Annotated in this window: 40 protein-coding genes and 1 pseudogene (1 of these 41 running past the window's edge); 5 read left to right on the top strand and 36 right to left on the bottom strand. The window is 55.4% G+C overall.

Annotation, left to right across the window (positions count from 1 at the left end):
* From BLR08_RS17130 to BLR08_RS17070, 13 genes are all read right to left on the bottom strand, one after another.
* A protein-coding gene (locus tag BLR08_RS17130) for an ABC transporter permease (protein ID WP_083537337.1) crosses the window boundary here: on the bottom strand, positions 1 to 15 show its 5' end (the start). It extends 960 nt beyond the left edge of the window; only the first 15 of its 975 coding nucleotides appear in the window; its start codon is at positions 13 to 15; its stop codon lies off the left edge, out of view.
* An 86-nt stretch (positions 16 to 101) separates the two neighbouring features.
* Positions 102 to 1,916 (bottom strand): cache domain-containing sensor histidine kinase, encoded by a 1,815-nt coding sequence (locus tag BLR08_RS17125; RefSeq protein ID WP_072333275.1) that lies wholly within the window; start codon positions 1,914 to 1,916, stop codon positions 102 to 104.
* Entirely contained in the window at positions 1,916 to 2,941 is a 1,026-nt protein-coding gene (locus tag BLR08_RS17120) for a response regulator (protein WP_072333278.1), read from the bottom strand. The genes BLR08_RS17125 and BLR08_RS17120 overlap by 1 nt, the downstream gene beginning before the upstream one ends.
* Before the next feature lie 236 nt (positions 2,942 to 3,177).
* Entirely contained in the window at positions 3,178 to 4,875 is a 1,698-nt protein-coding gene (locus BLR08_RS17115; protein WP_083537339.1) for a GDSL-type esterase/lipase family protein, read from the bottom strand.
* Between the two features lie 570 nt (positions 4,876 to 5,445).
* Entirely contained in the window at positions 5,446 to 7,317 is a 1,872-nt protein-coding gene (locus tag BLR08_RS17110) for a chondroitinase-B domain-containing protein (RefSeq protein WP_072333281.1), read from the bottom strand.
* A gap of 195 nt (positions 7,318 to 7,512) precedes the next feature.
* Positions 7,513 to 8,679: an alginate lyase family protein gene (locus tag BLR08_RS17105; RefSeq protein ID WP_256257710.1), complete on the bottom strand. Its 1,167-nt coding sequence runs from the start codon at positions 8,677 to 8,679 to the stop codon at positions 7,513 to 7,515.
* Between the two features lie 700 nt (positions 8,680 to 9,379).
* On the bottom strand, positions 9,380 to 11,623 hold the full coding sequence (locus BLR08_RS17100; protein ID WP_072333284.1) for a glycosyl hydrolase family 95 catalytic domain-containing protein: 2,244 nt from the start codon (positions 11,621 to 11,623) through the stop codon (positions 9,380 to 9,382).
* A gap of 16 nt (positions 11,624 to 11,639) precedes the next feature.
* Positions 11,640 to 12,518 carry a carbohydrate ABC transporter permease gene (locus BLR08_RS17095; protein ID WP_072333287.1) on the bottom strand — a complete coding sequence of 293 codons (879 nt, stop codon included), beginning with the start codon at positions 12,516 to 12,518 and terminating at the stop codon, positions 11,640 to 11,642.
* Between the two features lie 15 nt (positions 12,519 to 12,533).
* On the bottom strand, positions 12,534 to 13,490 hold the full coding sequence (locus BLR08_RS17090) for an ABC transporter permease (protein WP_072333290.1): 957 nt from the start codon (positions 13,488 to 13,490) through the stop codon (positions 12,534 to 12,536).
* 91 nt (positions 13,491 to 13,581) lie between these two features.
* On the bottom strand, positions 13,582 to 15,210 hold the full coding sequence (locus BLR08_RS17085; protein WP_072333293.1) for a type 2 periplasmic-binding domain-containing protein: 1,629 nt from the start codon (positions 15,208 to 15,210) through the stop codon (positions 13,582 to 13,584).
* A 238-nt stretch (positions 15,211 to 15,448) separates the two neighbouring features.
* Positions 15,449 to 17,770, bottom strand: a complete 2,322-nt coding sequence (locus BLR08_RS17080; protein WP_072333296.1) for a helix-turn-helix domain-containing protein — start codon at positions 17,768 to 17,770, stop codon at positions 15,449 to 15,451.
* A 162-nt stretch (positions 17,771 to 17,932) separates the two neighbouring features.
* Entirely contained in the window at positions 17,933 to 23,206 is a 5,274-nt protein-coding gene (locus tag BLR08_RS17075; protein WP_072333299.1) for a chondroitinase-B domain-containing protein, read from the bottom strand.
* A 374-nt stretch (positions 23,207 to 23,580) separates the two neighbouring features.
* Complete coding sequence (locus tag BLR08_RS17070) at positions 23,581 to 24,711, bottom strand: glycoside hydrolase family 88 protein (protein ID WP_072333302.1); 1,131 nt, start codon at positions 24,709 to 24,711, stop codon at positions 23,581 to 23,583.
* A 189-nt stretch (positions 24,712 to 24,900) separates the two neighbouring features.
* On the opposite strand from BLR08_RS17070, the gene BLR08_RS17065 reads away from it, so the two are divergent.
* The gene (locus tag BLR08_RS17065) at positions 24,901 to 25,743 is read left to right on the top strand and encodes an AraC family transcriptional regulator (protein ID WP_072333305.1); all 843 of its coding nucleotides are present in this window, start codon (positions 24,901 to 24,903) and stop codon (positions 25,741 to 25,743) included.
* Here BLR08_RS17065 and BLR08_RS17060 read toward each other — a convergent pair.
* The 13 genes from BLR08_RS17060 to BLR08_RS16995 form a co-directional block, all read right to left on the bottom strand.
* Complete coding sequence (locus tag BLR08_RS17060) at positions 25,712 to 27,181, bottom strand: sensor histidine kinase (RefSeq protein ID WP_072333308.1); 1,470 nt, start codon at positions 27,179 to 27,181, stop codon at positions 25,712 to 25,714. The genes BLR08_RS17065 and BLR08_RS17060 overlap by 32 nt on opposite strands.
* Entirely contained in the window at positions 27,154 to 27,858 is a 705-nt protein-coding gene (locus BLR08_RS17055; protein ID WP_072333311.1) for a response regulator transcription factor, read from the bottom strand. The genes BLR08_RS17060 and BLR08_RS17055 overlap by 28 nt, the downstream gene beginning before the upstream one ends.
* 156 nt (positions 27,859 to 28,014) lie before the next feature.
* Positions 28,015 to 30,195 carry a hypothetical protein gene (locus BLR08_RS17050; RefSeq protein WP_072333314.1) on the bottom strand — a complete coding sequence of 727 codons (2,181 nt, stop codon included), beginning with the start codon at positions 30,193 to 30,195 and terminating at the stop codon, positions 28,015 to 28,017.
* A gap of 95 nt (positions 30,196 to 30,290) precedes the next feature.
* The gene (locus tag BLR08_RS17045; protein ID WP_072333317.1) at positions 30,291 to 31,724 is read right to left on the bottom strand and encodes an ABC transporter substrate-binding protein; all 1,434 of its coding nucleotides are present in this window, start codon (positions 31,722 to 31,724) and stop codon (positions 30,291 to 30,293) included.
* Positions 31,708 to 33,111, bottom strand: coding sequence for an ABC transporter permease (locus BLR08_RS17040; protein WP_072333320.1), 1,404 nt, complete (start codon positions 33,109 to 33,111; stop codon positions 31,708 to 31,710). The genes BLR08_RS17045 and BLR08_RS17040 overlap by 17 nt, the downstream gene beginning before the upstream one ends.
* A gap of 28 nt (positions 33,112 to 33,139) precedes the next feature.
* The gene (locus BLR08_RS17035; protein WP_072333323.1) at positions 33,140 to 34,288 is read right to left on the bottom strand and encodes an efflux RND transporter periplasmic adaptor subunit; all 1,149 of its coding nucleotides are present in this window, start codon (positions 34,286 to 34,288) and stop codon (positions 33,140 to 33,142) included.
* A 14-nt stretch (positions 34,289 to 34,302) separates the two neighbouring features.
* Positions 34,303 to 35,250, bottom strand: a complete 948-nt coding sequence (locus BLR08_RS17030; protein ID WP_083537343.1) for a carbohydrate ABC transporter permease — start codon at positions 35,248 to 35,250, stop codon at positions 34,303 to 34,305.
* Between the two features lie 32 nt (positions 35,251 to 35,282).
* Entirely contained in the window at positions 35,283 to 36,152 is an 870-nt protein-coding gene (locus BLR08_RS17025) for a carbohydrate ABC transporter permease (protein ID WP_072333420.1), read from the bottom strand.
* Between the two features lie 194 nt (positions 36,153 to 36,346).
* The gene (locus BLR08_RS17020) at positions 36,347 to 37,099 is read right to left on the bottom strand and encodes an MBL fold metallo-hydrolase (protein ID WP_072333326.1); all 753 of its coding nucleotides are present in this window, start codon (positions 37,097 to 37,099) and stop codon (positions 36,347 to 36,349) included.
* A 438-nt stretch (positions 37,100 to 37,537) separates the two neighbouring features.
* The gene (locus BLR08_RS17010; RefSeq protein WP_256257711.1) at positions 37,538 to 38,962 is read right to left on the bottom strand and encodes an MATE family efflux transporter; all 1,425 of its coding nucleotides are present in this window, start codon (positions 38,960 to 38,962) and stop codon (positions 37,538 to 37,540) included.
* A 178-nt stretch (positions 38,963 to 39,140) separates the two neighbouring features.
* The gene (locus BLR08_RS17005) at positions 39,141 to 40,268 is read right to left on the bottom strand and encodes a Gfo/Idh/MocA family protein (protein ID WP_072333332.1); all 1,128 of its coding nucleotides are present in this window, start codon (positions 40,266 to 40,268) and stop codon (positions 39,141 to 39,143) included.
* A 212-nt stretch (positions 40,269 to 40,480) separates the two neighbouring features.
* The gene (ant(6), locus tag BLR08_RS17000) at positions 40,481 to 41,335 is read right to left on the bottom strand and encodes an aminoglycoside 6-adenylyltransferase (RefSeq protein WP_072333427.1); all 855 of its coding nucleotides are present in this window, start codon (positions 41,333 to 41,335) and stop codon (positions 40,481 to 40,483) included.
* A gap of 32 nt (positions 41,336 to 41,367) precedes the next feature.
* Positions 41,368 to 42,570, bottom strand: coding sequence for an ROK family transcriptional regulator (locus BLR08_RS16995; RefSeq protein ID WP_083537344.1), 1,203 nt, complete (start codon positions 42,568 to 42,570; stop codon positions 41,368 to 41,370).
* Between the two features lie 311 nt (positions 42,571 to 42,881).
* On the opposite strand from BLR08_RS16995, the gene BLR08_RS16990 reads away from it, so the two are divergent.
* On the top strand, positions 42,882 to 43,142 hold the full coding sequence (locus BLR08_RS16990; protein WP_072333337.1) for a hypothetical protein: 261 nt from the start codon (positions 42,882 to 42,884) through the stop codon (positions 43,140 to 43,142).
* A gap of 82 nt (positions 43,143 to 43,224) precedes the next feature.
* On the opposite strand, the gene BLR08_RS16985 is transcribed toward BLR08_RS16990, so the two are convergent.
* The 3 genes from BLR08_RS16985 to BLR08_RS16975 form a co-directional block, all read right to left on the bottom strand.
* Complete coding sequence (locus tag BLR08_RS16985) at positions 43,225 to 43,500, bottom strand: DUF6171 family protein (protein ID WP_072333340.1); 276 nt, start codon at positions 43,498 to 43,500, stop codon at positions 43,225 to 43,227.
* Positions 43,501 to 43,514: 14 nt separating this feature from the next.
* A complete protein-coding gene (locus BLR08_RS16980) occupies positions 43,515 to 45,002 on the bottom strand; it encodes an alpha-N-arabinofuranosidase (RefSeq protein ID WP_072333343.1) in 1,488 nt (495 codons plus the stop codon).
* Positions 45,003 to 45,666: 664 nt separating this feature from the next.
* A complete protein-coding gene (locus BLR08_RS16975; RefSeq protein WP_072333346.1) occupies positions 45,667 to 46,803 on the bottom strand; it encodes a DUF2264 domain-containing protein in 1,137 nt (378 codons plus the stop codon).
* A 101-nt stretch (positions 46,804 to 46,904) separates the two neighbouring features.
* Here BLR08_RS16975 and BLR08_RS16970 point away from each other — a divergent pair, with 101 nt between their 5' ends.
* Positions 46,905 to 47,690, top strand: a complete 786-nt coding sequence (locus tag BLR08_RS16970) for an AraC family transcriptional regulator (RefSeq protein WP_072333349.1) — start codon at positions 46,905 to 46,907, stop codon at positions 47,688 to 47,690.
* Between the two features lie 266 nt (positions 47,691 to 47,956).
* On the opposite strand, the gene melA is transcribed toward BLR08_RS16970, so the two are convergent.
* From melA to BLR08_RS16940, 6 genes and pseudogenes are all read right to left on the bottom strand, one after another.
* Positions 47,957 to 49,369 (bottom strand): alpha-galactosidase, encoded by a 1,413-nt coding sequence (gene melA, locus BLR08_RS16965; RefSeq protein ID WP_072333352.1) that lies wholly within the window; start codon positions 49,367 to 49,369, stop codon positions 47,957 to 47,959.
* Between the two features lie 327 nt (positions 49,370 to 49,696).
* Positions 49,697 to 50,644, bottom strand: a complete 948-nt coding sequence (locus BLR08_RS16960; RefSeq protein ID WP_072333354.1) for a Gmad2 immunoglobulin-like domain-containing protein — start codon at positions 50,642 to 50,644, stop codon at positions 49,697 to 49,699.
* A gap of 380 nt (positions 50,645 to 51,024) precedes the next feature.
* Positions 51,025 to 51,546: pseudogene (locus BLR08_RS16955) on the bottom strand (transposase); the annotation flags it as partial.
* Between the two features lie 165 nt (positions 51,547 to 51,711).
* Positions 51,712 to 52,143, bottom strand: a complete 432-nt coding sequence (locus BLR08_RS16950) for a GNAT family N-acetyltransferase (RefSeq protein ID WP_072333357.1) — start codon at positions 52,141 to 52,143, stop codon at positions 51,712 to 51,714.
* Between the two features lie 533 nt (positions 52,144 to 52,676).
* Positions 52,677 to 53,408 (bottom strand): CPBP family intramembrane glutamic endopeptidase, encoded by a 732-nt coding sequence (locus BLR08_RS16945; RefSeq protein ID WP_256257712.1) that lies wholly within the window; start codon positions 53,406 to 53,408, stop codon positions 52,677 to 52,679.
* Between the two features lie 255 nt (positions 53,409 to 53,663).
* Positions 53,664 to 53,975 carry a YbjQ family protein gene (locus tag BLR08_RS16940; protein WP_038585821.1) on the bottom strand — a complete coding sequence of 104 codons (312 nt, stop codon included), beginning with the start codon at positions 53,973 to 53,975 and terminating at the stop codon, positions 53,664 to 53,666.
* Between the two features lie 483 nt (positions 53,976 to 54,458).
* On the opposite strand from BLR08_RS16940, the gene BLR08_RS16930 reads away from it, so the two are divergent.
* Positions 54,459 to 55,196, top strand: a complete 738-nt coding sequence (locus BLR08_RS16930) for a response regulator transcription factor (RefSeq protein ID WP_072333363.1) — start codon at positions 54,459 to 54,461, stop codon at positions 55,194 to 55,196.
* Positions 55,193 to 56,932 carry a HAMP domain-containing sensor histidine kinase gene (locus BLR08_RS16925; protein ID WP_072333366.1) on the top strand — a complete coding sequence of 580 codons (1,740 nt, stop codon included), beginning with the start codon at positions 55,193 to 55,195 and terminating at the stop codon, positions 56,930 to 56,932. The genes BLR08_RS16930 and BLR08_RS16925 overlap by 4 nt, the downstream gene beginning before the upstream one ends.
* 42 nt (positions 56,933 to 56,974) lie before the next feature.
* Here BLR08_RS16925 and BLR08_RS16920 read toward each other — a convergent pair whose 3' ends face one another.
* Complete coding sequence (locus tag BLR08_RS16920; RefSeq protein WP_256257713.1) at positions 56,975 to 57,187, bottom strand: IS110 family transposase; 213 nt, start codon at positions 57,185 to 57,187, stop codon at positions 56,975 to 56,977.
* Positions 57,188 to 57,671 lie beyond the last annotated feature (484 nt).

The following is a 57,671-nucleotide window of genomic DNA, read 5'->3' as shown; positions in this document are numbered from 1 at the left end:
AGCTAATACTTCCATAAATCCCTCCTTGGCCGTTGTATGTCTTCGTTCCGGTATATGGCCTTTACCTGGAACTAGCATACAAGAAGGCTGATATCGGGGCATTATCCTGATTTACTTCGATATGACGTTTTTTGCTGCGGGGCCGGCATCCGGATCGTCACGATCGTTCCCCTCCCAGACTCGCTGGTTACGGATAACCCGTATTCGGCGCCAAAAACCATCTGAATCCGGTTATGGACATTGGCCAGCCCTATGCTGCCTTCGGCTCCCGCCTGCCCGCCGGGCTTTTCCTCCCGGCTGTGCATCAGGCGCCGCATCAAGAGCAGGAGCTCCTCAGGCTGCATCCCGCAGCCGTTGTCCTCGACCGTCACCAGGAACGTTTCGTTGTCGACCCGCGCCCCGATCGTAATTTTATGAGCGTCCTCAATCCCTCCGGGAAACGCATGCTTGAATACATTTTCCACAAGCGGCTGCAGCGTAAGCCGAACCATGTTATGCAGCAGCAGCTCGGGAGGAATCCGCACGTCAATCTCGAAATCGCGCTGAATGCGGTAATTCATGATGGTCATGAAATAAAGCACATGCTTCAGCTCGTTGGCCAGCGTAATTTCCTCCAGATCGGTCCGGATGGAGTAGCGGAGCATGTACGATAACGAGCGGACGATATCCTTAATCTCGCTCGATTTCTGGATGACCGCATAGCAGATAATAATTTCCAGCGTATTGTACAGAAAATGCGGATTGATCTGCAGCTGCAGCGCCTGGAATTCAGCGAGCTGCCGCTTGAGCTGATGCTCCTGATTATGCAGCTCCGATTCGTACACACGTTCGACCAGCTCCTCCAGCCGTCTGACCATCGTGTTGTAGCTCGATATTAAGCGGTCCATCTCGTCACGGCTGCCCGTCAGGGGCACCTGGGTCCATTGGCCCCGCTCTGTCTGGCGCATCCCTCTCTCCAGCAGGCGCACCGGGCGGATGATCGATTGTCCGAACCGGTAAGCGAGCAGCGAAGCCAGCAGCAGCGTGACGATGCCGACGGTGATCGTCGTCTGCCGCAGCTGGGCGATCGGCATGCGCAGCTCGCTGCGCGACATGCTGGCCACCAGCATCCAGCCCGAATAGCTGGAGGTTCTGGCAAAGAAGACCCGCCCAGGCTCGCCCGGCATCTCGAATAGATGGTCGCTCTCGGCCTCCGCGGTCTGAAGCTGACTGCCGTCCAGCTGCTTGCCGACGCGCGAGGAGTCCGGATGATACAATATTTTCCCCCGGCTGTTAACGATAAAAAAATAGCCGGATTCGCCAAGCCGGATTCCCTTCCACAACGTATTCAGCTCGCCGATCCTCAGCTCGAAGCCCATCAGACCTTTGAACACGCTGGAGGAGGTCCGATCGCCGAGCTTGCGAACCAGTGTGAGATGGCCGTCCAGAAAACCGGAGTCCTGAATTCTCAGCTTGCCGGTTATATCGGATTCTTCCCTCAGCTGGGCGATATATTCTTCGAATGCCTTGTAATGAAACGGTACGATATGAATGTTAAAATCGGACACCTGGAATCCGTTGTCGCCGTATATATAAACCATCGATATCTCCGGATTATTGATCAGAAGCGGCTGAAATACTTGTGACTTCATCACATTCCCCGAGGTATAAAATTCGCTTATCGAGCCGGCCGGCAAGTCCAGCGCTTCCTTGACCAGCGGAGAAGACAAGGCGGATACGGTCGCCCGCTCATAATTTTTCAGATACAGATCGGTTTCATGCAAAACATTGTCGACGATCTGAGCCAGCAAGCCTTCGTATTGGCTCTCCAGCGCCATGGACGAACGCCAATAGCCGGTCACGCCGACCGACAACAGAATAAGCGCTATGATGATGACAAAGTACAGGTATACTTTCCTGCCCAGACTTTTCCTCATCACTTGATCCCCAATGTGGAACGGTATTCCGTCGGGGACTGGCCGGTCGACTTCTTGAAAATCCGGGAAAAATGAGGATAGCTGTCATAGCCGACCTCCACCATAATATCGATGATTTTATAATGAGGGATGGCCAGCAGCTGCTTTGCTTTCTCGAGACGCTTGCGAAGCCGGTACTGCACGAAAGTTTCGTTCGTATTTTTCTTGAAAAAATGACTGAAATACGTCGGCGTGATGCCCAGCCGATCAGCAACCTTTTCCAGCGTAACGTCCTCCTCGAACAGATGGGAATCGATATAAGCGAAAGCCGCTTCCAGAATAGGAACCCGGTCGCTCCCCCGAAGCTCGGACAGCTTCTTCATCCATGCGTCGACGGAAGCTTCCATTGTTAGCCAATCTATGGTTGCGTTATCTCCGGGTTCTGGCGAAAGCGCCGGCTGAAAATGATGCACGCCCCGGGCGCTAAGCTTTCTGGCTAGCAGATTGATCCCGTCCGCCGCCCTTTGGCGAAGCTGCCGGGTGTCCGTTTCATCGGATGCCAGCTCGCTTCTCCCCTGCATGAGCAGCTCGGCGGCCCGGTCATGGTTCAGCGTCCACACCGCCTCCTCCAGCTCATCGACCCATCGCTCGAACCGGGCGAAGGACATTGTCGCCGTCCCTTGCTCGCGGAGCAGCTTGTCGAATACGGGATAAAGCTCCAGCTCCGTAACGGGCTTCAGCAAATACTCCTTAACTCCGTAAGACAGGCATTTCTGCGCATATGAAAAATCTCCGTACCCCGAAAGCACGATCACCTTGACGGGAAGCCTCTTCGCATGGATCAGCCGGCATAGCTCCAGACCGTCCATACGCGGCATGCGAATGTCGGTGATCACAATATCGGGCGGCTCCGCCTCGATACGCGCGAACGCCGCCGCACTGTCCGTAAAGGTGACAACCTCGCTGAACCGGTTATATTCGTCGATCAGCACCTTCAGACCTTTCACGATCATAGGTTCGTCATCAAGCACATAAATGCTGGGCATCTTCCTGCCTCCTCACGCAGATTCCCCTGTATTCGGGTTATGTTGTAACAAGCCCCTGGCGGGCGTACATGTCCTTCACAATTCAGCTCGATCTATTATCTTTCCGGAATCCCGGGGAAGTAAATCATCAAAAAGTGAAACGCAGCTTCAATATCGAAAGAAGGCATGAAAATTACCCGCTTGCCGGGACGAGCCCATCAAGCGGGTAAGGACCGATGCCCGGTCCATGCTTAAGTTTAGAAGGGGTGACTGCGGATAAACTGCACGATCGGCTCCGGATTCTCCAGACTGTGCGGATGATGGCCTATGCCCGGCTTCACGATAACTTGAATGCGGCCTTCCGCCTCCCGGTATAATCGCTCGAACCGTTCGCCGTTCTCGTCGTACGGCACAACCGTATCGGCGTCTCCGGCGATCAGCAGCACCGGAATATCCGCTGCCGCCAGCTTCCCCGCATGGCTCAGCGCCTTGAGGGCATGTTCTTTTGCTGCCTTCTCTTCGGTGAGTCCATACACGGCAAGGCATTCCTCCCACTGGGCGGGCGAGCCGCTGCCCGCTCCCTTGCCGCCCGGCCAGCTGCAAATATCCAGTACAGGCGCGTCGAGATACAAGGCGGACACATGCTGCGGATAGGCAGCCGCATAGTTGACCGCATACAAGCCTCCCCGGCTGAAGCCGAATAAGGACATGCGCGGGGCCAGACCGAAGACGCCCGTCACGCACTTTCTGAAGCTCTCCATGCTGCGCACCGCCGCAGGACAGCCATACATATGACTGAGCCGGCAGTAGGCGATGTGCCAGCCTTGTTCGAGCAGCGCACGATCGGCGTAGGCGAACGCATCGAAAAACTCCGCCCGCCATATCCAGGGCTTCCCGGAGGCAGGGCGCTTGGGCTCTACGACGATCGCTTCCCGTCCGCCTACATAAAAGTCGTACCGCCTATACCCGTTCCAGTCGGAGGTTTTCAGATCCGCGGGAATGGCAGCGTCTGATCCGAAGGCCGCTGCGCCCAAGATTCGCTCCCGGAGGGCGTCCGCGCGCACGAGCGCATCCGCGAGGGGCAGCGCTTCTTCAGCCTTGTTCGGATTCGTGTGGCCCACATGCTCCTTCCAGGCTGCGCCGAGCAGCCGATGACGCTCCAGCACGGCCGGGAACCACGACGCGGCATCCGGGTCGGCCGCGTAATCCGGCATCCGCTCCAGCGTCACATGGAACAGCCGGCTGAGCAGCGTCTTCGCGATGATCCAATGCCCTCGGGCATTGGGGTGAATGCCGTCTCCGTATATGTAATCCGGGTTGTCATTTCGCAGCTCCTCAAGGTCTTTGGCCAGCGGGTCATGTATATTGATGGCCGCATCGGCTTCCTGCCCGTCCGCAAGCGTCAGCACCCAGTTGGCGTACCGGCGCAGCACCCCGTTGTAGCCGGGATCGGGCGATTTCCAGCTGAAGCCTTTGTCCGTTTCCGCTCCCGCTGCCGCTTCGCCGGCGTAATCAGGATGCAGCTGCTTGGAGCGGTGATCATAGGGCGGCGGGGTGAGGACGATCACCTTCTCGGCCGTCTGCTTGCCGAGCCGGAGCGCCCGGAGCATGCCCTCCCGGTAAGCGTGGAACCGCTCCTCCGAGAACGGCTGGTAGATGCCGTCGTTCATCCCGTAGCAAAGCACGAGCCAGTCCGGCCTGCTTTCCCGCAAAGCCCGCTCCAGTCTGTCATGCACGCAGGGGCGAGGCCACGGATGCGCCGCTTCGCTCAGTCCGGATGCCGTCTCGCTGCTCACTCCGAGATTGATAAACGTCAGCCCCTGCTGCGGCAGGTGATGCAGAAAATAGGCCTCCATCAGCGCGATATACAGGCCATTGTCCGTAATGCTGTCGCCCAGAAAGACGATTCGTTTGGACTGCGGAATTTCACTGTCCGTTTGAAACAAAGTATGCATGCCTGTTTGTACCTCCTGGATCGTTCTGCGCGAATGTCTTCCTCTCTTGAAGGATTCGCGTCATACTATCTGACAGGCTTATCATACCTCGAAAAGGATAGCGTTGTAATGCGTTTATTTACGTTCAGACTGTCAATAGCAGAGATACGGCAAGCTGCCCGCCATGGAAAACGAGGCGTCCCCTTTTAGCAGGTAGCCTCGTTTCCCGAATGACAGGGTATTTGTTATAATTCGGGTTTCTCGTTTGCTCGTAGACCTGAGTCGTGACGGATGCTCCATACAAATCCTCTGCTACGATCGCAAGTCGGGAGCGGGTTGTACGGTTTTTCGCACATGTATGCCCTCTCGACCGCAAGTCGGGAGTACTTTGTACGGTTTTTCGCACATGTATGCCCTCTCGACCGCAAGTCGAGAGCACTTTGTACGGTTTTTCGCACATGTATGCCCTCTCTACCGCAAGTTGGAGCAGTTTGTACGGTTTTCCGTACTGCCCGGGGTTGGGGCTACATCCTCCAAAGGAGAAGGGCTGCTCTGAAGACAGCCCCTTTCTTCTGTCTGCCGGCTCTCGCCTTATGGAGCGTTCGGACCGACATCCGCCGCTGCCAGCGGACGAATGGCGAAGCTGGTGGAGCTTGATCTTTCGTCCGCTCCGGTATCATTGGTCGAACGCGTCTCCCCATCCATATCCGTTGTCACATAAGTATAAGATCCCTTCGCGTAATTGATAGCGGGACTTGAGGGTGACAGCTTCTGCAGGCCGCTAACCGTCGTGAACAGCGGGTTCGTATTCCAGATTTCCGCCGTCGTCCTCGACTTGTTGTTCACGGTGCTGCCGTATCCGATATTGCCCTCGAATACCGTATTTGTGGTCGCCGCCTCGTCATACAGCGTGTCGGTCGTGTTGCGCACGATGTTGTTGGCAACCCGGCTGTCCTTCGGATGATACGTTTTGCCCGAGCCGACGATGATCCCTGTCGAGCTGTCGAGGATCGTGTTGTTCACGATATGAGCGCGGTACACACGCCATTGCGCCTTCAGATCGTCAGCCGACGGATTGGACGGATAGCCGCTGGAGCCGCCGTCATAATCCCCGCTGTCGACCAGAATCGCCTTGCCGGTCAGCTTCTCCATGTAGTTGTTGTAGATTTTGTGGTCGTTCCCATAGATCCGAATGCCGTCCTGCTTTGACTCGACGCCGTCGCCGAGGAAGAAGTTGCCGTAGAAGCTGTTGCTGTGACCGTGTCTGGATGTGAGAGCTCCCTTGGAGGTTTTAAATGTGTTGTATCTGACCGTGTTGCTGCTGCTCTTCACAGATACGATCTCCGGCTCGCCGTCCGTGTTCTCGAACAAATTGTACTGAATCGTGTTATAGCCGTTCGAAAGCGAGAGGCCGGAGAGTCCCAGACGGATCGTCTCTTTGCCGTTGGTTACCCACGGACCGACATCGTGAAAATAATTGTATTCGATCGTGTCATACTGCGAAATATTGCCGTTGCCGTCCCCTTCATAGGCGATCAGCGGGGCTGTATCGGTTTTATTTCCGAAGTCGTTGCGGTCGATCCGGTTATGATGGCTGTTCGTTCCGCTGACCTGCAGCCAGATCAAATCGCCGCCGGTCGCCGCCAGCGCGAACCGGTTGCGCGTAATTCTCACGTTGTTCGAGCCGTTCAGCAGCACCGCCGTTTTGCCCGAGTTCGTAAACTTCAAGCCTTCGACGATGATGTAAGAGGAGTTCGAGATATGAAGCGCCGCTCCTCCGGATATGATCGCCTGGCCCGGATTGGCCGCCTTGATCGTAATCGGGCTGCCGGAGGTTCCGTTTTTGTTCGTTACCGTAAATGCCGACGAATTGGTGTAAGTCCCGTTCGCGAGAATGATCGTCGTGCCCGCCGTTGCACTGTTCAGCGCTGCTTGCAGCTGCGCGGAGGTAGATACCGTAGTGCCGCCGCTGCCTCCTCCGTCCTCCCCGTAAATCTCCACCTCGGTGTAGCTGTTCCACGCGTTTACGGAGTTGCCGTGGCCGACGAGGCGGACATAGCGGGCCGAACTGACATCCGGGAAGTCGAAGGTTTGCAGAGCATCGTTCAAGCTGCTGGTGACGCCGTTTTGCGCCGCTGTAAAATTCACATTATCCGTCGACGTCTGAATATCAAAGGTAAACGTTCGAGCCGTTCCGCTCTGGAAGGCCACCTTGATATAATCAAGCGACTTGTTCGAGCCGAGATCGAATTTGATCCATTGGCCGTCCCCGCTGGCCGACCACCGGGTAGAAAGATTCCCGTCCACCGTATTGGCGGGCACATTGCCGTCATCCGCGCTGGCTGTTACGGAACCCGGAGGCACAGACAATTTTACCGCCGCTGCGTCGGCAGTCCCTGGCAGTCCGGGCAGCAGCAAGCTTACCCCAAGCACAAGAGACATAGCCGTTTTCCATGATTTCATCGTTACACACCCTTCCCAGAATAATGAAAAGCCTTGCTTGAAAGCTCAATCATTCCTTCCTTGATCCTTTCTTCCCAACCGAGAATAAAGCGTTTTCAAAGGGTAGAGTGCGCACTCTGAACTCACTTATAGCCTAAAAACTTCCAAAGATAAATCATTAAAACAAGAAAAACGTCATCAAAATCTCAACTTAACTTAAAGAAGCCACAATAACGGCTCCCGAATTGCCATATTACGTCTGACCTCAACGTCCTCCGGGTCTTGCTCCAGACTTCGCCACAGGTTCACGTACTCGTTGTTTTCAAGTGCGAGACCCGCGAACAGCAGGAAGGACATGCCCGCCGGCCAAGCCTCATCATGCTCGATATCGGGCGGGTATGGCCAAGCGGTCTTGTCCAGCAGATAAGGATACAAATAATGAAGCCCCTTCCGGATTCCTCTCCCGTCCGGCAGCTCATACGTCCACAGATTGTCTTCGGGCGTGGACAGCAGGCTGCAGAGCGTCACCATATTGTCCAGAATGAAGCAGGAGTACCCGTACGGCTTCGTCCGCTTCAGCTCCAATGGAAAACTTCCATCCGCGTCCATCTGGCCGGGCAGCAGCCTATGCTTATACTGCTGCCGGCAAAAGTCCAGCATCTCTGCGTTGTCGGTGAAATAAGCGAAAGCAGCCGCCTGAACGAACCAGCAGACGCTGTGATTATTCGCCTCATTCATTTCCTCAAGCCCGTTCGGATGCGTGCTCATCCAATGCAAGTATTCGGCAAACCATTGCCGCAGACCGCCCATCATTTCATCCGTCATAGCGGCGGAGGAGCGCAAAGCAACGGCAGCCATCGGAACATCGATCAGATGCAGCGTGTCGATAATTCCGATCCCCCTGCCTTCGCTTACACCGGGGATGGCTTGGGCATACCGCAGATGAGGATTCATCCGCGTCGCGTCATCCAGAAAAAACTCCTGCAAAAACAACACCGCCTTGGCGGCATATTCCTCTTGGCCTGACAACACATAGGCGGACGCCAGCCGGGCGACATGCGTCCTCATCCGGCGCAATATCATGCGGTGGCTGTTGAAATTACCGGGATTGCTCTCGCCGTCCCGCCGGACGTAGGGCAGTCCATCAGCCGTATCCGGGTTCGGCCACCAATAATCGCCATTCGAGTAAAAATCATGCCGCGTGCCGACGCTATAAGGGGCGGCGTCATCGGTGATGTGAACGGTCGGAGCAGTCAGTGACAGCTCGGCTTGCGCTCTGATCTTCTCCTCATCAAACAAGTTTTTCCGCTGTTCTGTTTCCAGGCTCATCTTGAGCATCATCATCATCCTCTCGTTATAAAATCTGGCCGTCGGCCAAGTCATTAAAAATCTCTACGTACGTCTCCCTGCTTTCGGTGCGTGGGAGGAATGGATATGGGGTTCCAACCGCTCTTGAAGTCGTGTCCAATTGGAATTTATTCTTAAAGGTAAGGGCACGACTTCAAAGGCGGACGCTTTCGCTTTCCACCCCATATCCATTCTCTTTCTTCGACTTCGTGCTGTCCTCGACTTCTTCAAGCTCAATCCGGTCTTTGATCCAGTACACGATTCGGCAATCGTACGGCAATCCTATCCCGTAACTCTCGCTGGCCCTCGAAGCCGCTGCTCTCATGACCTTGCTGTTCTTACGGAACTCAGCGACTCTTGGACGGGCAAAAGGAGCGAAAAATGGACTGTCTGGCTCAGTAAGACATTCTCAGTTCCGCTACAAATGGAATTCGGTTGATTTCATGCGCTTAGGGTCGCTGAATGCCGTGACAACTCCGCCCCCGCACACCCTCCTTTCTGAAAAGCGTCTTTAGAAGCCGTACGTTTACCAAGATCACCTCTGCTGCCTGAGATGTTGAAAATACCGCTGCAACCGGGATCGGTCGCAGCGGCATCTGTTTCGAAGCGCTCTTGCCAGGTCAGGCAGGCCAACAGGCCAAAGCCCTCTCCTCCGCGCCACCCGGCTGTCCACAGCGCCGCCAGCACACAAGCTGCACCGCCGGCCCGAACAGCTCGGTTATCGCGCGCGAGTCTCCTACCTGTCTAATTGTCCGGGCAGCCCGTACAACCGCCATGGCTTGAGACCGCCGAACGGCCGAACAGGCCGGCCCGGCGCGTCTACCGGAGCCATGCGAAGCTCCGGCAGCGCCTCGCCCTGGAATAGGACGGCTTCCTCGCCCTTGTCCAGCTCCAGCCGCACCGGCTCGCCGCTCGTCCGCAGCTCGGCGCTGAACGCTTCCCCCTCGCGGCCCGGGATGGTCCAGCGGACCGTGCCGCTCCAGCCGGTCCTCACCAGACACGGCTCGCCGGCAAGGCTCCTCACCCGAATCCACCGGGTAGCGCCATCCTGCCGCACCGCGCTGACCAGAAACGCCCCTTCCGCTCGCAGGTCGTGGAAAGCCGCGTCGCGCCAATTCTCCGGGATGGCCGGGAACACCCGGATCGTACCGCCCCAGCTCTGCAGCAGCATGTCGTTCACCGACTCCGCTGCGGCCAGCGGGGTTTCGATGACCGGCCCCGCTTCCTTGTACATCGTGTTCGGCTTGACGATATGCATCAGCGCCTTCAAGTACCTCACTGCCTCGTCCCCACGGCCGAGCGTAGCGGCGATCGACGCGGCCCCCGTCAGACTGAAGCCTCTCAGGTCGCCTTCCTTGCAGATCCAGTGCTCCAGCGACTTTTCGATCAGAGCCCGGTCTTGCTCGTCGTCGCAGCCGATCAGATGCAGCGGGAACACGGCGAGCAGATGGCTGAAATGCCGGTGTCCGTACGCCAGCGGAGTATCGTGCCCGATCATAAAGCCGGTTTCGTCCACCGGCAGCGGAGCCAGGCGGTCCAGAATGTTCCGCCAGCTTGCCTCCAGCGGGTCTTGCTCCCCAAGCCGCTCCGCGGAAGCCAGCAGCGTTTCGCAGCCCCAGCGCAGCAGCGCCAGATCGTAATGGCAATCACTGACTTTGGTCTTCATGAAAGAGCCGTACTCCGGCGAGATGGTAGGCGGCAGATGCAGCCGGCCGTCCTCTCCCTCCTGCAGCAGATGGATATAGTAGTTGATAGTCCGGCGCAAAAGCGGATACAGCAAGCCGCGAAGCAGCTCTTCGTCCATCGAATAGCGGTACTGGCGCCACAGATTATGGCACACCCAGGCCAGGTTGCCAACCTCGTCGTCCACTTCGGCATGCAGGTCGAAGCTGCAGCTGCGGCCGAGACCGGACGAATCATGCCGGTACGGTTCCCGTACATTCAAAACAAGCTGCTGCTGGCCGGCTTCGAGCGCCTGGACGAGCGATTCGCCCATCTCCAGCCGATTCGAGGTGTAGACAGGCGAATAGCTCATCTGCACGTTCATATTGAACCAAACGCCGGCCCATGGCGTAGGAGCCAGCCACGGTCCCTGATTATCGATCAGCGGCTTGCCCGGACGGGTAGCCGAAGCCAGCTTGTACATCTGAATCCAGTAGAAGCTCTCCAGCTGTCCGTCGGGAATCGATATAAAGCTTTGCCGGTAATACCGGTGCCACCAGGCGCGGTGAGCGTCCACCCAGTCGCCAAAGCCCGTGGCCGCCGCTTGGCTTACGGCGTTTACGGCCTGTTCCCGAGCGGCATCGCCACAGCCTTGAGCTACCGACAAATAACAGACGCTGCGCGAGTCGGACAGCCTTACTTCGCAGCTGGCGGTGACGCAGCCTTCGTCCGTCTGATACCGCTGGACGGTAACGGTCACCTCCCCCTCCGCCGTCCTGAGAACTTCCGCTTCGGGGATAAACTGGTTCAGATTAATGCCGTCGGCATTGATCAGCACCGGGTCCGTCTCGCTGCGGGCATACCATGTCAGCCTCCGGCCCCGCTCGCCCTCCGAGCATTCCACTTCTACCGCAAGCACTTCTTCTTCACTATGGACAAAAGCCCGCAGCTTTACCTCGCCGCGGGTTGTGGTCAGCAAACCTCTGACCTCGGCGTTCCATAAATCCAGCCGAAGCCGGGTCGGATGATAAATCATCCCTTCGAGCTCCAAGTCCAGCTCGCCGATCGGCACACGCGGCGGAAAGCCCGGACGGTCCGTCCGGGTTGCGGTGACATCGGTTCTTCCCGTGATGAAACGCAGCACATGCCGCTTCTTGGCATTCTCTTCCCCATAGATCATCGCGCCTATCGAGCCGTTGCCGAGAAAGACGCCTTCATCCCAATGGACCGGCTTGACGACCCATTCCATATCGTTCGGGGCCAAAAATTGCGCCCAGTCCAGCTCCAGCCGGATTTCCCCGGCATTCGTGCCTGCCATGGCTTCGCATTCCTCCTTATCCTTTGATGGCTCCGATCAGGGCGCCTTTCACAAAATATTTCTGCAGGAACGGGTACACCAGCAAAATCGGCACCGTCGCCACGACGATCGTCGCATACTTTAAGGTAACCGTCAGCATCGCGACATCCCCGTCCGAAGCCCCGACAGCCATGGTGCTGGCTTCGCCTTGCAGCAAAATCTCCCGCAAAATGAGCTGAAGCGGATACATCGAGCGGTCCTGCAGGAAGATCAGTGCGTGGAACCAGGAATTCCAATGGCTCACCCCATAATACAGCAGCATGACGGCGATGACGGGCATCGACAGCGGCAGGATAATCCGGAAAAGGATGACGAAATCATTGGCCCCGTCCATCTTGGCCGACTCCTCGAGCGCATCGGGAATCGATTCGAACGCCGTCCTCATCAGAATCAGGTTGAACGTATTAATCGCCTGCGGAATAATAAGCGCCCACAGCGTATTGGCGAGTCCTACTCCTTTGACTGTCAGGTAAAAAGGAATCAGCCCGCCGCTGAAAAACATCGTGAACACGATCATAAGCATGATCGGCTTGCGGTACTTCAAGCTTTTGCGCGACAAGGAGTACGCTCCAAGCGCGGTCAGCAAAATATTGAGCGCCAGGCCCACGATGACGACGAAAAAGGTGTTGCCGTAGCCTTTCAGTATCATCGGATTGGCGAAAACGCTGGTGTAAGCGTCCAGCGAGAAGCCCAGCGGCTTCAGCAAAATGCCGTTGAACGCCATAAGCTGATCCGCCTCGCTGAGCGAAGCAAAGATGACATAAATGATCGGATACACCGTCGCAATCATCAGAAGCGTCAGTAAAAGTCCATTCGTCCAATCAAAGGTTCTCTCCAGAAATGTCGGTCGGTTCATGATGGCTCCTCCTTCCTACCAAAGACTCGTATCGTTTAATCGGCGGCTCAGCCAGTTGGAAAATACGAGCAGCGTGAAGTTCACGGCCGAGTTGAATAATCCGACTGCGGAGCTGAAGCTGTAGTTGAAATCCTGAAGCCCTACCCTGTACACGTAGGAAGACACAACGTCTGCCGTTTCGTACGTGCCGGGATTGTACAGCAGGATGATTTTTTCGAAGCCAACATTCATCATTCTTCCCATCTCAAGAATCAGCAGGATCACGATCGTCGGCATGATGCCGGGAATCGTCACATTCAGCATCTGCTTCCAGCGTCCTGCCCCGTCCATCCGGGCCGCTTCATATTGCTCCGGATCTATGCCGGTCAATGCAGCCAGATAGATGATCGTTCCCCAGCCGATATGCTGCCAGATGCCGGACGATACATACACCGTACGGAACAGCTCAGGGTCCAGCAGGAAGGTGGATCGCTCGAAGCCCATCCAGACGAGCAGGTCGTTGATCACGCCTTCGCTGGAAGTAAAGTCCTTGATAATCCCGCAGATGACGACCAGCGAGATAAAGTGTGGCATATACGTAACCGTTTGTACCGTGCGCTTAAAGATGGAGTGCTTCACCTCATTAAGCAGCAATGCGAGCAAAATCGGAGCCGGAAACCCGAAGATCAGCTCGTAGAAGCTGATGAGTATCGTGTTTTTGATCGTCCGCCAAAAATATGGACCGGTAAAAAACGTGTTAAAATGCTCGAAGCCTACCCAATCGCTGCCCAAAATGCCGAGCCGCGGCGAAAAATCCTTGAAGGCAATGATCGCCCCATACATGGGAGCGTAGTGAAAAACCACATAATACAGCAGTACGGGAAGCAGCATCACATACAGCAGCTTATTTTTCCGAATATCGAGCAGCAACCCAAGCTTTGTCCGCTTCTTCTCTATGAGCACCGGTGTCGCTTCTTGATTGATTGCGGTCATGTTCTCTCCACTCCATCCTTCCCGGCTCCCGGGAGAACGCGCCGGCCGCCCGGGCAGACACGTTCTCGGCAGGAAGCCGTCTCATAGGGTTTTACCGCTTGTTGTAACGGTCGTAAGCATTCTGATAAATTTGGGCTACCTTGTCGCTGCCCATTTCTTTGATGCGCTTCACATACTCGTCGAACTTGTCGAGCGGCTCTTTGCCCATAACAAACTTCACGAACATTTCTTCTTTATAGCTGGTGATGGCCGTGTTCATCTTGGCCACTTCCTTGCTTTCCTCTACGGTCGGGGTAATGAACGGCGGAAGCAGATGTTTGGCTGCATCCGTTTGCTCCCAAATCTTGATCGCTTCGTCCTGCTCCTTGTACGTATTGAAGCTCTTGCGGGAATCGCCCGGGAACGGACCGTTAGGTTTTGTATACTGGGTGACCATTTGCTGCAGATTGTATTTCGGGTCCTTCGTGATTTTATCCGTGAAGGTCGGCTTGCCGTCCTTGATCGTGTAGCTTTCCCCTTCGATCCCGAAGTTGAACAGCAGGCTGCCTTTCTCGCTGTACGCGTAGTCCAGCCATTTTACAGCCAGCTCCGGATTTTTGGCTGCCGTCGTTACCCCTTTGCTGGCAGCCGGATTGAACTTGAAGTCCCGCTGGCCGATAAAGGCGCGTTCGCCCTTCTTCAGCGTCGGATATGGAGCGGCTACCAGTTGGAACTTAGGATCCTGCTTTTTGCCCGAATCCGTCCAGCGGCCCATCCCGCCGCTCAGCAGACCGACCGTTGCGCCCGAAGCATTGCCCAGAATCTTATTGTCCAGCGCCTTGGAATCCGTATTGAGCGCAAAATCCTTGTCGAGCAAACCTTCCGCGTACCACTGGCGAAGCAAAGTGAGCGCTTCCTTGAACTGCGGATCTACCGGACCGTACTTCACCTTGCCCTGATCATCGATATAATAACGGTTGGCCGTGCGGAACGCTCCGATGAACGCATCCCGAATATCGAGCTCGCTCGGCGTATACTGCGCCGTAAGAGGAGCGGTAGCGCCTTTCTTTTCCTTAAACGCTTTCAATACCGTGTACCATTCGTCGATCGTCGTCGGCACCGGCAGGCCCAGCTCATCCAGCCAGTCCTTGCGGATCATCGGACCGCGGAAGACAAGTCCGTTATCCGGACGAATCATCGGGAATACATAATATTTACCGCTGTCCGTCTTCAGCATCTTGTCCAGCTCTTTGTCCTGCTGCAGCATTTTCTTCAGATTCGGAGCATGCTTGTCGATCAGATCGTTCAGCGGAAGCAGGACTTTATCGGCCATCGCCTTCTCCGGCCCGCCCGGATAGGAATTGTTCCAATCGTATTCGATCACATCGGTCAGATTGTTGGAAGCGATCAGCAGGTTGAACTGCTCCTTGGACTGGCCGTCCGCCGGATGCGAATATTTAACCTTGATGCCGGTATCTTTCTCCAGCTGCTTGCCGAACGGCGAATCGGCCAGATTCGGCACAAATGTCGTCAGGTTAGAATTGATCTGCTCCCAGGAAGTAATCGTCTCCGTGGTGCTCACCGGATACTTGCCGGCTTCTGCCGCCGGGGTAGGCGTTGTCGGCGCCGGTGCTGTCGCGCCTCCCTCCTTCGTGCTTGAGCAAGCCGCCAGCAGGCTTGTCGATGCCAGTACGATAGAAACGGCAACTCCGACCGACTTCTTCTTCATTTGTTTCTTCATGTCAATCCCCCTCAAATATGAATGCTCTGCTTGATGATGTGCGTACACCGCTGCTGCTGTGTACCATGACGTTATTATGGACCTGAATGACGCGCTTTGAATATCATCAAAAACCGAAAATCGTCTGTAAAATCGGAAATACGCCTATCTAAAATCCGCATTGGGGCTGTAAAAAGCAAATATGCGCGCTATTCAACAGCAAAAGCCGCACAGGGCGGCTTTGGATGGATGGTCTGTCTCATTGAATGCCCTTGTACTTGCCGGGCGTAATTCCTTCATACTTCTTGAAAATCCGGTTGAAGGTGTTGATATCCGCATAACCTACGCGCCTCGCGATCTCCGAGATGGAGCAGGATTGCGCGGACAGCAGCCGCTTGGCTTCCTCCAGACGCGTTTTGTTGATGAATTCCAGCAGCGCCTCGCCGGTCTGCGCTTTGAACTGCTTGGACAGGTAGGAGGGAGTCAGATTGAACGTCTCTCCGATCATCGTGATATTCAAGCTCTCGGAGCTGTAATGCTCCTTCACATAAGCCATCACCTGCTGGCTCAGCTGATTATGATCCTGCTTGCGGTCCTCCTGGATGGACTGGCATACCTGCTGCAGCACCTCGGCGATCTGGACCCTCATCTCCTTGATCGTCTCGCAGGCGGTCAGCCGGTCAACGGGGTTGTCCCGCTCCATCCACTCCCGTTTGTGGCCGGTGCCTATCTCATCCATCGTCTTGAGCATCGTGCTGATCAGATCGAACATCAGGCATTTGGCCAGCGGGACGGACAAGGAAGCGCCCGACACGTTGATCTCCACGATCTCGTCGACCATCGCCTTCGACTTCTCGTAATCCCCGGTCTTGACGAAATTGATCAGCTGCTGCTCCACATGCAGCGGATAATAATAGCTGATCGATTCGGAAGCGGTCCCTGCCCCGGTCTGAGGCAAATCGTCATAGCTGATAATTTCGCCGCTGCCCATGACAAGCCGGTATTCCAAAGCTGCAAGCGATTCCTGATAAGCCGGGGAAATTCCCTCCAGCTCCTCATGGATGCCGCTGACCGCGACGGTCAGATGGACGTGGAAATGATCCAGCACGAACGACTGAATCTGCCCTGCGATCCGGCTTAGCTCGCCCCGCTCCGGTTCTTCCTTGAAGTTGACGATGCATACCTGCAAATCGTCCATCTCCGTAGCGAAGCCCTGATGCCGCTCGCCCGCCACTTCCTCCGCCACATTCATGATGATGAAGTGAACAAGCTTCACCTTCTGCGGGTCCATCAAGGAAGAGGATTCGAACTTGCCGTAATGCTCGACATTGAAGAGCAGCACCGCAAATCGATTGGACGCCAGCCGGATGTTATGAGCCGCCAGCGATTCGTGGACCGGCACATTATGCTCCAGTCTTCCCTTGATCAATCCTTGCAGAAAATGCGACCGGATTGCATCCCGGTGCTGCTCCAGCCGCTGCCCGATCTTCTCCTTCTCGGCAAACGTATTGTTCAGGGCGGTTTCCAGGAAGCCGTATTCATTAGACCCTTCCGGGAACGACATGCCCGAACGGGTGGACAAACTGCGGATCAGCATGCTGATCGGATTATAATTGCGCCGCATAAACAAGAAGGTGACAACTCCTCCGAAGAGCAGACTGAGCACCAGACTGATGAAAATCAGCTTCTTCACATACTTCATTTTCTCGCCGAACAACTCTGCGGGCATCGTAAATATATATTTCCAGCCGGTGTTCGCGGAGGTCGTATACGATACGGCCATCTCTTCACCCGCAATATCTCCGTAGAATACGCCGCTTTCGGCGGCCAGCTTGTCCTCCACAAGAATGTCGGGCGTACGGTCGAATGCGGTGGAAGCAACCAGTCGATACTGCCGGTCCAGCACGGCAACGGAAGATTGATGAGCCGGGCTGATATTCTCCAGCAGCTTCTTATCCTTGATAATAAAGAGAATAACGGCTCCAGGCTGATCCTGATTGGCAAGAATCATCGACTTCGCATACATCACGGCCTTGACAGGCGGCTGTCCGTTCTCCAGCAGCGTCACCGGCATATATTCCTGTATATATCTTCGGTCAAAAAAAGCTTTCCATTCCTCATAGCTCGTATCTTCCCGCTCGCGGACCGCCTCGTACAATGCACGGCTGTTGATATGATCCCGGGTCGATACGACAGTATCGCTGTTTTTGTAGTATACATAGATTTGCTCGATGTAGTCATTGGCCATCTTGTACAAACGAAGATCACTGGCAATCCCCATAATCTCATAATGATCATTATCGGTGAACGGCTTGGACGCCGTCAGAAAGCTGGCAAGCGGCTTGCTCAGCGCCATCTCGACGCTCAGCCGCTCGATGCCTCCCAGATTGCTGTCGATCGCCTGCTCCATCTGCTGGAGCAGCGATTCGTTGGCCCGGTTGACTTCCGACTCAACCACATGCCAGGTGGCTGTGTATATAACGCCACTGATCATAATCGGGACAAGCAGCACGGAAATATAGGAGATGAGCCAGTTGACGATGACGCTGTGTCTGTTGAAGCGGATTTTCCCAAGACCCATAGCCTCGACCCCCGTGTCTCTATTTTTCAAACTGCTCCTTTATTATACCTAAATGTAAGTGGGTGAACAGATTATTTTCCCGCTTTGGCTTTATCGGCAAGTGTTGTCTCTCTACGCAATAACAGGGAAGACTGTCCATACGGACAGCCATCCCTGTATCGTTTAACCGGACTGGTCCAGCTTCAGCATCCGCATGATGAGGGTTACCGCTTCCGCGCGGGTAGCCGTATCCTGAGGTGCGAAGCGGTTATTCTCCTTGCCTTGGACAAGTCCGAGCTCTACTGCATAGGCGACGGAAGCGCTTGCCCAGCCCGGAATATCCGCTTCGTCGCGGAAGGACTGCGGCGCCGCGGAAGCCGCGGCTTCCAGCTTCAGCGCCCGCAGCAGCATCGTGACCATCTCCGCGCGGTTGATCTCCCTGTGCGGACGCAGCGTGTTGTCGTCATAGCCTTGCAGAATACCGGCCTTGACCGCAGCTGCCAGCTCCGCCGCAGCCCAGCTCGGAATGTCCGACTGGTCGGCAAAATCAGTTTCGAGCTGGCCTGCCGCAAGCTTCAGCGTACGGACGAGCATGGCGGCGAACTGCAGCCGCGTCATCGGCTCCTCCGGCTTGAAGCTGCCGTCCGGGAAGCCTTGCACTATCCCGAGCTTGGCGGCCTCGGCGATCATGTCTCCCGCCCAGTGTCCGGCAGCATCGGCGAACTGGACCGGCTTCACGGATGGGGCCGGTACGCTCGGAGCCGGTTCGGCCGGCTTGGACGGCGCTGGCGCTGGCGTTACGGGCGCAGGCACCGGTGCGGGCGCCGGAGTAGGCGCTGGCGGTCCGCCGCCGGAGCCCCCGTCATCGCCAGAACCGTTGTCCGGAACTGTCGGCGGATCTACGGTAACGGTCACATTCGCCGTCGCGCTGAAGTTGTTATAGGTGGCGACCACGACCGTAGTTCCCTTGGCCACACCTGTCAGGACGCCCTGAGCGTTCACCGTCGCGATCTCCGGCTGGGCGGTGAAGAAGGTCGCGCCCGTCAGCGGCTTGGGATTGCCCTGGTACACGGCCTGCACAACGGCGCCGACTTTTGCGTTCACTTTCAGGCTGTACGCGGACGGGGCGAATTCGATCCGGTCCAGCGGCATTCCAGGCTCCGATGGATTTCCGGAATCCTGTTCCTTTTTTATGGAGATCGTGTATGTCTTGCTTTTCCCCGAAGCCTCAGTCACTTCAACCCGAATGACGCTGCCTCCTGGCGCGATAGCCAGCACTTGACTCGGCTTGCCGCTTGCTACCTGATGACTGCCTGCGCCATCCACGCTCACCATGATCTGGGAAGACCCGCTCAGAGCGGTTGGCACGACGCGCAGATCCGTTACGCCGGACGGGACAAGCACATGATAATAAGTGGCGTTGGGCAAGAAATCCGGAACGAGCTGACTGCCGGGCTGCAGCGTCAGCGCGCTTAGTCCGGGCGTCTCCTCCTGTGCCGGCGAGCCGGCATTTGGACCTACGTCCGTGCTCGTCAGCGGTTTTCTCACAGGAGCCGTCTGCCGGTTGTATTCATCGGCGCCCGCATCCGGCGTGCCGTACCGGTATTGGCCGTCCATATCCTCTTGAGGCAGGAATGGTGCCTTCGAGGCGTCGATCGCCGGACTTCCGGCGGATAAGCGGATAAGACCGTCGGCGCTGCGGACGAACAACAGCGGCAGTTTGGCGATGGCGGAAGCCGGAACCCGGGAAGCATCGCTGATATTGGTCGGATTCGCAATTCCGTCCACCAGGTTGCCGACGTAGATCTGGCGCTCGTTCGCCGGTACATTTTGCTCAGCCGACGTTTCATTGAATATCGTACCCGCGTTGCTGAATACGACGTTGTTGTAGATTTTCGTCCCGACGGGCTGATACGTTCTGCCGCCGAAGCTGAAGCCTGCGGTGTTATTGCCAACATTGACCATCGTGTTGTTGAAAATCTCGACGTTATATTGTCTCCAGTGGCCGCGCAAAATCTCCGTCTGCTTGTCGGGCGGGAGCGTATTCAGCACCGCCGTCTGCTCGGAAGCGCCTTCCATCCAGCGAACCGTCGGATTCGTTCCTCCGTCCGGTCCGGCATCATGGGTGCCGCCGTCGAGCCGGATGACATTCGTCGTCAAACCTTCCATGTAGTTGTTGTAGATTTTATGCCCGTTCCCGTAGATGCGGAAGCCGCTGAAGCCCGCCGTTTTCCCGTCTCCAAATATGAAGTTGCCATAGAAGCTGTTGCGGTGGCCGTGACGGGCGACGATCCCGCCGTACGAATTGCGGATCGTATTGTAGCGGATAATGTTATCGCTGCTTTTCACCGAAATAATCTCGTCTTCGGCATTCAGATCCTCGAACAGATTGTGCTGGATGGTCACATGACCGGAAGCCAGCGACAATCCCGACAGTCCGAGACGAATAACCTCCAGGCCGTTTGTAACCCGCGGTCCGATATCATGGAAATAGTTGTATTCGATCACATCGTATTCCGAGACGTTATGGCCGCTTTGTCCGTCATAGATGACCGTGGCCCCAAAGCCTTTCTTATGCCCGATGTCATTGTAAGCTATCCGGTTATGGCTGCCGATTCCCTCGACCCGGAGAAAATGACGATGCGTGCCGTTGTCCGTCACCAGCGTCGGATTTGTATGCGGAGTATCTCCCGTATATACCGGAAGCTCCGGGTTGTAGCGGTCTCCGCCGCCGATCCGGCAGCTGCCCTCCACACCGGTCAGGCACCAGACCTGGCCGACCCCGTTAGGGGCGTTGAACCGGTAAGGCTGGCCCGTCTCGTCAAGCGCAAACTTGTTTCTCAGCACGGAAATATTGCTGGAATTGTACAGCTGAAGCCCCGGGTGCACCTGCTGATTCGGCAGCTGCGCCTTCGGCACAGTCAGGGATGCCGGATCGTCCGCACGCAGGATGGACGCTATCGCCTCATCCATGCCTCTGTAATCGAGGCCGACGGTTCCGATGCCGCTGTTGAAAACGAGTCCGGACACTTCCACATATTTCGCGCCTTCGATGTGCAGGAAGCTGTTGCCCTGGATGACCGCTTGGCCTTGCTCTTCGGCCATAATGCGGATCGGCTGCGCCACGGTCCCCTGCTTGTTCTTGAGCACAAACGGTCCGTTCTGCTCATAAGTACCGCTCGCCAGCCGGATATCCTGACCTGGCTTCGCCCGATCCAGCGCCGCCTGCAGCCCGGCCGCCGTAGAGACGCGGACGATCTCCGCTACCGGAGCCGGTCCTTCCGGCACATCTCCCGCCTTGGGAGGTCCGGTCGGCTCTTCGGGCTCAACGATCACCGGCGGCGTGCCGGTATACAGCGCGAGCTCCGTCAGGCTGTTCCAGCCGCCCGAGCTGCCGGAGGCTGTGTTGCCGTAGCCGACCATCCGCACATACCGTTTGGACGCCGGCTTCTCCAGCACATAAGGCTGCAGAACAGAGTCGGTAGAGAGCAAAGTCCGGCTGTTGCGTTTGGCCAAGAGAACGGTGCTGGCCGCAAATGCCGGATCGTCCGACTCCAAAATTTCGAAGGTCGAAAGCCGCTCCTTCGCGTTCAGGAACGCGATCTTCACATAAGTCGCGGCAAGCGGCTGGCCGAGATCGAACTGCAGCCACTGTCCTTGCCCCGATGCCGACCAGCGGCTCTCCGGATCTTCCCAGTTGCCGTCGACCACATTGGCCGGGACATAGGTCGTATTCGGCTGGAAGGAGCTGGCCGTCACCGAGCCGGCGTTCAAGCCGATCTTGCCGTCCGAAGCGATATCCAGGCTGCGGATGATCTCGACTTCATATATATTTGATGCGCTGCCGTTCGACAGCTCGGCCTTCAGCTTGTTGACGCCCGGTACGAGCGGCACCTGTGTCGGGTCCGCTATCGGCGCATTGGCTTGAAGGTAATGGGTCAGCGTCAGATTGACCGTGGTACCTCCGTTTGCTTGTGCGACGACTCGGACCTTGTCAGCCTCGTGAGGAACTGACGCTTTATAGCCGGTTGTCTCGCTCGGCAGGAAGCCGGGAAGCACGTTTTGAGCGCCGTTCCAAATCTCAAGCGTCGTCAGCTGCACGCCGGGGAGTTTCTCGGCAAAGGTAAAATAGGATCCATTCTGCAAGGTTACATTAGCCGCATAATACGCTTCCCCGCCGATCGTCGTCTCCGTCAGCGGTACAGATGTTGCCTGGCTGAAGCTGCTGTCCCCGCTCGTCAGCAAAACGCCGCCAAGCGGAATAACGCTCGCCGGAATCGCCGCCTGCACGGTACCCGTATTGCCGGTATTTTGCACCTTCCAGGTGCGGGCAAGCCGCTTGAACTCGCTGCCGTGAGGAATAGCCTGCTCCGTGCTGCCGTTATCGCCCCAGAGCAAATACTGCTTATCCGCCAGAGGCTGGACAGCTGTAATCAGGACCTGTTCGGCGGCAGCGCCCTGGCTGCTCCGGCTTTGCTGGACGTTAAGCGCCCCCTCTTGATCCCGCGCAATTCCGGCAATTCGGTTGCCGTAACCGGCATGGGCCGCGGCATTCCATACAACCTCCGGAGAAGGACCGGCGGACAAATAATCGCCTTCCTTCAGCGTAGTGCCGAATTTGACAGCCAGATACGTTTCTACTTGTCGCTTCTCGCTTATTGTAAGCGCATTCGTGAACAGGATCAGCTCGCCCATGTAACCGTCGAAGCCCGAACCTCCTCCTGCCGCCGAACCGAGCGAAGCGGCCGTATTTCCTTTGCCCTTCATCGGGCTGCGGGTCGAAGTCGTCTGTGCCGCCGTCTTCCCGTCTCCGCTGATCGACTGATAGACGATGGAGCCGACCGTCGGCGGAGCATCAAAATGAAGCCCCCACACGTTGTATTCCTTCGGCGCCATCGCGTCTCCCGCAGTCAGCCGCGTTGAAGTAGGGCCTACGTCCCACAGCACATTACCCTTGCCTGCAGAAGCGCCTGTCGTATGCGGCAGATGCACGCCCATACTGCCTGACACCAGCGGCTGGTTAAACACCGAGGAGTTGGCCATCTGGTTCGCTCCACCTGCGGCTGTGAACAAGCTGGCATGGCTGACATCTTCATTGTCGGCAAACAAACCGTCCGCATCCTGCAGCAGACTTCCCCCGCTGCGGATAAATTTGACAGCCGGCTGTCCATTTAGACCGGCGTGGGCCGGCACATATGTAGGCTTAGGCCTGGGCGCGCCCGTTCCGACCGTTCCGTCGTTTTTAAAGTCGTTGCCGTTCGGACTGCTGTCCTTCCACACGGCGATGCTGCCGCCCTCCAGCGTAAAGCTGGCCGGATCTGCCTTCAGCCACAGCCTCAGTCCGTCCGCTCCCACGCCTCCCGGCGTTCCCTCGGCAGCTTTCGCGGCCGGAGGAACTGCGGATACTCCGCCCAGCGCAAGCGTCAGCGCAAGTCCGACGTGAGCTGCCTGGGACAAGAACTTCCTTCTTCTTCCTGGCTTCAACTTCCCGTCACCTCTCCCCTTCATTCCTGCTTTTACTTGCCTATGAAGCGTTTTCAATTTTCTTAGAGTCGGCCTCTCCCCTTAGTTATATAGCAAGGCTTGGGCTGCTGAATATCTCCAAAAATCAAACAAACCCTTAAAAAGGGCCAGTAGCGAATCATTATTTTCTAAAATTCGTCTGCAATTTCGGCAATTTAGCTGAAAAGCAAGTAAAAGGATGAGTGCCTGACGGAGAGAACAGTGGTGTTCGAAAATTATGCTAATGAGCCCACGGACTTCTACTCTTATTCATGAACAAAGCCCGCCCCGTTCGCTAACGCGACGGCGGCGGGCTTCAGCCGGGTTCTCTATAACAGCGCTTTCAGCTTGCAGACCGCTTCGACGAAATAGTAATCGCCATAGATCAGCGCGCCGTTAAACACGGTATATCTGGATGCGGGATCGCTATGGAAGGCCGAGGTGCCGCCGGTGAGCAGGCATTCGTCCGACTGGTCCCAAACCGCGCAGCGCTCGGACAGCGCCCGCAGGATGGCGATCGCGGATTCCAGGTACAACGCCCGCTCCGCCTCCGGCACAGCCTTGGCGATCTCGATCAAGCCGCAGGCCGTAATCGCTCCCGCGCTGCTGTCGATCAGATCGGAGTCAGCCGGCTGCCGGTAGTCGCAGGCCGGCACATACCCGCCGAGCGCCAGGCAGGAAAGCGTGTAGTGAGCGATGCGCTTGGCCGTCTGCAAATATTCGGTCTTCTGCGTCCAGTGATACGCCTGCGCGAAGCCGTAGACAGCCCAGCTTTGCCCTCTCGACCAGGAGGACCCGCTTTCGTACCCTTGTCCCCGTGGAATTTCCGCCACTTCGCCAGTTTCTTCGTCGAAGACGACGATGTGATGGACTGACCCGTCTTCGCGAACGAAGTGCTCCGCCGTCTTGTCCGCATGCATAACGCCGATATGCTTGAAGCGGGCATCGCGGCTCTGCTCGGAGGCCCAGAACAGGAGCGGAATATTCATCATGCAGTCGATGATGGCCCAGCCCGGATTATCTCCGTTCCAAGCGCGTATATAACCTCCCGCCAGATTGCCCCGGGCGGACAGCACATTGGCAGCCAGCATCGCTCTGCGCCGGGCCTGGTCGTCCCCGGTCAGCTCGTAATTCATCACGCTGGATAACAGCCACATGAAGCCGACGTCGTGATGCAGTTCATCGTAGCCGTACAGCACCTGGTCCATTTTCAATTCGATGCTTCGGGCATATTCCTTGTACTTCTCTTCCTTGGTTTCCCTGTACATCTGCCACAATATGCCCGTCCAGAACGTATTCGTCCACCAGCCGGCGTCATCCTGGCAATCGTCGTAAACCCCATTTTTCGTCGTGTACGGCATGCCGTCCTGGATGCGGTCCGAGGTAACGGATAATTTGGCCGCTATGCGGTCCCAGGTGTGCAAAATAAACTCCTGATGGGCGTGCAAGGCTTCCTTCATTTCTTGATTCCTCCTACAGGTATAGTGAACTGGCTGACAGTCGAAGCGTTTATGCCTATGTCCACTATAAAGAAATCGGAAGCGCGCCCATATCGTGCAACTTGCGGATTACCTTGCAAATCTTGCTATCCGGTCAGGCGAAATATGCTATACTGGTCACGCATTCATTTTCGAGCCGGGAGGTGCGTCATGAGAGTAAACTTGGCTTCTATCGAATTGGCTAACGGCGCCTTCAGCTACTCCCACGCCGTCACGCACAGCCCTCACGATAACCAGCACCAGATGTATCTGCTGAGCTGCTACGAGATTTATTATCTAATATCGGGCAGTGTTGTCTATCAGGTGGAAAATCAGACCTATACCCTCAGTCCGGGCGATTTGCTGATCATCAACAACAAGGAAATCCATCGGCCCTACTTTACTTCCGATACAAGCTACGAGCGCATCCTTATTTTCTTCACTCCCGAATTTTGCAGCCATTATAACAGGGACAGCTCCCCGATTCTGCAATATTTCGAACGCAAAAAGCCGGGCAGCTTCAATCTGCTGCCCGGCAAGCTGGTGGAGCAGGAGCAACTGGCCCGCTATTTCACCGAGATCGAGGAGCATCACCGCAGCGGGCAGCCTATGAGCAGCCTCGAGATCGAACTGACCTTCATCCGTCTGCTTATTCAGCTTAACCGGATCATCGGCTCCCATCTCCATACCTTTGCCTTTGAAGGCGACTACGATGCCAAGATCGAGCTGATCATCGCTTATCTGAACGATAATCTGCATCGGCCGCTGACCCTTCAGGACATTGAGAGCAACTTTTTTATAAGCAGGTATCATTTCTCTCATCTGTTCAAGCGCATCACCGGGTACAGCTTCAAGCAGTATATGATCCATAAGCGGATCGCCAAAGCCGCCGAGCTATTGAAGCTTTCCGTCCCGCCGTCGGAGGTTTGCCGAAGGACCGGCTTCGAGGATTACTCCAACTTCTACAAGGCGTTCAAAAAAATTACCGGCGTCTCGCCCGCCAATTATTCTTGAATACTTTCCCGCATTCTTTCATGTCCCTGCTTTTGGTGCGCGGGAGAAATGGATATGCGATCCCCGCCGGCAGCCGAATCGTCATCGTCGTTCCTTGCCCAAGTACGCTTGCTGCGCCGATATCCCCGCCGTGCCTGGTCACGATCCACCTGGCAATGGCCAGGCCCAGCCCGGTTCCTCCGCTGCTGCGGCTCCGCGACTTGTCTGCGCGATAGAACCGGTCGAAAATATGCGGCAAATCCTCGGCGGCGATACCCGCACCCGTATCTTGAACGACCAGCTCGGCATGGGGCCCGGTCCGGCGGGCTGCAATCCGAACCGTTCCATTCCCGGAAGTAAACTTCATGCTGTTGTCGAGCAGGATCACCAGCAGCTGATGAAGCCGTTCGCGGTCGCCAATCAGCTCAAGACCGTTTTCCGCCTGTATCTCAAGCTTTTGCTGCTTCAGCTCGGCGATCGGCTCGAACTTCTGCGTCACCTCGCGGACCACCTCTTCCAGCAGTAACGGCTTCAAAAGAAGCTCCTCCTGATCGGAATCGGCTCTCGCCAGCGTCAGCAGCTGATCCGTCAGTCTGCCCATTCGCTTGGCTTCCGCAAGCACCATGGAGAGCGGCTCGCTCATCTCCATGACGGACCGGTCCGGATGGCGGAATACAAGCTCGGCATTCGCCTGAATGATCGATAACGGCATCCGCACCTCATGCGAAGCGTCGGCGACGAACTGCTGCTGCTTTTCCCAGGAGCGCCGGATCGGCAGCAGCGCCTTGTTGGCTAAATACAGGCCGGCCAGCAAGGTCACCGCTCCGCCCCCAAAGATGCCGAGCAGGATCAGCTTCAGCAGATTGTTCAGCATCGTTTGCTCGGAGTCGATGATGCTGATCGCTTGAATCGACACGATCTCGGAGGAGGACGTCCTGCCGTCCGGCGGCTGGGGCAGGTCAAGCGGATTCGTTCCATTGATCCGGATCTGATCTCCCATTCCGCTCTGAGCGTTCGTCTCGGCAGACGGCGTGTAATCCATTGAGTAGAGACGATACGCATGTCCGTCGATTTTGACCGTTTGCGGCGTCCGAATCGACCGGTACGGCCGGAACATCTCGGTCGCTTCTCTATTCTTGTTCCCGGAAAGCACGTGAAAGGCATCTCCATTCTCGTCCCAGAGCACCAGGAACACCCTGGGGTCGATGCCCTGAACCTGAATCAGCGTCTTCTGCAGCTTGCCTTCCGCATGCTGCTGCGGCCCTTCATTCATCAGAAATTGGTTTTTGGCCTGACTCAGCTTCGTGTCCTGCAAAATTCTCAGCCGCAGCGATTCATCCACATTGGCATATAGCTGACGGCTCAGCTGGGTGTAGACGAAAGCGCCGAGGCAGGCGATGATAACGAAAAACACGGCGGCATTCAGCACGGTCAATCGGATGCGGGTTTTGCCAAACATGGCGTATTCTCCTTCACCATATAGCCCACGTTCCGGATCGTATGGATAATGTGATCGTAATCGAACGCCTTTAATTTTCTGCGCAAATAGTAGACGTATACATCCACTACATTGGATCCGACATCGGATTCAAGCCCCCATACCCGCGTGCAGATTTGTTCCCGGGTCAGGATCTGCTCCCGGTTGCGCAGCAAAAATTCAAGCAGCTCGAATTCCTTTTGCGTCAGGTCCACAGGCAATCCGCCGATGGAGGCTTCCTTCGTTCTCATATGAAGGAACAGCCGGTGATACGCCAGCCCTCCCTCGCTGTCTCCCTGCCCCCGTCTTCGCAGCAAAGCGCGCAGCCGGGCGAGCAGGGCCGGCACCTCGAACGGCTTCGTCATATAATCGTCCGCTCCGGTATCAAGACCTCTCACCATATCCTCCACGCTGTCTCTGGCCGTCAGAAACAAGACCGGAGTGAGCAGCTGCTTGGCGCGGATGCGGTGTACGATCTCGAGTCCGTCCATGCCGGGCAGCATCATATCGAGCACCAGCAGATCATAGATGCCTTGCTCCGCCAAATAGCAGCCTTCTTCGCCGCAGGTTGCCCGGTCCACCTGATACCCTTCTTCCTCCAGCAAGGTTTGAATGGTTCTGAGCAAATGAATGTCGTCTTCGACAACGAGTATTTTCATCGGCTTTCCTCCTGTTTGACGTGCAGCCTGCTTGTTGGTCCAGTCCTGCTTGTTGATCCAGTCCTGCTTGTTGATCCAGTATAGAGGAGAAAGCTGAAAAGCAGATTAAAACAGAAAACGTTGCTTCCCCAACCGCCCGATACATGCGGGATGCGGTTAGTCCGAGTAGGCAAACCAGTCCAGCTCCTTGCTGGCAAGCAATTTTTTTTGCCCGTCCTGGAACTGATGATACACGTTCAGCCGGTATGTTTTCATGTCCTTGATTTTGTAAATAGTGTCTTTGTCCGCATACGAAATTCGGGCATCATGCCGGCCAAGCAGAAGCGACTTGGAAGCCTCCTTCCCTGCCAGGTCATAGGTCTGGCTAACGACGATTTCCTTGCCGCTATCCACAAGCTCGTCCGTCAGCTCGACGATCAGCTTGTGCTCCTTCATGTCCGCTTCAACCAAAGCGCTCCGCTTCAGCTCGTAATCGAAGTCAAGCAGCACGGTGCCGGTGGCAAAGTTCGCCTGTGTCCCGATGCGGCTTAACGAAATCGTATACGGATAGACCTCCAGCCCGGCGAAGCCGGCCTGAACTTCCTTCTTCTCCGCCGGCAGTCCGAATGCCGCTGCGTTGATGTAACCATCCCGCACAACGCCCTCCTCCGGCCGGGCGGCAGGCACGGACAGCTCGTCGCCAAGCAGCAGCCTCATGCCTTCTGTCCTGTAACCCTTCGGCACCATAGCCCAGATCGTCTGCAGCGCTTTGCCTCCGGGATTCACCTTATTCATGCCCGCTGTAACGGTCGCGGGCAGGATCGTGCCGTCAGCCGACTGGAATTGGGCGACCTGCTTGCGCAGCCCGGCGAACCGCTTCTCCAGGTTTTCCACCTCCAGCTGTACGGCGATCAGATCGGCCGCTTGTCCCTCGAAGGTATGCACCGCATGTACGCGATAGGCGGCGCTTTGCCCGATATCCGTCAGCCTTCTCGTATCCGTCGGCGGGATGAACGCCATATCCATCAGCGCTTCGTTATGCTGGAAGACCAATAAATCCTTCGCTTTATTAGCGTTAGCCGCCTCCTTCTCCTGCAAGTACAAATTCAGGCTGCGGAATTCACTCGTAAAAGGAATTTTGCCGGCCAGCTGAATGTTCATTTCCTTCCCCGGCAGCAGACTGATCACCTGATCGGAACGGACGACTCTCGCTTCGACGGATACGGCATCATCCAGCTTGAAATATCCTTGAAGCTCCGGGACAGGCAGCGCCTGGGTTCCGTTATTTATCAAGGTGATGCCGGCCGACAAGATGTCCTGATCCTCCCACGGCAAACGCTGCAGCGAGTTCAGCCTGGCCGTATACGTCCCTTGCTTGTTCGTAAAGTCATAATCGTTGCCGATGGAAACCGTCCTGAGCGTCGCTTCCGGCACTTCGAGGAAGGCAGCCGGCAAGGAAATGCGCTCCCCGGCAGCACCGCCGGCTATAGGCTCCGTGATCACAAGCTGCCAGCCGTCCGCTCCCGCTTCCTTCGGAATGGAGACGGTGAGCATGCCTGCCTTCTTCTCCATCGGCTGAACAGCCGCGTCCTGGATGAAATCGGCGGATTGCAGCGGGTAATAAAGTCCGCCGGGCGTGCGGATAAAAAAGCTGAGATTCGGCAGATGGAGGGGATTTATGCCGGCATTCATCAGCTCCAGATCGAGCGCCGGCAAGTAAAACTCGTCATTCTGGCTGATGGCTGCATGCGTGATGATCCCGTGAAACGGTACCCCGCCGATGCTCAGACTGCGCTTCTCTCCCGCAGGCGTCACCCCCTCATCGTCCTCCGGCGCGGTCATGCGGCCGACGACTTGCTCGAACCCGGCGGCGGCAAAGTCCAGCCGAATCAGCTTGAATACGAGATCCTCCAGCTTGAGCGATGCGGCTACTTTGGCATAAAAGCCGAAATTCTCGCTTGAGCCCGGCGCAACCCGGTTTTTATTCTTGTCCCGGGGAAGCAAAGTGACGCTGATCGGGGTGCCTGCCGCCGTCTGCAGACGCACCCAGTAATCGTCAAATGCGAGGTCGTTCTCTCCCCCGTTGTACACGGTCAGCGTGAAGGCAAGCGTGCCGGTGTGATCCCCGGGAAGCAGCATAACCTCCTTCAGCTCCATATAGCTTTCGTTCCCGATAGCTGCCTTGCCCCAGATTGCGGGGCTGTGGAGCCGTGCTTCGGCGGCGGCATCCGGCAGGGATCGGATTTCCCCGGCACCGGTGTCCGTGCCGGAGTCGGCCCGGGCCGGAGCCGGGGAAACCGCATGGCTGAGAAGCAGAAGCACGATAAGGCAGATGACAGTGCCTTGACGCAGGTACATGATGAATAGATCCTCCTCCTTGTTAACTGGCGGGGCGTCAAGCTTCGCCGCAGCGCGTTCCGCTTGCCGCAAGCTTGACGGCCCCGTGAAGCGAACTACTCCTGCAAGTAAGTGCTGACTTTGTTTTGAATCACCTTGGCGGCTTCCTCCGCCGACTTCTGTCCCTGGAAGAACGGTGCGCTTTCCTCCACGACGATTGACGTGATCTTCGGGTCGCTTTCGGCGTATACTTTGGCGTTGCTCAGCGCCTTCTCGATCATAGCCAAATCCTCGTCCGTCGCCGGCTGCACATTCAGCTCCTTGCCGTTCATTTTCATTTTTATTTTGGCGCCGCCGCCCTTGCCATTGCCCCCCCCTATATTCTTCCAGCTCTCGCCTTGCGCCTTGGAGCCGTTCTTATTGACCGGGAACCCGTTCAGCTCTCTTGCCGACTGCATCTCATCGGACAGCAGGAACTTTACGAATTCCCACGCCGCCTGCTTGTTGGCCGATTTGCTGTTAATGGCCAGCGGCATCGACGTTGTAAACAGCGTTCCTCTCGCGTCATTCTCGGATGGAAGATCGTAATACGCTCCTTTTCCGTCGAAAACCGATTTCGGCATACTGTACATATCCATAAAGCTGATAATATTCGCTTGCGGCTGGATTACGATATTGTTCGCATCTCCGTTATCCGGCACAATGAACTGCTCGTCGTACATCGATTTGGCCAGCTTCAGCAGCTGAATGAATGCCGGCGAATCGAATTTCGCCTGCTTTCCGCCCATATCGGCGAATTTGGCGATACTGCTGTTCAGCATGAGCGTGATCAGCTGAGCCGGAGCGATTTTCCCCAGCGGATACGTATCCGGCTTGCCGTCCTTGTTGTTGTCGGCTGCCCAGCTGCCCGCGAGCTGCTTGAATTCCTCCCATGTCCACTTCTTGTCGTCGATGCCGGCTCCGCTCAATACGGCCTCGTTGCCGAGCCACATATTCAGGCCCACTTTCACAGGTACCGTGTACAAGGCCCCGCCATATTTCATCGCGTCAAATATGCCGGTGTAGTACTGATCCAGCTTGAAGGCCGCATCCTTGCTCATCAGGTCGCCGATATTTTCCAGCAGCTTCTTGTCGGCGTATTTCTTATAAGGGAGATCGTTCATCACAATAATGTCCGACGCCTTGCCGCTCATCAGCTCCGCGCCCACCGTGCTGACGTACTTTTCGATGTTTTTCGGATCGGGTCTGGTCATCACCATCATATTCTGGCCTGGCTGCTGCGCTCCCGTAGAGGGCGCGGCCATATATTCCTTGATGTCGATCCGGATGTCCGGATGCGTCTCCTCGAACCGCTGCTTCGCAAGCTCCAGAAAGCGGTCGGAGGTCATCACGGAAAGCGAGACGGTTGCCGGTCCGGATGACGGGGTCATGCCGCCGATTCCGCCGGTTGTCGGCATAGGGTCTTTCCCCGCCCCCGAGCAGGCCGTCATGGCGAGCAGGGAAACGGCCGATACGCAGGCAATGGCCGAGGTTTTAGCTGTTTTTTTCATGGGACAACGTCACTCCTTTAGTAGATGTAAAATAGAAAATCGACACGGTAAACAAAGCGCCCGCTACCGCATATTCAAGCGGTTCGATCCGGTAATAAAGCCCCGCCCAGCGAGCGGCGGCGAAGGCGGCGAGAGCGGCGGCCGGAATACAGAAAAACAGCTGCTGCAGTTGCAGGTAAAGCGGCACGCGGACCATCGCCCACAACCGGATGCCCAGCAGGAACACCGGCACTCCAAGCAGTGCGCCCGCGGCAAACAGTCTTCCCGCAAGCCGGCCGGCCGCGTCGGCAAGCCGCTCGGGCGATGAAGGCACATAACCTCCGTCCGCCGCCTGCTGCTGCCATAAGCTCCTCAGCTTATCCATGTAAAAGGATAAATCAATGACCTGCTCCGGCACCCATTCCGGCGGAATATACAGCCGGAACCGGATCAGCTCCCACAAGCCTGCTATGCATGCGGCCATGCCGGCCATCGCGAGCACGCTTGTCAGCAGCCGGCGCTTTTCGCTTAGGAGCGCATCGGACCAATCGTCGGTCAAGAGTCTGCCGCGCAGCAGACCGTACGCCCGGCCCAGCAGCCGGTACGTCAGCTGTGCGAGCATAACTATGGCGATGGCTCCGCAGCCGAACAGCAGCAGCGCCCTGAGCTGCGCAATCCGGGTAAACGCAAGCACACCGTTAGCGACGCGGAACTGCGTCGGAGGCTGGCCGATCGCCTCCAGCACTCTCTGCGCGGCCTCGCCCTCGCTATCAACTGAAGCGTCCGGCCTCGCCGCTAGCTGAAGCGTGTCGATGCGGGCCGAGGCGTGGACATCGAACATGGCGGTAACCGGGATGAGCACATCCGGAATGCCGTCATCCGTCATTTGACGAAGCAGGGAGCCTTCGCTATCGTAGACGCCGATGATTGTGAAGGCCGCGCCGAACAGCTCGATCGGCTTGCCGACGACCTGGCCGGAACGAAACAGCCGATCGGCAAGCCTTGATCCGATCACCGCTACACGGCTGTGTTCATCAACGGAGGCAGGCGCGATCGACGTGCCTGCCTTCAGCCTGACTTCGGCAAAGTCGCGATAATGCCCGTTCACGCCAAACACGTCGGCAACGGCCGAAGCAGCCCCGGCAGCCGCCCTAGTCTGGGCTTTAGCCGAATAAGCGACCGGCAGCGGACTCCAGGCTTTAACCAGCTGGCCGGCGTCCCGCAGACTCAGCCCTGCGTCAGCCGCCGAAGCCACGGACCGGTCGATATTGACGGTAAGCTTGTTTAATCGAAACGAACCGTTCGCCTGCTCCCAGTCGTCTAGGACGGACGATAGCAGCCCCATGCTCGCCAGCACCAGCAGGACGCCTGCGAACACCAGCAATGAGGCCAGACGGGAGCGCTGCATGATGATGCCTCCTTTCTTCATTGCGGGCCTATGCTCCGCTGCGCTCCAGCACCCGCTCCCCGTCCGATACCGGCTTGCTGCTGGAGACGACGACTTTGTCGAGGGGCGACACGCCGTTCTCTATCGAGGTTTGCTGATCGTCCGCGTCGCCGGTCTGAACGGCCGCCCGCTGCAGCACATATTCGCTGCCGAGCGGTCCTTTCTTTTCCTTCAGAACAAGGACGAACGTCCCCTTCTCATCCTCCCGGATCGCCTCATTGGGCAGCACCGACCGGAAGGACGCCGTTTTCTTCGTGATGAGAAACTCTCCGGCTTCCCCCCCTGTCAGCCGTTCGTCCCGCAGCGTAAACGAAATCTCCTTCCTGGCCTGCCCAGGCTGGGCGGCCGTTCCGCCCGAGGAGGCCGGTGCGTCCCGGATATCGGAGATTTGCGCCTTGATCCGGGCGTTGTTCAAAGAAGCGAAAATCAGCTCCGTTTCGTCCCCTACCGCCACATACGAAGCTTTGGCGTCGTCGATCACCGCTTTGAGCAGCTGTCCCTTGGACCAGTCGGCGATCGTAACCGCCGCTTTCCCGCTTGAAACGGCCGCTCCCTTGACCGCATTCACCGCGGTCACTACCCCGGACACCGGCGAGGTCAGACGTGAAAACTCCTTCAGCTGGCGCTGCATCGCGGCGATTTGCCGCTCCAAAATCTGCATATCCAGCTTCGTGCTCTCGATATCGCGGGAGATGCTGCGCAGCTGCTTCTCGTCGCCGCCGCTGCGGACCGCATCCGCATAGCTTTCCTGCAGCTTCTGCAGACTCAGCTGCTTCTGCGCAAGCCGGGCCTGACTGTCTTTCGCCGCATCCTCGGCCTCTCTCGTTTTAAAGACGACCAGCTCCTGCCCCGCCTCGACCTTGTCGCCTGCTTTGACCTTCACCTCGCTAGCCGCCCAGTTGGTCTCGACGTACAAGTCGGCCGTTTCCGCCGGCTCCACCGTTCCCGCTCCGGTCACCTCATGGGACAACGTCCCGGCTCGCGGCTGCTCGACGGCCACTTGAGCGAGCGAAAGAGTAAGCAGTGTATTTGAAAAAAAGGTTAAAGCGACCATCATCAGCACGAATGCGAGAATAACCCGTCCGATTCCTTTCTTCCTGGCATGCTCCCTCTCTGCAGCAGCTATGGCTGCATCCATAAAGCTTTCCTCCCTTACCCTTTAAGTCCGGACAGCTGAATGCCCTCGACCAGATACTTCTCCGCATACAGCGCCACCAACAGAAGAGGCAGCATATAGATCGCGGAAGCGGCAAAGGCGATTCCGCGTTCCTCTTCGCCGATGACCGACAAGTAAACGGACAGCGGCTGTTTGACCGCATCCTTCAGGAAGATGAGCGGCTGCTCCACCATATTCCAGTTATCGATAAACACCAGAATCGCCAACGCCGCGATCCCTGCGCCGCTCATCGGCCATATAATTTTTGCGAAAATATACAGATGACTCGCTCCGTCCACCCGAGCCGCTTCGATATAGCTGCCGGGCACGAACATCATGAACTGCCGCAGCAGGAACACCCCGAATGCGCTGAATATGCCGGGAAAAATAATCGCCCCGTACGTATCCAGCAGACCCAGCTTATCCGCCACAATAAAGTTCGGCACGAGCGTCACTTGAAACGGCATCAGCATTGTCACGATGTAGGCGAAAAAAAGCGGCTCGCGAAAGCGGAAACGCAAATGGGCGAATGCATACGCAGCGAGCGAGGCCACGACAATCTGTCCGGCGATGATCGGCACCGTCATTTTTAAGGAATTCCAGAACATGAACAAAAACTGCGGCCTTCCGATCAGCACGGCGTACAGCTGCGAGAGGGTCGCGCGCTCCGGAATCCAGTGCAGGCTGACATAGTCGGGCTCCTCTGCCCCTTCGGCCTGGCTTGTTGCGTCAGTGCCGGAAATTGCCGCATAGTTCCGCGTAATCTCAGCTTCCGACATGAACGCATTGGTCAAGGTCACCGCCATGGGCCATAGAAAAATCACCGTCAACGCCGTCAGTACAGCAACTTTTAGGACTTGTCCGGCCTTCCTCCCCAGGCGTGCGGCCCGCGGCTTCGCCCGGATGGCGGGCCCGGCGTTTGGGATACGCTTGCTTGCTTCCATTCCAAATTCTCCTTTTAAGTGCGATGATATCCTTATCCCAGCGTTCTGCTGATGCGCCGCTCGACTAGAAAAAGAACCCAGACCAGCAGCACGATTACCAGCGCCATCAGAAAGGCCGCCGTCGTCAGCTTCTGATAATCGAGCGACTTGAACATATTGTTCATATAATGCTGAAGCAAATAGATGCTGGGATCCGGATAATCTCCGGCGATCAGGTACGTCTCCCGAAACACCTTGAACGAATTGATGATCGACATGATGAGAACGAAGAACCCGGTCGGGGTCAGGTACACGAGCGTGATCGATCTCCATTGCTTGAACTTGCCCGCGCCATCGATCGACGCCGCCTCGTAGTAGTCGGCCGGGATATTCTGAAGGCCGGCGAGAAACAGGATCATGTTGTAGCCGATGTTTTTCCATAAGTAGACGATGATGACCACATACAGCGCAGCGCCGCTTTCCATCCAATCCTTCGCTCCGATCCCCCATTGCGTCATCCATCCGTTCAGCACGCCGTGCAGGTCGAACATGGATTTCCACACAAGCACCACGGACGCCACCGGCACGACCAGCGGACACAGGAACGAAATCCGGAACGCTTGGCGAAACGGCAGCTTCCGGTTCAACAGCATGGCCAGTCCGAGCGACAGCAGCATATTGAGCGGAACGCTGATCGCGACGAACAGGAACGTATTGGAGGCTGCCCGAAGAAACACGGGATTCCGCAGCAGCTCGCGATAGTTATCAAGTCCCGCAAACGAGCCTTGGACCGGGCTGTCCACCAGCGAGAAATAAAAACCCATGCCAAACGGAATCAGGAAAAACAGTGAAAAGCCCGTCACACTCGGCAGCAGAAACATCAGCGCGATCGGCCATTCCTTGTAACGCAAACGTCTTCGCATCCGCACAAACCGGTTGCCTCCTTTCCTCTTCTCGCTTCCTCTGGACCCATTCTCGCATCTGAAAATTAGAAATCGATTAGAAGAATACAAAAAAAAGAAGCGGAGCTTGCAGTCCGCTTCTTCCGTCAATTATTCACTTCCTCAAGGGTGTGGCTTCGCTCCTAAAGATGCCTTTCGCCCGTATAGCTATAGGGTTATCTGCATTCGGCCGCCAGTTCAGCCAGCGCCTGCTTGGCATTCCCCGGATACACGCCGCCGTGGTAGCAGATCAGCGTCTCCACATCATACTTCGCCAGCTTCAAGATGGATTGGATCGCCTGCTCCATGTCGGGCGTGAACTGCTCGGGCGGCTTGCGCAGCTTGCCCTCGCTATACATGATGGCGTCGCCGGCGATCAGCGTTTTGCTTTGGCCCAGATACAGGCTGATATGGCCAGGGGTATGGCCCGGCGTATGAATGACCGTGAGGCCGCCGCCATAGGGAAGCACATCCTGGTCCTTCAATACCGTGCTCACGCGGCCGCCCGGCGTGTGGTTCAGCAGCAGATCAATCTGCCCGCGCAGCTCCTGCTGATCCTCGGGAAGGGAGTTCAGCTTCTCCTGCAGCAGTTCCTTTTTCAGCTTGATCAAAGGCTTAAGACCTTCGATATACGGTTTTTCCTCCTCATGCGCCATAACATCGACAGGATGCGCGGAAGCTTGCACCAGCCCCGGAAGCCCCCCGATATGGTCGATATCCTGATGGGTCAAAATAATCCGGTTCATGCGCACAAACGGGACGCCTACCTGCTCCATCGCATCCCGAATCGCCTCCAGATGAATCGGTTCCCCGGTATCGACGAGGATGGCCGTGCCTTCATCCCAGATCAGCGTCGGGTAAATGACGCCCTGGCTCCCATTAAAGCCTCTCGTCAGCTTGATCGCTTCGATACCTGCCGTTGTGTTCATTGTCCCCCCAAACCCCCTTCGGAGTCTGAGTCCACCTCCTTCTGTATGGGATGTCAACTGTAGCCTTTCTCTAAGGAAGGATCGGCTGGAAACCGCCGGAAATTTCCTGTTGTCCGTTATTCTCTTTATACCCTTCCGAACGCTTGAAATCAAATGCACTCCTGCGCCGATGGTTGTATTCGGCTTCCTGTTCGGCGGGCATGAAGCGGCTTCGTCCGGATTTGCGCAGCAGCGGTGCAAGCCGTCCTTGGCGCGCTCAATACGTAAAACGCATGACAAAAGACCGCGAAGCTCTGCGCTGCCGTTCAGCACAGACTTGCGGTCCTTTATAGACAACTATTCAGCATTCTTTCCGTAGCGGGGAGCTTCGGAACATGCACGGATAGGATCGGACAGTCCACGGCTTCCTCCGGGCCGTAGAGCTTGCCGAAATAATTCCTAGAGTGCCTTGCTCGTTTTATTCCCGCTCGCCGGCTCTACCAGCCTGTGCTTGTACCAGCGATCGCCCCGGTACCGCCACAGAAAGATCGTGCCGCGGACGCCCCATTCCAGCTGCATCGCGGCCCAGACGCCGAGCACGCCGTAGCCTAACGTGATGCCGAATACATACCCAAGCACAACCCGGACCAGCCACATGGTCAGCATCGAGGAGATGGAGGTGAAACGGGAATCCCCTGCCGCCCGCAGCGCAGCCGGTAGCAGAAAGCTGATCGACCACAGCACAACTTGGGCCGCCATATTGATCACCATTATAAGATACAGATCGTCCATAATTTCCGCCGGCGGGTTGAATAAACCGACCACAGGCTTGAAGAACGGAAGCAGCAGCAGCGCCGTCAACCCAAGGGCAGCCGAGTTCAACCACAGAAACGATTTTGTAAACTTGCGGGCATCCTGAATATTGCGGCTCCCCACGCATTGCCCGACTACCGTTATCAGTGCGGTGGACAAGGCCATGGCCGGGATTTGCAGCAGCATAGCAAGCACGGAGCTGATAGCGTTCGTCGCAATTGCATACGTGCCCAGACTGACGATGTAGATCTGCGTGATGATTTTCCCTCCGTTAAAGAACAACTGCTCGGCGGCAAACGGCAGGCCGATGAACATGATTTTCTTGAACATCGAGAAGTTCCAGGCCAATACGTCCTTAAGCTGAATGCGCAAACTGGCATCCATGCGCAGCAGGTAGTACAAGGCGCAAGCCGCCGCCAGGTACCGGGAAATATTGACGGCCACGCTCATCCCCAGCACGCCCATTTCCATAAAATGAACAAAAACTACGTTCAGCAGCACATAGGAAAGGTTCATGATCAGGGACAAGCCCAAGGTTACCCGGGTGCGGCCGATCCCTCTGAGCGCTCCGCTGATCGCTTCCTTGATCGCAATTCCGAGATAGGACAAGCCGCTGCCCACGAGGTATGTGCCTGCATAATTGAATACCTCCGGCTCGGCAGTTCCGAAGAGAAGCTTCAGAATCGGATGATAAAAAAGCAGGACGAACACACTGATCGCCAAGGCAGCCAGCGTGACGGCGCTGAGCGAGGAAGCCGCCGCCCTGGATACCATCTTCTCGTTCCCGCTGCCCTTGTACTGGGCCACCACCACGGTGCCCCCGGTCGCCAGAGCGACGAAGACGTTAACCAGGAACATGTTAAGCGAATCGACCATGCTGACCGCACTGATCGCCGCCACCCCCGACGAACTGATCATCGCGGTGTTCACCAAGCTTAACCCGACAAGAAAGGCCTGGTCGATAAGGATCGGGAGAAACAGAGAGATCACCTGCCGGTAATCGATCGATTCCCCCGAAAAGTATTTGTCCAGCCAAGCCTGCCATCGAGCTTTGTACCGAAGCGGTATCACTAGAGGTCACTTCCCATCTGAATAGTCCGAAGCTGCCCAGCTGCGGGAATAAGGATACGGCATCATAAAAATGTCTTACCCATCATAACACAAACAACAGCAGCCTAAGACATAAAAATGCTTAGACTGCCGCTGTACGGCTTGAAGCTTATCCGATTGCCGAACCTCCGGGTCCGGACTATTCCGCTTCGGCTACTTTCTCCCAGCAGCCGGATTGCGCGCTTTTGACAATGGCGTCGATAATCAGCATAATCCGGTAGCCTTCCTGGAAGGAGGCCACGGAGCCGGATAACGGCTTCCCTCCGCTGACCGCCTCGTAGAAATAAGCCATCATATTTTTCAGGCTGTCCGTCCAGCCTTCCTCATGTCCGCCGGGATAATGCAGGAACGGCAGCGCGTCCTTCTTCAGCAGACTGGGGTCGCGGGATATCGTCTCCCGCGGCTTGTCCCTGTGGCCTATGTTGAGCAGAAACGGCTCTTCCTGCTTCCACGTCCCGGAAGCTGTGGAGCCGTCGATGCAGATTTCCAGCGCGTTCTTGTTCCCGGCCGATACCTGCGAGACCGTAAGCGCCCCGCGGGCTCCATCGCTGAATTTCACCAGGACTGAGCAGTAATCCTCCGTATGTACGTCCACCAGCTTGGCTTGCCCCGCTTTCCCGTGGTCCTTATACCGCTGGGGAATGACAATCGAAGCATCCGCCATCACTTCCACAATCTTCTGTCCCGTTACATATTGAAGCAAATCGAACAGATGCGAGCCGATATCGCTTATCGCTCTTGTGGTCCCCCCATATTCCGGCTCCATCCGCCAGTTGTAATCGGTGTCGTAAAGCAGCCAGTCCTGCAAATAACTGCCCCGGACAATCCGCACCTTGCCCAGATCGCCGTCCTGGATCATGCACTTCAGCTGCTGGACCATGGGGAACTGCCGGTAATTAAAATTAATGCCCGCTACCAGCTGTTTGCCGGCGGCCAGCTCATACAGCTGTTTGGCTTCCTGACTGGTCAGCGTCAGCGGCTTCTCGGACAAAATATGCTTGCCATGCAGCAGCGCCTGTTTATTGATCTCGAAGTGTATGTGATTAGGCGTGCAATTATGAATAGCCTCGATCTCTTCGTCCTGCAATAATTCCATATAATTGCCGTATGCTTTGGGGATATTCAGCTCCCCCGCGAACTTCGCAGCCTTGTCGGGATCACTTTGGCCGATCGCGACAATATCCACATAGCCGAGTCTGCGCACTGCTTCGATATGCGCCCTCCCGATAAAACCCGCTCCGATCACAGCCGTTTTCACACGCCGCATGTCGAACCTCCTTTTCCAAATTCACACAATGCTTAGAATACTAATAACTATAATCGATTATCTTTTAACTTTCAATGTTAAAAGTATATTTTTTGATGTTATTTTAGAACTGAGTGATCATCTATATTAAAATGAAAAAAGCACCTCCAAGGTTGGCTAATGTCCAACGATTGGGGTGCCGTGTAGTATGTAGAAGCTCCGTCCGCATGAGTTCAAATCAGCGAAGCATAGATGTTTTCCGTATACTTGGTGATAGCGTCATCGTAATCCGGATACGGATAGGCGAGACTTTCTGCTACAGCCTTGGAGTATTTTCTAAATAACGCGTAACAAGCTAATAAAGACTGCCACATTTCCGGGTATCCATTCTGAGAATAGGTGGACAGTAAGGTTTCCCAATCTTCCGTCGGAAGGTAGTGATTTATAAATTTATAGTTTTTCCCCACACTAAAGGTGTATCCCCGCTCTGACCCAATGTGCCAAGCCATCATTCGCAACAAATTAGGTCTTGCGTTCTCGTTTAAATGGTCAATGGCAAAAAGTATTTCTTTTCTCGCCAAACCTTTTACCACATAGGTAGAAACCATCCAAAATTCATTGCAGCAATCATCAAATTCTCGGGCCGTTGGCTTTTTCACCCAATATTGACGATCGTCCGCGATCACTTCCTGTTTGATTCGAGCATCCTTATCGAGCAACACCTCAACCAAACCGTCGCTTTTGGTAAAATAATCTTCTGTTTCCTCAATTGGAATAAGGGTCAGATCCACTTTACTCCCATCTTCAAACAGGATTAAATAGGAAAACCAGCTCCCTAGCTCCGCCGGAAAAAGCTCCATATCCTCGGGTTTTTGCATCATCAGACGCTTTCCAAACGTATCAAGCCATCGATCATTTTCCTTGAAAGAATCGAGGTCGGTTACAAAATATGAAATGTCATAATCCTGGAAGGCATCAGGAGGAATATGTTTATTTGTTCGTGATCCTTCCAATGTCACCAAGCGGATTCTATCTTCATTTTTAGCAAAATCCATCAGGAGAGTCATCATTTCTTGTTCACTTCTCACGATTACGATATCCCCCACTCCGCTCCATTACTCTAAAAAAACAAATCGATCCTATCATTGGTCGCTTCCTTGATCATCTCATCGATCGTCATAAAGGCGCCGCCGACAAGACCGGCTGCCCGGCCCAGCACGGACGGATTGATCTTCAAATTGCGGGTTGCCAAGGGCAGCGACCGCTGGTATACGCTTTGTCTGATTGCAGCCAGGAACACATCTCCGAACTCGGAGATTCGGCCTCCGACCGCAATCAAGGACGGATTGGAAAAGTTGACCAGCGAGGCGACTACGCGCCCGATAGCGGCTCCGCTTTCCCGGACGAGCTCCAGACAATCGGGATCAAGCCGCAGCAGCCCCGCTTCGATATGCCGGAAAGTATAACTTTCCTCCTCCGGCGTCTTGCCCGGGAAGCCGTCAGTCCCTTTGCTGAGCGCCAGTTCCCTGCCTTTGGCAATAATCGCCTTGCCGCCAGCCGTAGCCTCCAGACAACCGCGGTTGCCGCACCAGCACAACACATCGCTGCCGGTATCGAAATGGCCGATATCGCCCGCTCCGCCATTTGCCCCCCGGTACAGCTTGCCGTCATAGATGATCCCCGAGCCGATCCCGGTTCCCACCTTGATATAGATGAGGCTGTCCACCTCAAAATGCAAGCCCTTCGCATATTCGCCGAGCGCCATCACATTGACGTCATTGTCTACGAAGCAAGGGCAAGCGAACCGGCCGGCCCAAAACTCCTTGACCGGATAACCGTCCCAGCCCGGCATAAGCGGCGGAGAGATCGGCCGGCCGGAGTGAAATTCGACGGGGCCGGGAACCCCAAGTCCGATCCCTTTGATCTGATCGGCTTCTATCTCATGCTGCGTCAGCAGCGTTTGGATTTGCTCATATATAGAGGTCAGAACGCGGTCCGGGCCCAAGCCGATGTCTACAGGTTGCGAGCTCCACTCGACGATCCGGCAGTTAAAATCGGTCAGCGCCACTTGGGCATAAGTCGTGCCCAGCACGATCGAAATAATATAGCCGTAGCCGCTGTTCAGCGCATATTGCTTCGGCTTTCTTCCGCCGCTCGACGATCCGATGCTGGAAAAGGCAATCAACCCTTCCCGCATCAATCGTTCAACATGGTCCGACACAGCGGACAAAGAAACGCCGAGCCGATCGGCAATGTCCGCTTTGGATAGCGGAGCATCGGCTCGGCGGATAAGCTGCAGCACTTGGGCAGTCAAGGAAAGCACAATGGGTCACCTCCGAAGTATGGTCCTCTATCCGCTTGACCGAAGAGGTGCGCATTGTGAGTGTACCGGAATTGCGCCCGGCTCGTCAATATAGTCCCTCCCTGACAGGAACAGCGATGAATGGCCGTCACACGGGGATACTGAACGTATACCGCCGCTTTACGCTTGCCTATAGGGGACAGTTCTCCATGAGCATCGGGAGTAATGCCGCCGACGGCCGGGGAACTGTTGTGGAAATCCATTTGCCGTACGAAGCTGAAGATTGTCTCAGGAGGGGCGAGTAGACCTGTTCCGGGGAGCAGGCAGATACTGTGGCTGATATTGGCGTTTATTTTGAAACCGGAGACGAAATTGTCAGTGCTTTTAGCATCGGCGGCGAAGAGAGCTGTTTTAGGAAATCTTTTGATATTGTAACATTAGGTAATTTTCAACTTGAGAACTTCAGGCTTGATGTTGGAGCCCTGCACGAGAACCTTGATAAGAAGCATAACTTATGCATCTCCCTTTGCGTCGCCCTAGTTTACTGTAATATCAGTTCACTGTCCCAATCTGACATATTATCAGAACCTTAAGACGAAATAAAGCCATCCGCTATCCCAACAGCAAAAAGGCTGTCCCTCCGTCATTATAACTTCGGGACAACCTGAACGCCTATTACCATTTCCTATTGCCCGGCAGCGGGCAATGCTTCTCGGCCAGCTTGGCCCTGACCCGAACGATGCAGCCGCAGTGGGCGCAGGTCGTCCCGTATTGGAGCGACGGACAATGGGCGCACTGCTGCAGCCGGTCTTGATACACAGCCTCGCTGACGCAGGCAAACTCCTTCATCGCCATCACCTCCAGCATTCGCCGGATCTGCTTCTCGGACACGTTCACATCGGCGCTGCAACCCTTGCAGGAGCCGGGGTCGTCTACTAGCCGTTCGACCATAAACGGCCCCTGCCTTACCCTTCAACAGCGAGCACGACGACAGACATCGGCGGCAGCGAAACGTTCAGCATGCCATCTTCCACCGTGAACTGCTGGAAGGCTTCCGGCTTGATCCGCTCAGGCTGATCGAACGTGTTATGTCCGTCAATTTGCCCGGCCGTCAGGATAGTGCCGCGAATCGGGCCACCTAGCGTCCCGGCCCCGCGAAGCTGAACGGCTGCGTCGGCTGCCGCTTCATGGCTCAAGTTGCACAAGCTGATGTGTATTGTGCCAGCCGCAGACTTCGAAGCGGATGCGCTCACCTGCGGAATCACCTGGCCGTCCATCTCATATGGCGCCGACTCGGTCTGAATCTGCAGCGCTGCCGCGTCCTGGTGAACCTTAAACATTTCGAACACATGATAGGTCGGCGTCAGAAGCATCTTCTCGCCCTCGGTTAAAATCATCGCCTGCAGCACATTGACCGTTTGTGCGATGTTCGCCATCCGAACCCTGTCGCAATGCTTGTGGAAGATGTTCAGCGTCAGCCCCGCCACAAGCGCGTCGCGTATCGTATTTTGCTGGTACAGGAAGCCCGGATTCGTGCCCGGCTCCACATTGTACCAGGTGCCCCACTCATCGACGATCAGGCCGACGCGTTTGGCCGGGTCATATTTATCCATGATCGTGGAGTGCCTGGCGACCAGCTCGTCCATGAAGAGCGCATTTTTCAGCGTAACGAACCATTCGTCCGCCGGGAACCCGACAGCTTCCCCTTTATCTGCCCAGGTTTTCGGAACCGTATAGTAATGCAGGCTCAGCCCGTGCATCTGGTTCGCCGCCCGCTCCATCAGCACCTCCGTCCAGTTGTAATCCGCGGAGTTGGCGCCGCAGGCGATCTTGTACAGCTTATTGTCCCCGTAATTGCGCACATAGGTCTGGAAACGGCGGTACAGATCTGCGTAGTATTCAGGACGCATGTTGCCGCCGCAGCCCCAGTTCTCATTGCCGACGCCGAAGTACGCGACCTTCCACGGCTGCTCTCTGCCGTTCGCCCGGCGCAGATCGGCCATCGGAGACTCCCCGTCGAATGTCATGTATTCGACCCATTCCTGCATCTCCTGCACCGTGCCGCTGCCGACATTGCCATTGATGTAAGGCTCTGCACCCAGCATCTCGCACAGCATCAGAAATTCATGGGTGCCGAAGTGGTTGTTCTCCACAACGCCGCCCCAGTGCGTATTGACCATACGCTTGCGCTCCGAACGGGGACCGATGCCGTCCTTCCAATGGTATTCATCGGCAAAGCAGCCTCCCGGCCAGCGCAGGTTAGGGATATTCAGCTTTTTCAGCGCTTCCAGCACATCGCTTCGCACCCCCCTCGTATGGGGGATCGGGGAATCCTCGCCTACCCAGATGCCTTCGTAGATGCAGCGCCCGAGATGTTCGGCGAAATGCCCGTAAATATGCTTGTTGATCACGCCCGTCTGAATATCGGTATTGACGATAATGCTGCTTTTCATCGTTCATCGTCCTTTTCTTTTGAATGGAATCGCATCATCCAAAGTATACGTTCAGGCTGCGGCGCTATCAATAAACTATAGCAGGGAAAAACTGACCTATTGTGCTTTTTTGTCGGAAGATACGCGCATTCGGGATGAAGGCTTGGGCAATTAACGCCATTCGGCTAATTGGCTTATAATTAGACTGCAGGAATGATCCGGCATGCGGGCCCGCCTTCGCTTATCCCCCCCTTATCCATTCCCTTTCTTCGATATCTCCAGTTCCCATCCGGTCTTCCACTCGACAGCTGTATCCATCAATTCCTTGGTCGCACTTCACCTAAGCAGCAACGGGAAAATCGACTACATGCGTCGGCTGACGGACAAGCGTCGGACTTTTGTACGAAAAGTCGTACACATGTGTCCGACTGGCGATCATACGCAGGGGTTTTGTACGAAATTCCGCACATTTGCGCCCAACTGGCGCTCAAGCGCTGGCGTTTTGTACGAAAATTCGCATAAACTCAACCGACCGGACATCATACGCATGGGTTTTGTACGAAAAACCAGCTTCGAATTAGTCCCCTCCGCCAAGAAGCCCTGTGCAGCAAGAAAAAACCTGACCGCCCCGGCCAGGTTTCCTCTGCAAACTCCCCCGATTTCATGGGTTGTTGGATCTCCCTCTTCATCCCGATATCGCTTTATCGACTGGCGTGAAGCCGCCGGACCATGCTTTACGGGCAGTCCACTCGGCCTCTCCTTGCCAAAATGCGGCATCCGGGGAAAGCCCCAGTGCCAGAAATACCGTCGTGCACAAGTATAAGCTTCCCGTCGAAATGTACGTTTCGCCGACCTCGGGTTGGCTGCCGGCAAAGCCGATCCGCAGCCAGCCTTCGTCGTCGAACGTGCCCGGCATCTCGATCTGCCGCTTGATAACCGCCGTCAGCGCGCAGCGAACTTGAGCCGGCTCGACCTCCTCCGGGAGCTGCTCTCTTAACGCCATCAAGGACAAATGCTGGAACGCGCCAAAACGGTAGGCCAGCGACCGGCCGATCGGCGGAAAGGTTCCTTCCGGCGAAATCATCCGCTCCTGAACAGCCGCATGACGGACGGCCCGCTTCAGCACTTTGCCCCGAAGCTCTCTCCACTCGCCGAATTGATCGCCGACCGCATCCAATACTTCAACCAGCATCGGTTGGATGACGAAGCTGTTGTAATAATCCCAATGAAAAGCCGGGCCGTCGCCGTAAGCTCCGTCGCCCGCATACCACTGCTCATGCTGCCGGAGCGCGTAATCGACGCGCATGCGGTCCCACTCTCCGCCTATCCGGAACAGCAAAGCCTCTATCATGGCGCTGAACAGCAGCCAGTTGCTGAAGCCGGGACGGATGACCCTAGTGGCGAGCAAAGCGTCAGCCAAATTCGCCTGAACGCGCGGCTCGAGCCGCTCATACAGCTCATTCGGAGCCCGGAGCACGGCATTCGCGAGGAAAGCCGCGTCTACCAGCGGCTGGCTGCCCTTGCTGAAGTTCATATAATCCGGCGAAGCCGGGTCCGTCGCCGCATCGATCGCCTGCCTTGCCAGCTCAGCCATCCGGGCGCGGATTTCCCCCTCCGGGCCTTTACGCGGGCCGCTCTCCAGCCACGGGGCCATGCCCGCCAGCGTACGCCCAAGAGCCTCCAGATGCGTACAGTCGGACCGGTCATCCGTCTTCGCCTCGACAGGCATGGCAGCGCGAAGCCGCCTCTCCGCTAACGCCTGCAGAACAGGCTGCGCAATTCTAACTAACGTATCGACCCAATACTTTCGGTCTGCGGTCATATGTCTCATTCCCTCCGGCGCTTATCATTTGGTTGATCCTTTGCATGCCATGCCCTATAATAGTCAAAAATTAACCTATCGGACTTGTGGGGAGTGTTCTTATGCTGGAGCTGCATTCTTGCGGATATCATTTCGTTCATCCCGATGGACTCCTGATTAACCGGCCGGCCGGCTCGGGAGATTACGCTTTTGTTTTCTTTAAGAGCAACGCCATGGTGCGGCTGCAAGACAGCGATGTTCCCGTCGCTAAAAATTCGTTCATTCTGTTTCGCCCGAAAACTCCCCATGGCTACAGGGACGTCGAAGCCCCGTTTATCAATGACTGGTTTCATTGCGAGGGAGACGATGTGCAAGAATTGCTTCAGACCTTGAACTTCCCCATGGACAAGCCTGTTAAAGCTTCCGATCCGCAGCTTATCTCCAGATGCATCATGGAGCTGCAGAGCGCCTTCCGTTCGGGCGGACCGCTTCGCAACCGGATTATCGACTGCGACTTGCGTTCCTTCTTCATGAAGCTGAGCGATGTGCAGGGACGTACCGCTCATCCCGAGAAACTGAACCGGCATTACGTTCAGTTCTCCGAGCTGCGCAACGAGCTGTACAGCTCTCCTCATACCTATGTTTCCATACCTGAGCTCGCCTCGCATTTCAATATGAGCAAGTCGCATTTCCAGCATATTTACAAAGACTTGTTCGGATGCTCAGTGATGTCGGACATCATTAACGCCAGACTGGATTACGCGAAATATTTGCTGGACCACAGCGGATTAGCTGTAGCCGAAATTGCCAAGCTGTGCGGCTATGAGAACGACACTCATTTTATGCGCCAGTTCAAAAAATTCGTCGGCGTCTCGCCCCGGAAATATAAATTCAGAAACGAAGCTTAAATCCCGTTCTTCGATTATAACGACGTTCGTTTAATTTGGGTAGTTCTTGCGGACAATAGATGGAAAATAGACTGCCGAGGCTGCTCGGCAGTCTATTTGATGTTTAATGGCGCTGCTGCTCGGCCCTCCTAATCAACCTTTAGCCGCACAGCTATGGCCGTTCAAAGCGCGCGCCGCGACGACGGCTTCCATTTCTCCGCAGCCGCAGGAAACTGAAGACTTGTAGAGGCTGCTTGTTCATCCCCTAATAGCCCGGCTCCCTATTGCTACTTGGCCAGCTCGCCGAACCGGCTGTACACGGCCAAGGCCGGATCGATCGGCACATCCGCTCGCGCCACATCGGGCGGGATGATCACCGTCGGAGTGGGGCGGACCGCACGGCCGGCAAATTGCGGCAGCCACTCGCGCTGGGCCTCCAGCATTTCGCTGACCATCTCGCGAATCTCCCTCAAGGTCAGCACGGCGGATGTTAACGGGTCGAGCGATACAGCCTGTACGAGCAAGTCGGGATCGCCTGTCCGGGCGGCCAGCACAGCCAGTCGCTGAACATTGATATTCGTCATGTTCAGGGCGGCGCATTGCGGCGGCAGCTCGCCGACAAGCACGCGATGCAGACCCGTTCGGTCCGCATAGATCGGCCCTTCGGCGCAGCAGTCTGCGGGCAGATTGGCGATCATGCCGTCATTGCGGACATTTCCGTTGAACTTGAACGGCTTGCCCGTCTCCAAAGCTTCTATAATATAAGCGCAATATTCTACGCTGCGGGCCGGCAGGGCGGTAGGTTCGCCTTCCAGCACGTTTTTCTCCCTGTACTTCTCGGCCACATACTTGCCCCATTCGTAAGCGGCCCCGGATTCCCCGCCGAAAGCAGGCTCGTCGCAGTACAAGCTGAGCGCATCCCGGTTCTTGCGGAACCAAGGGACGTATTCGGACAGATGGCCGGTCGACTCCGTCATGAAATAATTGTAATGACGGAACACTTCCCCGCGGACCTTCTCATTTACGTAAAACTCCGGCTGCTCGAACCGTTCCCGCAGAATCGGATACAGATCCCTGCCTTGATGCTCCAGCTTGGTGAACCAGCCCATATGGTTGATGCCGGCGCACACAAAGTCAATATCCGCCTTCGGCACGCCCGCATAGCCGGCAATCAGGTCCAGGGTTGTCTGCACGCCGTGACATAGGCCGACAAACTTGATGCCGGTCCCGCCCAGCGCCCAGCCGATCATCGCCATCGGGTTGACGTAGTTGAGCAGCGTCGCGTCCGGACACAGCTCTTCCATATCCCGTGCGATCTCGAGCATCACCGGAATGCTGCGCAGCGCGCGGAAAATGCCGCCCGGCCCGATGGTATCGCCGATACATTGATCAACGCCGTATCTCAGCGGAATTTTGTAATCCAGCTCGAAGGCGCTCATGCCGCCGATCTGGAACGTGCAGATGACGTAGGAGGCTCCCTTCAGCGCTTCGCGGCGGTCCGTCGTCACGATGACTCTCGATTTCAAGCCATTCGCGCGAATGACCTCGTTCGCATAAGCTTCGACCTGCGAGGTTCTCCCCGTCGAAGGAGCCATCAGGACAAACTCCGTCTCTTGCAGCGCCTCCGTCGCCATCATGTCGAGTATAAGCGTCTTGCAGAACACGATGCTTCCGGCGCCGATAATGGCGATTCTTCTCATTCCATTCCCTCCAGTGAGCTTGTTGCTCCTATGACACGCACATCCTTTTCATATGGACTCTTCTTATTTCTTTGTCCAACGAAATTTCCCTGCCTGCACCTTCACCAATTTCCCAGGCATACCCCCGCATACGCATGCCTCCGGAAGGCCGGCTTCGCATGCTGCCCAAAAAGACCGGTGAACAACACGCGGCATGCGGCCGAACGGGGTTTCCACTCGCAGTTTCTACTCCATATCGGCTCTGCGCCGAACGGGGTTTCCACTCGCTGTTTCAACCCCCATCGGCTCTCTGGCCATTTGTTCACCGGACTTCGAGGCCGTGATCCATTAATTTTTGTACTGAATACGCTCCTTCGGAGCTTTCAGCGGAATAATCAGCTGATTCTGAACGCTTCCGTCTTTGGCACTGTGAACGAACAGGATTAACATCATGTTGGGCTGTGAAGCTTTTTCGTAGCTGACGTCAAAGCTGAATCGGCCCCATCCGGGAGCGCCCTCCTTGGCCGTCTCATGGCCTTCGGCCAAAATATGGTGTCCGTCCTCCAGCGTCCAGCTAAAAGCGGCTTCAAATACGCGAGCCTCCCCTTCAACCTTGAACCCTGGGCCGGCTTCTGTCCCGGGTTCGGGGGAAAATACACGAAAAGCATCGTTCTCCGCCACAGGAGCCGGGACGACTTGACCGGATCGGGCGTCAATCCGGATATCGACTGGCCGATCCACGGCCTCGTGCGAAACAAGAACAACGCTCCAATATGCCTTCTCCTTATCAAGCGCGGCGCTTTTGACGGCCAAAGCGCCGGTTGTCTGCCCGGAACGCGATTGCAGGGCAATCTTCAGAGCGTCCGCTTGGCTTATCATTCCCTCCGGCGCTTTCTCGGATGGAGCCTTCAGGATCATTTTCGCCGCAACCGCCTGTGCAGGATAGGACTCCGCTACTGTCCCCGTGTGCCATGCTTCTACTTGTGTACCAGCCGGCACGTTCTCAGGTTTTACAGGCTCACCGCTGTCATCCTGCAGCACCGTCTGCTCGTTTACCGTAAACGAGATAGCTTCGATAAAGGGACCGCCGTCCTTCTCCATATAGGCTGTGACCAGCCAGCTGTTTCCTTCCTTTTGGATGACGTAGCCCTTGTCAATCGCCTTGACTGCCGTCGTTTTCTGCTCGGACGGTTGACCCTTCGTCTTGTCCCCGGGCCGGCTTCCTTGATTGCAAGAGACCATTAACGCCGCCAAGCAAAACAAAACGAAAATAAGCAACCCTTTTTGTTTGCTCATGTTTCTCAACTCCTCTATAAGGCAGACGTAACATGATCTTAAAAGGTTTCAAGCCAGCCGCCCTTCCATTCACCGAGCGTTCGCATCAACATGCACATTCCATTGGCGCATGCCGTCAATCAGCGGTAAGATCGCAATGAACGCTGACCTGCAATGGCTGTCCCACGCTACTCCCTCATTTGGACTGCCAGTGGGAACATTTTGTGCGGTTTTCCGCACAAAACCCATATTCCATCCTCCACCCGGTAGCATTTTGTGCGGTTTTCCGCACAAAACCCATATTCCCTCCGCCTGCCGGGGGCATTTTGTGCGGTTTTCCGCACAAAACCCATATTCCATCCGCCTGCCGGGGGCATTTTGTGCGGTTTTCCGCACAAACCGTCTATGGTGTAGATAGTTTTACGCAATTTGCGGGAGCGATCCTGCAAAATCTCTCTTGGCGATTGTTGGTTATAACGGGCTTTTGTATGCGTAACGTCCACGATGATGGACGTGCTGCTCTTTAAAATGCCATGCGCAGTAATTAGCTCAACCGTTTTGCCGATAAGTAAATCCAGCAGGTCCAGGTTTTTAACCGCAACTTGCGGAACTTCGTCAAAGAACTCGGGTTGATAACGGCTTCATCCGGCCCATTTGAAGGAAATATTTAAAAGACATGTCGTACCGGGAGCGCTCGACCAGATCCACGTCCGAAACCTCGAAGGTCGCTTTCAGCAATAGATATTTAAACATTCGCAAGGGGGCGATGGCTTTGCGGCCGTTATCTAAACAGTAGTTGACTTTCAATTCGTCGTAGACGAAGGAGAAGTCGACTAGTTCATTAATCTATTATCTTTCGGCACGATGAGGTCGTATAGCGCTGTGTATGGACTAAGTGCAAATGAGAGTTGAGGCTGAAACAGGGTCTCACGCTTCCGATGTATTACTTAAAGTATACAAGAAAAAGGCACGGCGCCCTCAAAATATTAAGCGTCTGTGCCTTTTCATTTTATGGACTTTTTCAGTGGCCCCCATAACGAGGCGCTCCTTTTTTTCACAATACTTATTTCTTAAGCTCTACAGGAATGTTATCGTAATGCATGGATGTCTTTTTTTAGATAATAATGAGTGTGACTTCCAGCATTTTGTATCGTACCAAAAATTTCATAGCCTTGTTCCTTGTAAAAATCCACCGCTTGGAAGCTCAAAGTATCTAGCTTTATAAAATCACATTTTTTATCTTTTGCAATTTGTTCCGCTTCCAAGAGAAGTTTCTTCCCATATCCTAACTTTCGATAGGCGTCATCTACAAAGAGAATCTGTACCTCTAACCAATTCCAGCATATTTCACCCACTAGCCCACCATAAACATTCCCATTGGCATCTTTCAAATACAGGTTTACGATTTGAAACCTGTCCTTCAAATCGTCGGGGAAATGCCTAAAATTATATTCAATCATTTTGGTAAGGATATATGACTTGGCGGGATCATTAGTCTCATTAGATACATGCAATTCCATATACGTACAACTCCTGTTCAATTCGAGGTATAGTTTAGTATGAGTACATCATAAACAACCAATTTGGTTTTATAGAGAGCTTTTTTAGTCCAGCTAAACTGCTATTCTCCGCATCCTCTCATCTGACACATCTATGATTAAATTTCATAAATTAGGGCATGAAAACGCAAGGCGCAGCTATACACGCAAAGGCGATGGCGCTGCCAGCTAATCGGCAGCGCCTTTTTATTTATGGCATAACATATTGGGTTCATCTCGAGTTTCAACACGTTCGGCCCGTCATGGCCGTCAGGATAATAGTGATTGGTGTACAAATTTGACCCTGAACAAACGTCATCTGGTTGCAACAGGAAAAATGGCTTTCGGCAACCATTATCTTGGAGCACTTTAAGCTGCCAATTCGGATGCGCTGTGCTTAAAATTTTGGCGATGAGCACTACATCAACGCTATAACGCTACGATCATAGACAGCCACGGTCGCGCACAGCTGATCGAGTTTTTTGTCTCTGCCGCCATGTCTCATGAAATTAGATCTATAGCGTAGAATAGTAGAGAAGATTAAGGCCGTTATACACAATATGCACCACGACCCCGGGCCAGATCGAATCCGTCTTACGGAACAGTATGCCCGTCAGGATGCCGACCATGAATGCGTCGAACAGGATGACGTTGAATCCATGAACGACGCCGAAGATCGCAGCGCTGCCGACCACGCCGACCCATGCTCCGTAACGGTTCAGCGCATTGGCAATAACGCCACGGAATACAAACTCCTCGCCGAGCGGCGTGAGGATGGCGCCAGTGATAATCAGAACGAAGAGTGAGAGCGCGCCACCTCTCGCCGCCGTCTGGAAGTCCGCTTGGTTGTTCGGCTCGGTGATGAAGTGAAAATACACCCCCTCTATAACGAAGCATCCGCCGAACGCAACAACACCGAGAGCGGCTCCCACAAGCAGCCATTTCCGTTCGGTCGCCCGGAAACCGAAAGCGCGCAGATTGCGAACTCGCAGGGCACAGGCTGCGAGCAAGGCGGCGAGGCCAACGAGACCATTGACTACACCCCCGATGTTAATTCGCAAGATGGCTTGCTCGTCAGGGATTTGCGTCATCCAAATAGCGAGCATAACAATGCCGATCAGATAGAGACCCAGTGCAGTTACGATCTCTGGCCAGCCAGGTCGGGCTTGGGGCATAGTGGAGGTGGAATGGCTAATTACCTCCATGAGTTCCTTTTCAGTCTCAGACAATTTTTTAACATTTTTCACGGGTGTACACCTCTTTGCATCGTTATGCGCTGAAGCAGACCATCGTATCACCTATACGCTAGCTGCGGCGGATGAAGTCAAGCAACAAGCCTTCACAGAAGTAACTTTTCCTACTTTGAAAAAAGGTTAATGAACGAGAAAATCGCTCACTTGCTCTTCAAAGACGAGCCGATGATCCTCGATTACCAAACGCTTCAACATACGTTCTCAAAGGCAAGCAACGTGTCATCCAGACACTGGGCAAACATCGTGGTGTTAAACGATCACAGCCGTCCCGCTTACGGCGACCATCAGCATGCCATCGCGAATGACTTCATAATCAATGTCGACTCCGACAATCGTATTAGCTCCCATCCCAGAAGCTTTCTGAGTCATCTCAGCAAATGCCGTATCTCTCGCTTCCTGAAGCTTGCCTTCGTAAGCGCCCGAGCGCCCCCCTACGAGGTCGGTAATCGAAGCCTTAAAGTCTCTGAATACGTTGGCTCCTATAATGACTTCACCGGTGGCAATGCCCAGATACTGCCTTATCGGGGAACCTTCAATAGTTGATGTAGTGGTTATAATCATATATTATCCTCCTCAATTGGCCTGGCTATATGGTAATACTTTTGTTGCTGTTTTCCGCTTCAGGCCCCAACCGGCCTTTTTGGGGCTGAGCTCCTAATGGAGGCTGCAAGCTTGGTTCAGCATTCACTTACCGGTATCCTCAATGACCTCGGCTCAACATGTCCAGGAGTGTTCATCCCGTACATTCTGGAAAGCGCCCCATTAGAATAAAACGATAACCTCCGAAACGTGTTTGTCCACAGGCAGCTTGACCCCGGTAGACTTGCTATTGACCGCTGGCTGGTTCGACGAAGCCACGGCGGTGACTAGGGATGATCTTCTCATAAACCAGTCCTTTGTATGTTCGAATTGTTTTCTCACTCCTATCCTACCAGCCCCAATGAAACAGAACCTAAACGGATTGACAAACATCAGCTTAATTTCGCTCCCGCCGTTTAGGTTCCGTTAAGGTGATTATGCTACTATGGTAAATGGGTGAAAACAATGACAAGTCCAGCCGATTTTAAAATCGCAATCGTCGACGACGAACCTTCGATTGTCACGATGCTGCAAATGGTGCTTCGCAGGGAAGGGTTTCATCAGCTGCACGCAGCTTCTACCTGTGCAGAAGCTCTCGATTTAGCGAAGCGTGAAGCTCCCGATATCATCCTGCTCGACATTATGCTCCCCGACGGCAACGGCCTGGAGCTCTGCTCCAAGCTCCGCAAATACGGAAATCCGCATATTTTGTTTCTGACGGCCAAGGCTTCCGATCTCGATGTCCTGCGAGGCTTCGCTATGGGCGGGGACGATTATATCACGAAGCCCTTCAATCCTCTGGAGGTGGCCGCAAGAATTCAGGCACGCATACGCCGGCTGGAGCCAGAAGCCTCAACGGCCAATCCGGCGAAACGGACCGATCCGGGGATTTACCGGTTTGGCCGCTTCACCGTCAACGAGGCGGAGGGCGAACTAATCGTGGAGGGACAGCCAGTTCCTTGCCCCGCGCAGGTGTTCCAGCTGCTGCTGCACTTCTGTAAGTTTCCCGGCATCGTATTTTCCAAAACACAGCTCTACGACAAGGTTTGGGGGATCAACGGACAGGGCGATGATTCGACGGTAATGGTGCATATCCGTCGCATACGGGAGCGGATTGAGATCGATCCCGGCAATCCGAAGCTGCTGCTTACCGTACGCGGGCTTGGCTACAAGCTGGTGAAGGAGGAGCCTCAGGAGCGATGAAGATCCAGCAGCGCATGGCCTTCCACTTTACGTATCAATTGATTTTTTATGCCCTGCTTATGGTGGCTATTACTCTGCTTGCCTGCGTCTTGTTTTTCCAGAACATGACGAGTAATGAGATACGCCGGAACTTTCCGGTTGGCGTCCTGCAACAGATCGCTCAAGAAGCACATTACAAGGACGGGACGATTCAGATCACCTCCGAATGGGACAAGCTCATCGAGGAAAAAGGCATGTGGCTGCAGGTTGTCAGTGCCGAAGGCGAAGTGATCTACGCCGTCAATACACCTCCCCATCCTACGCTGCCGGCCTCCTACTCCATCGCCCAACTGCTCGATATCCAAGAGACACGGACGTTTGGAACGTATGCCGTACACACTCAGCTTAATTTTGCTTTCCAAGACCCGCTTCTGTATATGCTGGGCTATCCTAGTCCTGACCTTGACCAGCTCGTAGCCTGGTTTGATGCCTACGGGCAGCATGGAATCGTGCGGAGCGAAGCGGTTTCCCACTTGGACCGGCGGCTGCGCGAAACCGGCAGCTATCTGCAGGTGATCGACCCCGAGAGCCAAATCGTACAAGGCATCGGCGATAGAGCATACGTGCAGAAGGCGTATCGACAGCTGGATATCCTGGCCATCCAGCAATCGCCCAGCAACTATGATACGAATATTGTCACCCATCGGGACAAGCTGAGCGGCATGACGTGGATTCTCTATACCCCCCATGCAGCGGGAGCCCCTCCGAAGCATCCTGTAATGGAAAAGGCAACACGTGGACTCGTCTGGATTACAGTTCTGATCCTGCTCTTGGCGCTGCCGATCTCCATCTGGCATGGCTACCGCTACGGTCAGCCGCTGATTCTGTTCGCAGGCTGGTTTGAACGTATGGGCCGGGGACAGTACGACCAAGTACTGACCGCCAAGGACATGCGCAAGGTATTCCGCCGCAACGGCATGATGCGAATCCGCTACAGGCTCTATAAGGAAGTGATTCAATCCTTCTATCAGATGGCCCATCAATTGGCGCAAACCGAGAAGGAGCGCGAGAGGCTGGAGAAGGCGCAAGCGGAGTGGATGTCGGGAATTTCACACGATCTGCGCACGCCCCTGGCCACAATTCAAGGCTATGGGTATATGCTGGAGAGCTTGCCTGAACAATGGAGTCATGAGGAGATGCGAATCATGGGATCGACGATTCGGGAAAAGGGGGAATATATGCTTGAGCTGATTTCCGACTTTGCCATGATTCATCAGCTCAAGCAGGGAGATTCGATCATGGAGCTTCGGAAGATGGATTTGGATGAGCTGGTTCGCTGCTCCGTACTGAAGTACGTCAACGATGTCACAATGTCCGGGTATCAGTTTCTCTACATTGGGAATGAGCGTCCCCTAATGACAAAGGCAGATGAGACCTGGCTGCGGAGGCTGATGGACAACCTGCTGTCTAACGCCGTAAAGCATAACCCACCGGGCGTGGTCGTCACCGTCTCTGTCGGCATGATGAACGACAAGGCATACATCCGAGTAATTGATAATGGCAAAGGGATGGACGAGGAAACACTGAATCATTTGTTTAATCGCTACTACCGGGGAACGAATACTGAAGAATCGACGGATGGCTCCGGACTCGGAATGAGCATCGCCAAAACCATCGTGGAAGCACATGGCGGCGAAATCCATGTGCAGTCCAAAGTGTGGCAAGGCACAAAAATTGAGATCATATTGCCCTGCTGAGATGACGGAATTCCCCCCTTTTACGCCGGTGAAATGGTGACATCAGGACCAATGACCATGATGGAGTGAGCGAAAGCAACGTCTGCTCGGTGTCGGCCCTTTCGGACGGCGATACGTCGATACTGAGCTCTCAGGTAATTGTCGGATATCAGCATACGGAGGGGCGACTTCAATAAATGCCGGCCGGAGATATTTGTTGCCTTTGCGAGTTTTCGCGGTTTTTCGTTTTCCGGCACTTTCGTTCTGCCCTGGCACGAAACCCGCCAATGAACGTATGATGAGCGGGACGACGCATTCGGATGCCACTTGGACCGACAGTATGAAGCGGACATTCGCCACGTTTACTCCGCCTTCCAAAGGCAAAACTCCAAATAACTAAGAAAAACCTAGCCTGCGGCTAGGTCCTTGTCTGAACCCATACTTTCGAGCATGGGGAGGGAATTGGATATGGGCCTCCAACCGCTGTTAAAGTCGTGTTCTTTGAATGTATGAAGTGGTATGAACACGACTTTAAAGGCGGCCGCTATCGCTTTTCCACCCCATATCCATTCCCTTTCTTCTACTTTGTGCTTTCTTCTACTTTGTGCTTTCTTCTACTTCTCTAGAGCCGATCCTCTCTTCAATCCGGTACTCGTATCCATGAACTCCCTTGTAATATTCCGGGTACATTTCCCCCTCACATGCTTCGCATGAAAACTGCGGCGGCACTTCTGGATCTCCATCGTCCATCATGTCAAAA

It is taken from the genome of Paenibacillus sp. cl123, from assembly GCF_900101595.1.
Taxonomy (GTDB): Bacteria; Bacillota; Bacilli; order Paenibacillales; family NBRC-103111; genus Paenibacillus_G.
The sequence above is the reverse complement of the archived record's forward strand: the minus strand, read 5'-3'. Positions and strand labels throughout refer to the sequence as shown.

Bases quoted from the DNA above. Each gene is read 5' to 3' on its own strand.
- BLR08_RS17125 (WP_072333275.1), bottom strand. From the start codon at position 1,916: ATGAGGAAAAGTCTGGGCAGGAAAGTATACCTGTACTTTGTCATCATC.
- BLR08_RS17120 (WP_072333278.1), bottom strand. From the start codon at position 2,941: ATGCCCAGCATTTATGTGCTTGATGACGAACCTATGATCGTGAAAGGT.
- BLR08_RS17115 (WP_083537339.1), bottom strand. From the start codon at position 4,875: ATGCATACTTTGTTTCAAACGGACAGTGAAATTCCGCAGTCCAAACGA.
- BLR08_RS17110 (WP_072333281.1), bottom strand. From the start codon at position 7,317: ATGAAATCATGGAAAACGGCTATGTCTCTTGTGCTTGGGGTAAGCTTG.
- BLR08_RS17105 (WP_256257710.1), bottom strand. From the start codon at position 8,679: ATGACTTGGCCGACGGCCAGATTTTATAACGAGAGGATGATGATGATG.
- BLR08_RS17100 (WP_072333284.1), bottom strand. From the start codon at position 11,623: ATGGCAGGCACGAATGCCGGGGAAATCCGGCTGGAGCTGGACTGGGCG.
- BLR08_RS17095 (WP_072333287.1), bottom strand. From the start codon at position 12,518: ATGAACCGACCGACATTTCTGGAGAGAACCTTTGATTGGACGAATGGA.
- BLR08_RS17090 (WP_072333290.1), bottom strand. From the start codon at position 13,490: ATGACCGCAATCAATCAAGAAGCGACACCGGTGCTCATAGAGAAGAAG.
- BLR08_RS17085 (WP_072333293.1), bottom strand. From the start codon at position 15,210: ATGAAGAAACAAATGAAGAAGAAGTCGGTCGGAGTTGCCGTTTCTATC.
- BLR08_RS17080 (WP_072333296.1), bottom strand. From the start codon at position 17,770: ATGGGTCTTGGGAAAATCCGCTTCAACAGACACAGCGTCATCGTCAAC.
- BLR08_RS17070 (WP_072333302.1), bottom strand. From the start codon at position 24,711: ATGAAGGAAGCCTTGCACGCCCATCAGGAGTTTATTTTGCACACCTGG.
- BLR08_RS17065 (WP_072333305.1), top strand. From the start codon at position 24,901: ATGAGAGTAAACTTGGCTTCTATCGAATTGGCTAACGGCGCCTTCAGC.
- BLR08_RS17060 (WP_072333308.1), bottom strand. From the start codon at position 27,181: ATGTTTGGCAAAACCCGCATCCGATTGACCGTGCTGAATGCCGCCGTG.
- BLR08_RS17055 (WP_072333311.1), bottom strand. From the start codon at position 27,858: ATGAAAATACTCGTTGTCGAAGACGACATTCATTTGCTCAGAACCATT.
- BLR08_RS17050 (WP_072333314.1), bottom strand. From the start codon at position 30,195: ATGTACCTGCGTCAAGGCACTGTCATCTGCCTTATCGTGCTTCTGCTT.
- BLR08_RS17045 (WP_072333317.1), bottom strand. From the start codon at position 31,724: ATGAAAAAAACAGCTAAAACCTCGGCCATTGCCTGCGTATCGGCCGTT.
- BLR08_RS17040 (WP_072333320.1), bottom strand. From the start codon at position 33,111: ATGCAGCGCTCCCGTCTGGCCTCATTGCTGGTGTTCGCAGGCGTCCTG.
- BLR08_RS17035 (WP_072333323.1), bottom strand. From the start codon at position 34,288: ATGGATGCAGCCATAGCTGCTGCAGAGAGGGAGCATGCCAGGAAGAAA.
- BLR08_RS17030 (WP_083537343.1), bottom strand. From the start codon at position 35,250: ATGGAAGCAAGCAAGCGTATCCCAAACGCCGGGCCCGCCATCCGGGCG.
- BLR08_RS17025 (WP_072333420.1), bottom strand. From the start codon at position 36,152: ATGCGAAGACGTTTGCGTTACAAGGAATGGCCGATCGCGCTGATGTTT.
- BLR08_RS17020 (WP_072333326.1), bottom strand. From the start codon at position 37,099: ATGAACACAACGGCAGGTATCGAAGCGATCAAGCTGACGAGAGGCTTT.
- BLR08_RS17005 (WP_072333332.1), bottom strand. From the start codon at position 40,268: ATGCGGCGTGTGAAAACGGCTGTGATCGGAGCGGGTTTTATCGGGAGG.
- BLR08_RS16985 (WP_072333340.1), bottom strand. From the start codon at position 43,500: ATGGTCGAACGGCTAGTAGACGACCCCGGCTCCTGCAAGGGTTGCAGC.
- BLR08_RS16980 (WP_072333343.1), bottom strand. From the start codon at position 45,002: ATGAAAAGCAGCATTATCGTCAATACCGATATTCAGACGGGCGTGATC.
- BLR08_RS16975 (WP_072333346.1), bottom strand. From the start codon at position 46,803: ATGACCGCAGACCGAAAGTATTGGGTCGATACGTTAGTTAGAATTGCG.
- BLR08_RS16970 (WP_072333349.1), top strand. From the start codon at position 46,905: ATGCTGGAGCTGCATTCTTGCGGATATCATTTCGTTCATCCCGATGGA.
- melA (WP_072333352.1), bottom strand. From the start codon at position 49,369: ATGAGAAGAATCGCCATTATCGGCGCCGGAAGCATCGTGTTCTGCAAG.
- BLR08_RS16960 (WP_072333354.1), bottom strand. From the start codon at position 50,644: ATGAGCAAACAAAAAGGGTTGCTTATTTTCGTTTTGTTTTGCTTGGCG.
- BLR08_RS16950 (WP_072333357.1), bottom strand. From the start codon at position 52,143: ATGGAATTGCATGTATCTAATGAGACTAATGATCCCGCCAAGTCATAT.
- BLR08_RS16940 (WP_038585821.1), bottom strand. From the start codon at position 53,975: ATGATTATAACCACTACATCAACTATTGAAGGTTCCCCGATAAGGCAG.
- BLR08_RS16930 (WP_072333363.1), top strand. From the start codon at position 54,459: ATGACAAGTCCAGCCGATTTTAAAATCGCAATCGTCGACGACGAACCT.
- BLR08_RS16925 (WP_072333366.1), top strand. From the start codon at position 55,193: ATGAAGATCCAGCAGCGCATGGCCTTCCACTTTACGTATCAATTGATT.